The organism is Pseudomonas sp. B611, assembly GCF_055407965.1.
Genome location: NZ_JBUZST010000014.1, coordinates 1 through 56447, shown reverse-complemented (window position 1 = coordinate 56447; position 56447 = coordinate 1). Strand labels below are relative to the sequence as shown.

The window sequence follows — 56447 nt, the reverse complement described above, 5'->3', positions numbered from 1 at the left end:
CGTCCAGGCATCGCCGGTGTGACGCAGAGCGTCATAATCTGTGTTCCCACGCAGAGCGTGGGAACAATCAGCCCTGGCATGCCAGGGCTTTTTTTATCCGTTGAGTTTGATCGACGCCAGCACCTGCTTCTGTCCCATGGAGCACGGCACACCTTCCGGCTGCGCCCGCACCGCCTCGATCACGCCCAGCAACTGCGCCTTGCTGTGGGCCAATTGCGCCTGCATCGCTTCGATCTGCCCCACCTTGCGCTCCAGCGCTTCGATCAACTCCTCGCGCTTGTGCTCACCCGGTGCCGGCATCAACGCCTTGAGTTCCTGCAATGTAAAGCCGGCCTGTTGCGCGCTCTGGATCAGTTGCAACGTCTGCAACGCCTCTGCCGAGTAGCGCCGATAGCCATTGGACTGGCGCCCCACCTGGCTGATCAAGCCCTCGGCCTCATAAAACCGGATACGTGACGCTGCCAATCCGCTCTGTTTTGCCAGTTCGCCAATATTCATCGCCATCGCCTGCTTGACATTAAAGTTAACTTTAAGCTTAGCCTGAGGCCTCCCCCGCACAGGAGTCAACCCATGTCACCCTTTGAAGCCTTGCAACTGCCCAATGGCCAAGTCATCTCGAACCGCATCGCCAAGGCCGCGATGGAAGAAAATATGGCCGATGGCAATCAGGCACCGTCCCGCGAGTTGAAGCAGCTCTACAAGGCGTGGGCCGAGGGTAAGCCAGGCTTGCTGATCACCGGCAACGTGATGATCGACCGTCGCGCCATGACCGGCCCCGGCGGTGTCGCGCTGGAGGACGAGCAACAGCTGGACAGTTTTCGCGAATGGGCCGATGTGGCACGGGACAAAGACGTGCACTTCTGGGTGCAACTCAGCCATCCTGGGCGTCAGACCCCGGCCAACCTGCGCCAGCAAGCCGTGGCGCCTTCCGCCGTGGCCCTCGACCTGGGTGGCTTCTCAAAGATGTTCGCCAAGCCCAAGGCCATGACCGAAGACGACATCCAGGAGGTGATCCAGCGCTTCGCCACCAGCGCCCGCCTGGCCGAGAAAGCCGGGTTTACCGGTGTGCAAATCCACGGCGCCCACGGCTACCTGTTGAGCCAGTTCCTCTCGCCGCTGAGCAACCAACGCACCGACCGTTGGGGTGGCCCGCTGGAAAACCGTGCGCGCCTGCTGCTGGAAGTGATCCGCGCCGTACGCGCCAGCGTCAGCCCGTCATTTTGCGTGTCGGTCAAACTCAACTCGGCAGACTTCCAGCGTGGCGGTTTTGCAGAAGCCGATGCCCGCGCCGTGGTCGAGATGCTCAACCCGCTGCCCATCGACTTGCTGGAGTTGTCCGGCGGCAGCTATGAAGCGCCAGCCATGCAGGGCGAAGCACGGGACGGCCGCACCCTGGCCCGCGAAGCGTACTTCCTGGACATGGCCACGGAGCTGGCCAGCATCGCCCAGATGCCAGTGATGGTCACCGGTGGCATCCGCCGCCTGCCGATCGTGCAGCAGGTGCTCGACAGCGGCATCGCCATGGCCGGGATCGCCACCGCGCTGACCCTGGAACCGCAGTTGATCAAGCACTGGCGTGAAGGGCGCGATCCCAACCCGCAGCTCAAGCCGATTGACTGGAAGCGCAAGCCCCTGGCGTCTCTCGCCATTCTCGCGGTGGTGCGCTACCAGATGCATCGCCTCAGCCGCGGGCACCAACCCAAGGCCAACGTTGCGCCGTGCATGGCGCTGGTGCGTGATCAGTGGTTCATCGCACGGCGTACCCGCCAGTACCGCGCCGCCATGACGCAATCTTCACAATAAGGGCGGAGCATTCGCCATGATCGAACTGTCCCCTATTGATCAGCAGTTTTTAACCTCACTGACGATTGGAGTTCTTCATGGCGAAAATCAACCTGGCCCAACAGCTGGCGACCACCCTTGAACAGGCGGGCATCAAGCGCATCTGGGGCCTGACCGGCGACAGCCTCAACGGCCTCACCGACGCCTTGCGCACCATGGACAGCATTGAGTGGATGCACGTGCGCCACGAGGAAGTCGCCGCATTCGCCGCCGGTGCCGAAGCCGCTGCCACCGGTGAATTGACCGTGTGCGCCGGCAGTTGCGGGCCAGGCAACCTGCATTTGATCAACGGCCTGTTCGACTGCCATCGCAACCATGTGCCGGTGTTGGCGATTGCGGCGCAGATTCCATCCACGGAGATCGGCCTCAATTACTTTCAAGAAACCCATCCCCAGGAACTGTTCAAGGAGTGCAGCCACTTCGTCGAACTGGTGAGCAACCCCGAGCAAATGCCCCAGGTGCTGCACCGCGCCATGCGCGCAGCGATCCTCAATCGCGGCGTGGCGGTGGTGGTGATTCCAGGGGATGTGTCGTTGCTGGAGGTGGAGAGCAAACTCAAGCCCTGGCCTGCCCTGCACACCCCGCGCACCTTGCCGGCGGAGCAGGATCTGCAACGCCTCACCGACATCCTTGAACACAGCCAAAAAGTCACCCTGCTCTGCGGCAGCGGTTGCGCCGGTGCCCATGACCAAGTCGTTGCCCTGGCCGATGCCTTGGGCGCGCCCGTGGTGCACGCCTTGCGCGGCAAGGAACACGTGGAATGGGACAACCCGTTCGATGTGGGCATGACCGGCCTGATCGGCTTCAGTTCCGGGTACCACGCCATGCTCGATTGCGACACGTTGATCATGCTCGGCACTGACTTTCCCTACCGCCAGTTCTACCCCACCGACGCACAGATCATCCAGATCGACCGCAACCCGCAAGCATTGGGGCGTCGCGCCACGCTGGACCTGGGTATTTGCGCCGACGTAAGTGAAACCATCGCCGCCCTGCTGCCGCGCCTGACGCGCAAGGCAGATCGCAGCTTTCTTGACACCTCGCTCAAGCATTATGAGAAAGCCCGCCAGGGCTTGGATGACCTTGCGCAGCCCTCAAAGGCCAACCGTCCGATCCACCCGCAGTACGTGGCACGGTTGCTCAGTGAGTTGGCGGACGATGATGCGATCTTCACCGCTGATGTGGGTTCGCCCACCGTATGGGCAGCGCGCTACCTGAAGATGAATGGCAAGCGCCGGCTGATCGGCTCGTTCAACCACGGCTCCATGGCCAACGCCATGCCCCAGGCCATCGGGGCGCAGGCCGCATTTCCCGGGCGGCAGGTGATCTCGATGTCTGGCGACGGTGGCTTTGCCATGCTGATGGGGGATTTCATCTCGTTGGCGCAGTTGAAATTGCCAGTAAAAGTCATCGTCTTCGATAACTCCTCACTGGGGTTCGTGGCCATGGAGATGAAAGCCGCAGGCTACCTGGACGCCGGCACCGAGCTGAAAAACCCGGACTTTGCCGCCATGTCCAACGCCATGGGCATCCTGGGGATTCGCGTGGAGCAGTCCGAAGACCTGGAGCCTGCACTACGCCGTGCCCTGGAACATGATGGGCCGGTGTTGGTGGATGTGGTGACGGCGACTCAGGAATTGGTGATGCCGCCGACGATCAAGCTGGAGCAGGCCAAGGGGTTCAGCCTGTACATGCTCAAGGCGGTGATGAGCGGGCGTGGCGATGAGGTCATTGAGCTGGCACGCACGAACTGGCTTCGCTGATCAAAAAATTTGGGAGGGGGCTCGCCCCCCCCCATGACCGTGAGCCAGTCGATGCATCCGCTGACTGACACACTACGACCCCCTCCCCCCCGGAAAAAATGACTCTAAACCAGTCAAAAAATCGAAAGAACATTTCTTAATGTTTCAATGCCAAGGCTTTTAACAACCAAACCTAAAAACATCAGCCAAAAAAACAATAACTTATCCCCCCACTTAAGACCAATGCGTAGGAAAGAGTAGGAGTATTCCGACCAAGTTCCCCTTGCAAAAATGCAACATAGATATACTTTATAAATCGTGAGGAAGTTAATTAAGACTCCTCAATCATAGATGAGAACAAAAAAATGAAAAATGAAGAAGTCATTGAATATGCATTAGAACCTGACACCACTTTTCCTGCTAGCAATGAAAATGAAGATGTCTCTTTTTTCATCGATGAAGCAGATGACAACTTGATGCTTCAAGCTATTTTTAGCCGCTGTTAACAGTTCGCTAGGGCCATGATAAAAAAGGTCATTCATAAATTCATAAGTTTGGCCTTTTTTAATAGCATCAACAGCGATCCATTACGCAAGGAGTATTACCTTGTCAAAAAAAAATATAACTTTTTTACAGAGTATTGATGCTAGCGATGTAACACTATTCCAAAAAAATTATCTCATGAGTGAGAAGCCAGTAATTCTAAAAGGAATGGGTAAGGATTGGCCTGCAATTAAGCGTTGGTCTGCGGACTTTTTCATCAATACCTATGGTCACGTTAAAGTACCTGTCTGCTATTACAAGACGAAACGGCAGGAACTTTATAAAAACCAGGTTACAATGCTTCTAAGCGAATACATACACACAGCAGAAAGAGATAATACTCTAGAAAATGACGCGGAGTTACCATACCTAGGCGGATGGATCTATCATAAAGAGTTTCCTGAACTGCTAGATGATATAGATATGACACTACCTTGCTTTCCTGATAACTGGCTATACAAACTACCTCCATCGATTTCAATACCACCGACAAATTTACTTATTGGCTATAAGGATGTATCAAGCCCTCTCCATACAGATTCATTTTTCGTTAACTCTGTACTAACAATGATTGTGGGTGAAAAAAAAGCACGCATGGTATCGCCGGCCCATACTCACGCAGTTTTAAATGGCCAAGATTTATTTAATCCTGAAATCGCTAATGGTGTGCTCGAGCAAGGTGCCGATATTTTTGAAGGATCAATATCGGCAGGTGATGCGTTTTATATCCCGCCTGGCTGGTGGCATAACGTAATCAACTGCGGATTCACAATCGCCGTTCAAAACTTACATGTAGACACTTATAGATTTCCACTTTTCGAACAGAAAATGCGTGGATTCGTTCTCCCCCTATTGAGTAAAATCGAAGATTTAGGAAGGGCGGCTAGGGAAGAGTTGTTTAGAGAAAAAATAAAACCACCTCATCCCTTATCACATAAGATTGGGGATTTCATCGAGAATGAAAAGCGATACATTATGTTCCTTGAAAAGGCAGTAAAAAAATCTGAAGACTATCTAAAAAGTTATGATCCACAGAGTGCTAGACGCTAAGAAGCAACATATTCACTAAAACAAAATCAACAAAGCAATACACTGACAATCTTTTACGCTGTATTTTTCGGCAACCATCAAATAAATTAATACCTAATAGCCCCACCCATATAAATACAAAAATTAAATATTCCAAACAAACTAATAATGAGGAACACAAGGAGGGTGTGTGACGGATCAAAACAAGTCAATTATAATTGCTGTAGACGCACCTCCTGGATTATTAAAGTCCCCACGTAACTATGGCGCCCTACAACTAGCCAGTTTGGGAGCACTTCCGCCACGAGCGCCATTATCTGCACCACTTCCAAACGTGAGCATAGAAGGCGGCTGCAATATAAGCATTAGAAATGAGGGACATACATACATTCTTTCCCCCAAAAACAACAATGCCTACAAATCGTACAAAACATCAGGAACAGATTATTTGAACGGCCTAAATTATTTGGCTAGTCATGATGTCATTGTCCGTAATCTAATCATGAATAAAGCAACGTTAGGATTAACACAAGATGGCAGTGCCATTATCAGCTTTAAGGAAAAAACCCCAGCCTTCGAAGGGCTACTATCATCCCCCGCATGGATACCGTTTCGTACTGATAAATGGCCAGGGGCGCGACAAGTATGTGAAATCGCCCCTAATCGGTGGGAAGCATTTTGCCCCCGTAACAGTATCCCTTCTATTCTTATAGAGGTCATACGTAATCCTGAAGAGAACATCACTCTTTACGAAAAAGGGATTATTAATCAAACTGCAGACACTGCCACACCATTTAACGCAACTTCACAAATAAATGGACAGCGCATCCTTAAAAAAACACCTCTTAGAGCTATTCTCGTCTTTTCGGGCGAACTTGCTGGAGACGACAAAAAATTACTTCGTAAAGAAATTAAAAATATTTAAACACACACAAACTGTGGAGAACACGTAGGTTGGGCAAGAGCACCTACACTATTCGATGATCCAGCACCACTAAGAAGCTTAACAACTTTAGACTGGTCGCATACGACATCGAAAACTGGTCACATTCTAGCATTTTCCGATTATTACCCTAATGCTACTGTCGCTTGGTCTATTGCAACGACTCTTCATCAAAACGGTATACCTTGCACTCCAATTTCTGATAGCTATTCAGACCCTAAAGTTAAAGCGGCTATGCGACTAATGATAGTTTGCGGACCAACCGATGATGCCTGGGGTAGATATGCATCATTAACACTATGCCCAGCTTGGCGAAGCCACTCAAAAGCTCTTACATTATATATTAACATATTGAAATCAACTATATTTAGCCATGTGCAAAGTCAATTGCTTGATCAGTTACTAGATGAAATATGTCCGAGCGTGATAATTGGTTCCATTCCAAGTATTTGTTTGAGCAATGTTGATTTTAAAACCCTGCACACCAATTATAGCTAATAAACAATGCGAGTCACCCATGAACATGATACGTACAAAAGTAGAGCTACATATCCCGCCGCTAAATAGCGGCGGCAAAATTTGCCAAGATATAATTAAAACATTTGGTCTATCTGAAGAAGGGTGGATAGAGTCGCTATCAAATCTAGACATCCCTGCAAACGGAATCATTTTAATAACAGGAGCAAGTGGCGTAGGCAAAAGCTTACTACTGAATGATATTTCTCGGCATTTTTCAACTATAAGAAAAATACCCAACCAAATTGAAGAAAGGAAATCTATCGCAGAGATAATGTCTTGTGAAGATGCAGGTGAAGTCATCCGTTATCTTTCGAAATTTGGATTGGGGGAACCACGCGTCCTAATTGGTCCGTTTTCTCACCTGTCCGATGGACAAAAAGAACGCTTCCTTATTGCGCTAGCTTTACTCCAAGGCGCAGGGCCACTTATCCTCGACGAATTCACCACGCGATTGGACAGGCGTACAGCTGAAATTATCGCCATGAATTTAGGAAAAATCCTCCGCTCCAACAAACAAAATGCCTTCATTGCAAGTTGCCACGATGACATTGTCGATTTTTTAAAACCGGATATTCATATTAGACTTTGCTCAAATGGAAAGCACATTATCTCTGACAAAAAAAAATACAACACGAGCATTTTAGACAGCCTAGAAATAGTAATTAAAAAAGGCACTGTAGCCGATTATAAAAAACTCTCCCGTTATCATTATGAAAATGACAACCCTAATGACATTTCCATGCTAGAGCCTCTAGTTGATCACGTTGTCACCGCTTACTCAAAGGGGGAGTTAGTAGGTGTTAATTTGTGCATTCGCCCATGGCCAAAAGCCTTTGAAATATTCCCAGAGTTCTGGGAAGTCAATAAGTGTGTATTGCAATCATTTCGAGTCATTGTACACCCACAATATCGTGGTATTGGACTTACTAAAGCACTAGACATCATCCCCAACCCTAATACAAAAACACTACTATCATGGTCTGCATTTTCCTCGTACTACTCCTTTCCTATTCTTGCAAACTATCAACGATTAAACAGCCCATTTGAAATGATGAGCCCCGCTGAGACCTTGCTCCAAGCATTTGTTGAGCCGCGACAAAAAAACAAAGCAAAATCACTTCACCTCCTTATTGAGTGCGATGAACTCTGGCAGGAACTCACAAATGAAGAAAAAACAGTGTTAAAACTGCTAATTGTAGATGCCGCAAGTGAGAAAAGCTTGCGCCTAATTCTATTTCAAAGAAACGTATCTGGCTTAGACACGACTGTTAGCTCTATGAACTTTATTAAATCTGTCTTTAAAAAACTTTACTCAAAATCGAGCGATGAAATTTTACCAATGCTTTTGGCCGAAACAGTTTACAGACCGATGGCCATGTTTGTGAAAAGCATAGGCAAAACAAATACAACGGAGGATCCCCCCTTTGCATAAAAGACATAACCAGTGGGTATTACGTGGAGATGTTGTTGTTCTCCGCGAAGATGATCAATTCAAATTAATCACGGAGGATGGTATAAAAAGCATAAAGTCTCATAGCTCACACATTATAAAATTACTTTATTTACTTAGCACAACAGGCGTAGTGATAGAGATTGAAAATGAGCCAGAAGGCAGCTTTCTTCGACAACTTAAGGATACTAATCTTATTCATATTGCGCCCCCTTATGAGATGACACCGCTACAAACTATGCAATGGTCGTGGAATGAAGCAGTTTCACCAAACCAAGAAGTGAGTAAACAGCTAAAAAACTCATCGATAGTAATTGTTGGGTGCGGTGGCACAGGATCTTTAGTTGCACAAAGCCTTGCAGGTTCGGGTGTTGGTTCTTTTATATTGATCGATTTCGACAAAGTCAGCATGAGCAATCTTAATCGTCAATTTGTTTTTAACGCACAGGACATTGGCCAATACAAGGCAGACATACTTGCTCAGCGTTTATTAAAAAATCAAAACGCAGTCGAAGCCAAACCCATTGTATCTGAAATAACATCTAGCAGACAGCTGGCAAAGTTAGCCAAGGGAACAGATCTTATTATCTGCTGTGCTGATGAACCCAAAGGAGCAATTCAGTATTACGTAGCTAACGCCGCACTAAGCACAGGCGCATCAGCACTATTTGGCTCCGTGGGTATTAATAACGGTTCACTTGGGCCACTTCTAAAAGATAGGTCTTCATTCCAGGCCTATCTACGCTGGATTAGAGAGGTACGTAAAGTCTGTGAAAAAATAATCATTCCTGCACGTTTTCCGTCCAACGGAATAACAAATTCAATCATTGCTAACCTCATAGCTTGGGAGGCCTTTCAATATTTAGCTGGTATCGGACCTTCAAAAATAGATACATGCACATTTAACCTGAATTTCAAATCTTTTAAATTAACAAAAAACCAGGTATTCAAATAAACATGGGCATACTTAAGTTTTTCAAAAGCAGAAACGATAACTTATATTACTATTTGTCTATATTTATGAATCTGGATGTACAGAGAAGTTTGTTTGTGCTTTACCTGCTGCAACTTGGTATCACACAAGGGGAAATAGGCATTCTTCAATCTTTTTTATTCTTCTCCTCTGTTGCATTAGAAATTCCATCTGGCTTAATCGCCGATCGATACGGTCGTAAATTTTCTCTAATAATCGGTTTTTTAGGATTATTTATAAGCGGTCTTGGCTTTTTGCTATTTTCATCTTTTATTCCCTTTGCAATCATATTTTGCCTGTTCGGTGCTAGTATTGCTATGAGTTCCGGCTCAGACAGGGCATTATTATATGATAATTTATTAGCCGAGCATCGATCTGAAGAATACCCTGTAATACTATCACGCGCCCGAGCTATTGGTGCGGTGTCACTAGGTTTGTCTATGCTGCTTGGCGGTATATTACAGAACACGTTATCTTGGAATAGCGTTTATATTTTTTTTGCAATATCTAAGCTTGTTGGAGCTATAGTTGCGGTACTCACCCCTGAAATCAAACTCCCACCTACGTCAGTAAAAACCAGCAAAGCAATTGAATTGAGCAACGAAAGAACGGAGAAAACCCTTACATTATTTGTGAGTTTCTTCAGATCAAAAAAGGGCGCTTTTCTTATACCTTTATTTATTGGGTATGCTTTATTTGAGCTTTCAACGATTCCTTTGTTCATCTATGGTCAACCATTTTTTTCCATGCAGGGTATAGAGGTACCCATAATTGCCGCTATCTATGCTGCCGTCGAAGCTATATCAGCAGCAATGTTCATTTTCGCTGGCTTCATTTGCTCCAGGTTTTCCCTTGGCTTAATTGCCTTCACTACTACCAGCATTGTTACCTTCCTCCTCTTCATTTTATCATTGGGTGTTGGATCAACACTCTCAATTGCAATTTTCCTGATAATTATGTCACTGCCTTCAATATATGAAACCTCTTACGAAACATATATCCATGAAAATATCGAGTCACGCATCCGAGCATCCTGCCTCTCTGCTGCAAACCTAGTCAACTCAATTATTATTGGCTTCTCTTACATTATTTTCGGCAAATTATTAGACATATATGGCTTTTCGCTGACATTAATTATAGTCGCAGCATCTTGCTTTATTGGCTTGTTTGGCGTGGGCACAACACTGCTATTAGGCAGACAACAAAAGTTAACAAGCAAGAAGCTTGAATCGACTCGTGTTTTTTAGAAACCCTTCAGGATTACTTCGCGCACTGACCCATGATGGGCCGGTGTTGGTGGATGTGGTGACGGCGACTCAGGAATTGGTGATGCCGCCGAGCATCAAGCTGGAGCAGGCCAAGGGTTTCAGCCTGTATATGCTCAAGGCGGTGATGAGCGGGCGTGGCGATGAGGTCATTGAGCTGGCACGCACGAACTGGCTTCGCTAGGCCCAATAAGTGAGGAGGCTTGGATGCCAAGCCTGCCACATATCCAAATGTGGGAGCGGGCTTGCCCGCGATGGCGGACTGTCAGTCAAAGATGTATTCACTGATGTACCGCATTCGCGGGCAAGCCCGCTCCCACATTTTTTGAGCTCATTACCAAGTCAGGCTTTCTGTTTTTCTACCCACGCGCCATAGGCATCGATAAACGCCTGCAAGAACGGCCGCGTCTTTTCCGACAACTTGCCAGCCTCATCAAACAGGCTGCCCGCACCGCCCAGGTAGGCTTCCGGCTGCTGCATGCACGGCACATCAAGGAACACCAGGGATTGGCGCAGATGATGGTTGGCGCCAAAACCACCGATGGCGCCCGGTGACACGCTGATGATCGCTCCCGGCTTGCCGCTCCAGGCACTTTTGCCATAGGGGCGCGATCCCACATCAATCGCATTCTTCAGCGGTGCCGGCACGGAGCGGTTGTATTCCGGGGTCACGAACAACACCGCGTCGGATGAACTCACCTGTTGACGGAAACTACTGTAGGCTGCCGGCGGTGTCGCGCCGTCAATGTCTTCGTTGTAGAGCGGCAAATCGCCAATTTCGACAATGTTCAACTTGAGGTTGGCCGGGGCCAGTGCGGCCAAGGCCAGGGCGACCTTGCGGTTGATCGACTCTTTTCTCAAGCTGCCAACCAGGACGGCAATCGTGTAGACCTTGCTCATGGGGGTTTTCCCGACGTCTGACTAAAGGAGCCTGTAGTTATAGAGTCTTCGCGGCACGTTCACCAGAAGGTTTTGAGAATCCCCCCAAGTGCTTTGCCTTGTAGGAATATTCTAAAAACCACAGTGAATAGTATTTTTTTCACGTAGGTAAACTACACCGCTCCATGACGGTCTACAGAACCGCAAATCGAGTGATTATCTCCAGAGGTTCTAAACAGATGGCAGCAGTACTAGTCGGACAGTTTCATGCCAGAGACGCAGAGGGACGTGTGTATTCGGTGCATGAGTTCCAGGAATCCAACCCGGCGCAAGGCGATGTGACTGGCTCGGCGCCTACCACCACCTACAAGCTGGCCATTGGCGACCGTGTAGAAAAGCTGGAAGGCGATGAATTCAAATTGATTCAGTCGGGCATCATCATTGTGCGCGAATCGGAAACGACCCTCGCGTCATAAGACCGCGCCCTGTCTACCCGCTCAGTCCTGGCCATGCATGGCGTTGACTGGGCCGGGGTGATCACGGGCGGCGGATCTGCGTGACCTCTATCCCCTGCTCACCCTCGACTTCCTTCAGCGCAACCAACACCTTCCCCCGCTCGCCCTCTACGGCATACAACGAACGCTTGTAGCCCGCTGCGTTACTGCTGGGGTGCGCGACCACCTGCCTGACCAGCGCAATCTCCAGCACAGCGCCCACCTGCTCGGTCACCTGCTCCTGCGAGCGGACAAACGCTTCAAGTGCCAGATTGTCCGGCGTGGTGTCGTCATGAAGGTCGAAGAGATAAGCAGCCACGCACCCCACGGTCACCAGGACCAGGAGTTGCTTGGCCGTTACCCCGAAGAATATCGAGGGTAGAGGCATATGGGACCAGACCTGTTTTTGTTGTAAGTGCCGGTAGCCGGCTTTGGTCGTTGTGGATCAGCGCAGCCATTCTATTGAATCCCCGGCGCGCTGCACATAGACTCCGCCGATGCGTTTACGTCATATCGAAGTGATTCAGGCCATCTTGCAGACCGGACACCTCGGCACGGCCGCCGAATGGTTGCAACTCCCCGTGGGCGATGTGGATGCCGCGCTCAAGGACGCCGAGCAGCAACTGGGCTTCATGCTGTTCGCCAGCGTGCGCGGGCGCCTGCAGGCCACGCGGGAAACCCTGGAGCTGCAAGCCACCATCGCCCATGTGTACGAAGCACTGGAGCCGGTACAACGCCTGGCCAGCCGCTTGAAACACCATCACGCCCCGCCCCTGCGCGCCTTGTGCACCCCGCCGCTGGCCAATCAACTGCTGCCACAAAGCATTGCAGTGCTGCGCCGACGCTTCCAGGACACACCCTGCAACCTGTCCAGCCAGCCGACCCGCGAGATCGTCAGGAGCCTGCTGTTGCATGAGGCCGAGGTCGGCCTGAGCCTGCATGACCCGGAGCACCCACAAATCCACAGTACCGTGCTGGCCCAGGGCAAACTGCAATTGCTCGCGCCCCACGGCTGGCTCAAGCCCAAGCAGAAGTACATTGCGCTGGCCGACCTGGCCGGGCAGTCGATGATCGGCCTGGAGGGCCAAGACCCGCTGAGCCGCCTGCTGGACGCCAAGCTGCAAGCCTTGCGCCCGCTACCGGTGATACAGACCCGCGTGCAGACCTACCAAATGATGCGCAGCATGGTGGAAGCCGGCGAAGGCCTGGCGATTGTCGATCCGTTCACGGCCTTTGGCGCACGGGACGCCGGGCTGGATGCGTGCCCGCTGTCTCCGCCGATCATGGTCAACCTGTATGCGCTTACCCTCAAGGACGCCGCGGCTACCCCAGCACTGAATGCCTTGCTGGAGGTTGTCACGCAGAAGGCGCAGGATCTGTTGGCGGGTTAAGGCTTGGCGACTTCGCTCTTGAACAGCCGATACCAGAAGATCGCCACCTCACGGGTCTGCGGATCGATGCCGCGATAGCGCAGGTGGTCGATGCCACCCATCACGTAGCCGCAACGCTCGTACAGGCGGCAGGCGCCGAGGTTGTTGTTCTGGGTTTCGAGCATCATGCCCGGCAGGTTTTTCTTGCGACTCCAGAATTGCGCCACATCCAACAGCGCCTTCGCCACCCCATGACGCCGTGCGGGCAACGCCACCGCCAGCTCATCGACATGGGCAAAACCATTCCAGTTGGTGCTGATCACGATGTGGCCCACCGCTTGATCGTCGAGGTAGGCCATGAAGATCGCACTGTCGGGCGCATCACGGAAACTGGCGAACTCTTCCGGGTCGATGCCATAACACTTGCGGTACGGCAGGATGCGCTCCACCGCCCATTGATCGACCCGCACGTCCATCTCCGGTACGCCATAGGCGCTGACCTCAAAACTGAAGTCATTACCCCACACGTAGGCATCGAAGCCCTCGTCGGCGACTCGCACACTGAGCCCTGGATACTTCGGGTTCATTACAGCTTGCATAAACATCCTTAACCCTTGATGCAATCGACGGTGTAACAACGACCACTGCCGTCGTCTTCGTGTTGCAACCCGTGAACATCCGCGACAAAACCGGGGAAACTGCTATCGAACGTCCGGGCAAACGCCAGGTAGTCGATGATCGAGCGCGTCGACTCGGTAAAGCGCTCCCCTGGCATGATCAGCGGAATGCCCGGCGGGTAAGGCACCAGCATTACCGCTGCGATGCGTCCTGGCAAGGCATCAATGGAAACCGCCTCCACTTCGCCCCTCACCAATTGGTCGTAGGCGTCCGCCGGTTTCATCGCGATGTCCGGCAACACGGTGTACATGCGCTTGAGGTGTTTGGCGGTGGCGTTGCTGCGATAGCAGCTGTGCAATTGGTTGCACAGGTCGCGCAACCCCAGGCCCTGATAGCGCACGGCACCTTGGGCGTAGACAGATGGCAAGCAACTGGCGAGGCTCACATTGGCGTCGTAGCTGCGTTTGAATTCCAGCAGCTCGGTGAGCAAGGTACTCCATTTGCCTTTGGTGATGCCCATGGAAAACAGCACAAGGAAGGAATACAACCCGGTCTTCTCCACCACCAGCCCGCGCTCCCAAAGGAACTTGCTGACCACCGCAGCCGGAATCCCACAATCGCTAAGCGCTCCGCCAGCATTCAGGCCGGGCATCACCAGCGTGACCTTGATTGGGTCGAGCAGGACATAATCCTCGGCAACGTCACCAAAGCCGTGCCAATCATCCTCGGGGTGCAACAACCAGTCCGTCGTCGCTACGCGGTCGATACCCGCGACGGAGGGCGGCTGCCAGATGGAGAACCACCAGTCTTCGGCAGCGATGTGCTGGCGCAGATTAGCCAGGGCACGGCGGAAACTCAGGGCCTCGTCGAACATCTCCTGCAACAGCGAGCGCCCGGCCGGGCCTTCCATCATGGCCGAGGCCACGTCGAGCGAGGCGATGATGCTGTACTGCGGCGAGGTGGAGATATGCATCATGAACGCTTCGTTGAAACGGTCGCGGTCCAGTTGGCGCGCGCCACCGTCCTGCACGTGAATCATCGACGCTTGGCTGAAAGCCGCGAGCAGCTTGTGCGTGGAGTGCGTGGTGAACACCAGCGGACTGTCCGGCGTGCGCGAGGTGCCCATGCCGTAGCGCCCGGCGAAGAACTCGTGAAACGCCGCGTAGGCGTACCAGGCTTCATCAAAGTGCAGCACCTCGACACTGTTGCCCAATTGCTGCTTGATCAGTTCGGCGTTGTAGCACAGCCCGTCATAGGTGGAATTGGTCACCACCGCCAACTTCACCTTCGGCGGCCGGCCACGGGTCAGCGGGCTGGCGTCGATCTTGGCGCGGATCGACTCGGGACTGAATTCGCCCAGGGGAATCGGGCCGATGATCCCCAGCTCGTTGCGTTCCGGGCACAGGTACAGCGGGATCGCGCCGGTCATGATGATCGAATGCAGCACCGACTTGTGGCAATTGCGGTCCACCAGCACCAGGTCGTCGCGACCGACCATGGAGTGCCAGACAATCTTGTTCGCGGTGGACGTGCCATTGATCACGAAGAACGTGTGGTCGGCGCCGAAGTTGCGTGCGGCGCGGGCTTCCGCTTCGGCCAGCGGGCCGGTGTGATCCAGCAACGAGCCCAACTCCGGCACGGACACCGACAAGTCCGAACGCAGCGTGTTTTCCCCGAAGAACTGATGAAACGCCTGCCCCACCGGGCTTTTACGATAGGCCACGCCACCGCCATGGCCGGGGGTGTGCCAGGAATAGTTGGAGTCGGCGGTGTGTTGCACCAGCGCCTTGAAGAATGGCGGCAGCAGGCCATCTAGGTACGTGCGGGCGGCGCGGGCCACTTGTCGGGCGAGAAACGGTACGGTGTCTTCGAACAGATAGAGAATGCCGCGCAGCTGGTTGAGTTCGCTCATGGCATCGGCTGGCGCGTTTTCCAGGGTAACTTGCTCGCCCAGGGCGAAAATCGGCAGGTTGGGCGCCCGCAGCCGTGCGAGGCGGATCAGCTCGACCATGTTTTGCAGCAGGTGGGTATTCTCACCGGCGCCTTCGGCGGCGATCAGCATGCACGCCAGGCCATGATGGGTGGACGCCACCAGCCGACCTTCGGCGTAGTCCACTGCGGAAAAGATACTGAAGCCTTCTTGTTCCAACTCTCGGGCGATGCCGCGAACCCGGTCACCGGCGACGGTGTCGGCCTTGATGTCTCGATGCACGATAAGCACTGGGAACTTCAGGTCTTTGTACATGAGTGCTGGGAGTCCTGAGGGCTATGCACTCAAGGGTAGAAGCTGGGAGCGGATGTAGCGAATGAAGATTTAGAAGCCACTGCCGATCAAATGTGGGAGCGGGCTTGTGTGGGAGCGGGCTTGCCTGCGATGCAGACACCTCGGTGTGTCAGTCACACCTTGGTGATGCTATCGCAGGCAAGCCAGCTCCCACATTGGGATGGCGTTCAGCCTGGGGTCACTGCTCGGTCAGCTGGGTCCACAACGCCGGCGCACCCGCCGACTTGGCAATCGCTTCCAACCGCTGCGCATGCTCGAGCAAATCCTGCTCGCTGGCACGGATGATGGTGATGGGTTTGCGATCCGCCGACAGGCGACGGATTTCCGAAGGGCGGTTGCCCGAGCCTTCCGCCGAGCCACTGCCGTCCGAGGCGTTACCGGCCAGGGACAGGCTGGTCTGCCCACCGGTCATGGTCAGGTAGACGTCGGCAAGAATCTCGGAGTCGAGCAAGGCGCCGTGGAGTTCACGGCCGGAGTTGTCGACGCCATAACGTTTGCACAACGCATCGAGGCTGTTGCGCTGACCCGGGTGCCGCTCACGGGCCATCATCAAGGTATCGAGGATCGAGCAGTGCTTGGAAATGTCCGCGCGATCTGTCGCCCCCATCAGGGCAAACTCATTATTGATGAAGCCGACGTCGAACGCCGCGTTATGGATGATCAGCTGGGCGCCGTTGATGAATTCGAAAAACTCATCGGCCACTTCAGCAAAGCGCGGCTTGCCCTTGAGGAACTCGTCGGTGATGCCGTGGACGCCAATCGCGCCTTCGTCACTGTCGCGATCAGGTTGCAGGTAGACGTGGAAGTGACGACCGGTGAGGCGCCGCCCCATCAGTTCGACACAGCCGATTTCAATGATCCGGTGGCCATCGGTCACCGGCATGCCGGTGGTTTCGGTATCGAGTACAACGGATCGGATGGCCATCAGGGTTCAGCTCTCAACGGGTGGTGTATTTCAAAGGTCGAGATTTTAGCACGTCATGCCCCAAGCAGCCCAAGGCTGGCCCAAGGCCTTGACGTTTGGACAGTTTCTTACACTCTTTCGCAAAGCCGCCGCAGTTTGCCCAGGGCCCCCTTGTTAGCCTGCACGCCCCAGCCAACCACGGATTGCCTACCCCCATGAACCTTTCAAAAGCCCTGTGCGCCCTGCTGCTGATGGGCAGCGCCTGCACGGCGCACGCCACCAGTTTCGTCATGACCACCGACTTTATGGTCAGCCTCTCCATGAGCGCCACCAAGGGCACCAGCTCTTCATTCAAGGATGACAAGATTGTGCAGGCGGCCAGGGATGACGCCGAAGCCTTCGTCGCCAGCGACGGCGAGATCCGTGGTGTGCGCCTGGAGTCGGCGCTGGTGCATGTGCGAGAACGCCTGCCCGGGCAAACCTATAGCGATATGCAACTGGCCCAGGCCATCGCTGCGCTGTAGGCGTCAGCTCTGCTTGTAACCGCGCACTTCGTCCACACCCCGGTTGGCCAACTGGTCGGCGCGTTCGTTGCCAGGATGGCCGATATGGCCGCGCACCCATTTCCAAGTGATGTCATGGCGATTGCACTGCTCGTCGAGCAGTTGCCACAGGTCGGCATTTTTGACCGGTTCCTTGGCGGCAGTCTTCCAGCCACGCTTCTTCCAGTTGACCATCCACTCGTTGATGCCCTTCATCACATACTGCGAGTCGGTCACCAGCAGCACATTGCAGCGGCGCTTGAGTTCTTCCAGGCCGCGAATGGCGCCCATCAGCTCCATGCGGTTGTTGGTGGTGTTGGCTTCGCCGCCCCACAGTTCCTTCTCCACGCCCTTGCACACCAGCAACGCGCCCCAGCCGCCAGGGCCCGGGTTGCCTTTGCAGGCGCCATCGGTGAAGAGTTCTACGGTATCGGTCATCGGTTACTCGGTTCGAAATCAAAAAGAAGTTTTACGGTTCGCTTTGCTTGCGGTTGACCTTGGCCATCGGCATCGGCACGAGCTTGCCCATGGGTTCACGCCGTAGCTGGCGCACGGGCCGCAGGCCCACCACGATCTTGCGTGCCACCAATAAATAGAAGCCGCCACCCGACAGTTGCCAGGCGCCAGCGCGGCGCTCCCAGCCGGCCAGCCGGGCTTGCCACTTGGTCGAGGCAAGCGGCGGACGATAGCACCCGAAGCGGCGTTTCTCCAGCGCGAAGCCCAGCAGGTTCAGCCAGTCCCCCACCCGTGACGGCGAGATACAGCGCGCCTGGCGCAGGCCATCGTGGGCGAACACATGGCGCAGGCCCCAACTGCTCCAGGGGTTGATGCCGACAATCAGCAAATGGCCACCCGGGCGCACGCTGCTCGCCGCTTCACGCAGCAGGCCGTGGGGCGACAGGCAGAAATCCAGGCCATGCTGCAACACCACCACATCGGCGGCGTGCTCGCTCAGCGGCCACGCCTGCTCCTCACAGACAATCTCCACCCCCGGCAGCGGTGCGCCGAGGCGCACATTGCGTTGCACCTGCGGTGCGGACGGCGGGGTCTGGGCCGAGGGGCCGTAATGCACGAGGTAGCCACCAAAGAACCGGCCCAACTCGTCTTCGAGCATGCGCCGCTCTTCATCCAGCAAAAATTGCCCGATCGGCCCCGACAGCCATTCGCGGGCGGCGCTGATCAGGGCCAGCCACTCAGGATCGGCCTGGGCGAACGCTTTATCAGTCATTGCATTCTCCAACTCGCCTAGACGTTCTAAGATGCACCAATGTGTTCAGCTTGGCGAATCGAAGAATGATACAGATCAGTGCCCTGCCCGCCTTCACCGATAACTACATCTGGTTGTTACAAGACCCCAAGACCCAGCGCTGCGCCGTGGTCGACCCCGGCGATGCCGCGCCCGTACTGGCCTGGCTCGAACAGAACCCTGGCTGGGCCCTCAGCGACATCCTGATCACCCACCATCACCATGATCATGTCGGCGGTGTCGAGCAACTGAAAAGTGTTACAGGCGCCAAGGTCTACGGCCCGGCGCACGAAAAAATCCCCGCGAGGGACGTCGCCCTCGACGACAACGACCGCATCAGCGTACTGGGCTGGGACTTCGATGTTTATAGCGTGCCCGGCCACACCCTTGGCCATATCGCCTTCTACCACCAGGGCGTGCTGTTCTGTGGCGACACCCTGTTCGCCGCCGGCTGCGGGCGCCTGTTCGAAGGGACACCGGAGCAGATGCACGCGTCCCTTGAGCATCTGGCGTCCCTGCCTGCCGACACCTTGGTGTATTGCACCCACGAATACACACAAAGCAACCTCAAGTTTGCCCAGGCGGTGGAACCGCACAATGCCGACATCGCCGAACGGGTGGAAAACGTCCGCCAGCTAAGGGCTCGCGGCGAGATGACGTTGCCGTCCAACCTGGCCCTGGAGAAGCGTACCAACCCCTTCCTGCGCACCGCTGAAACATCCGTTAAACAAAAAGCGGACGAACGGAATGGTCGCGACAACCGCCCGGGGGCCGAGGTATTTGCTAGCTTGAGGGCATGGAAAGATAAGTTCTAAGGCAACGCAATCTGATACGTAATTTCTGAATGGTTGACCGGAACCAAAGCGCTTTCTAGAATCGCCCGACATTTTTGCCCGGAACTTACTTCCAGCCAATGTCGTCATCTATTCGTAAATCCATCTCTTCAGACGCATTGACCCGCCTGGCTCAAGCCGTGGCGGTGGCTGTGTCCGCGACTCTGGCGGGCTGCCAATCGACAAATTACGCTGCACAATCCACCGTGCAACCCAAACCGAATCTTGCTGCCAAGATCAAGCAAAAACCCGTTATCTGGCTCTCAGAGAAGCCTGCCCCGGAAGTGCCCCAGGATGTCTGGGAACGCATGCGCCGGGGCTTTCAATTGCAGGACGGCGTCGGCGTCAACCCGCGCATCGAGCAACAGCGCCTGTGGTTCGCCAGCAACCCGTCCTTCCTGGAAAACGCTGGCGAACGCGGCAGCCTCTACATTCATTACATCGTCGAACGCCTTGAAGAACGCAACATGCCCCTGGAGCTGGCGCTGCTGCCAGTGATCGAAAGTGCCTACAACCCAATGGCCTATTCGCGCAGCGATGCAGTCGGCTTGTGGCAATTCATCCCCTCCACCGGGCGCTACTTCAACCTGCGCCAGACCCGTGCCTACGACGGCCGTCGCGACATCACCGCCTCCACCACCGCCGCCCTGGACTATCTGACCCGTCTGCACGATATGTTCAACGGCGACTGGCTGCTGGCCCTCGCCGCCTATAACGCTGGCGAAGGCACGGTGAGCCGGGCCATCGAGCGCAACGAAAAGCTCGGCCTGCCCACCGATTACTGGAACCTGCCACTGCCCCAGGAAACCAAGGACTACGTGCCCAAGTTCCTGGCGCTGTCCCAGGTGGTGCTGGCGCCCGAAGCCTACGGCGTGAACCTGAACCCGATTGCCAACCAGCCGTACTTCGAAGTGGTTGAAGTCAAGCAGAGCATGGACCTGTCGCGGGTTGCCGCGCTGGCCGAGATCGACGAAGACGAACTGTTCCAGCTCAACCCGGCCCTGAAGCAACGCACCACCCTGGACGGCCCCCAGCATCTGCTGGTGCCAACCTCCAAGGCGCAACTACTGACCAGCACCCTTTCGACGATGAAGCCGGAAGAATTGCTGAGCATGCGCCCGAAAAAGCCGGTGTTCGACGAAGTTGAAACCAAGGCCGTTGCCGGGCGCACCCGCAGCTACAAGGTGCGCAGTGGCGACAACCTCACGTTGATCGCCAAGGCCAACAAGGTCGATGTGCACGACCTGCAACGCTGGAACAAGCTCAATGGCCAGCAACTCAAGGTCGGCCAGACCCTGGTGATGCAGGACAAGCGCAAGCTGGTGGCCAAGGCCGGCAGCAAGAAACCCGTGCAATACAAGGTGCAGAAAGGCGACTCGCTGTATATCGTCGCCAAGCGTTTCAACGTCGAGATGCAACATCTCAAGCGCTGGAACCCACGCACCGGCCAGGCGTTGAAGCCCGGGCAGATGCTGGTGGTTTCCGGGCCGCGCTGATAACTCAGCGTCCGGGGCAAGGCTTGCCTGTGGCGAGGGAGCTTGCTCCCGCTGGAGTGCGAAGCGCTCCCAAGATTTTGGGGCCGCTACGCAGCCCAGCGGGAGCAAGCTCCCTCGCCACAACAAACCCGCTCCCACATTGGTTTATCGCCATTTTCAAGATGCTTTTTCCAACCGGAACAAGCTGTTACTGTACCGATCATAAAGCCCAAGCCGCCTGGATCGGATCTCTGACTTGAAGCGTCCCCTCCTTCTACTAATAAGTCTGGCCTTGAGCTTTACCGCGAACGCGACCATTACCGAGAGCCACGGTTATACGCAGTTCGGCGTGCTCAAGTACCCGGCCAAATTCACCCACTTCGATTGGGTAAACCCTGCAGCGCCGAAAGGCGGGACCTTGCGGGTCATGGCATTTGGCACCTTCGACACGCTCAACCCTTACACCTTCAAGGGCTCCAGCCCGGTTTCCACCCCCAATTTCCTGCAATACGGCGTCAATGAGCTGAACGAGCCGTTGATGGTCGGTACTGGCCAGTACGCGCCATCCGGTGATGAACCCACCTCCAGCTATGGCCTGATCGCGCAGTCGGTGGAGTACAGCGAGGACCGTAGCTGGGTGGTGTTCAACCTGCGCCCGGAAGCACGCTTCCATGATGGCAAGCCGATCACTGCCAATGACGTGGCATTCTCCTATCGCACCCTGCTGACCGAAGGCCACCCGCAATACCGCACCAACCTGCAAGAGGTGGCGCGGGTCGATGTGCTCAACCGTCACCGCATCCGCTTTGTCTTCAAGCGTGCCGGCAACCCGTTGCTGATCCTGCGCCTGGGCGAGTTGCCGGTGCTGCCCCAGCACTACTGGAAAGACCGCGACTTCAAGGCCACCACCTTCGAACCGCCACTGGGCAGTGGGCCGTACCGTGTGACCAAGGTTACCCCTGGCCGGCAATTGGTGTTCGAACGGGTCAAGGATTACTGGGGCAAGGACCTGCCGGTCAACCAGGGCTTCTATAACTACGACAAGGTCGAAGTGGAGTTCTACCGCGACAGCGACGTGGCCTTCGAAGCCTTCAAGGCCGGTGAATTCGACATCTATATCGAACACCAGGCGAAGAACTGGGCGACCGGCTACAACTTCCCGGCGGTCAACCGTGGCGATGTGATCAAGGCGCAAATCGCCCACCAGATCCCCACCCAGAGCCAAGGCCTGTTCATGAACACGCGCCGGCCCACGTTCAGCCAGACCAAGGTGCGCGAAGCCCTGGGGCTGATGTTCGATTTTGAATGGACCAACCGCACCCTGTTCAGCAGCGCCTATAAACGCACCCTGAGCTATTACCCCAACAGCGAATTCTCGGCGACCGGCGTGCCGCTGGGCCATGAATGGCTGCTGCTCTCGCCGTACCGCGACCAGTTGCCGGTGAACCTGTTCACCCAACCCTTCAGCCTGCCGCAGACCGACGGTCGTGGCATCCCGCGTGACACCATGCGCCGCGCCCTGGCCCTGCTCGGCGAGGCCGGCTGGAAGCTGTCCGGCCAGCGCCTGCTTAACAGCGATGGGCAACCGCTGCGCTTCGAAATCCTGCTGGTCAACCCGAACCTGGAGCGCATCCTGCAGCCCTATGTCGAAAACCTGATCAGTATCGGCATCGACGCACGCCTGCGCACGGTTGACCGCGCCCAGTACAAGCAGCGCCTGGATCAATTCGACTACGACATGATCCTGATCACCCTCAACCAGACCCTGAGCCCCGGCCTTGAGCAGTGGCAGTACTTCCACTCCAGCCAGGCCGCGATCAAGGGCAGCAAGAACTACGCAGGCATCAATAACCCGATTGTCGATCACCTGCTGGAACAACTGCTCGCAGCGCAAACCCGCGACGCACAACTGGCCGCCGGCCGCGCCCTTGACCGGGTGCTGCTGTGGCAGCACTACAGCATTCCCAACTGGTATCTCAACTATCATCGCGTGGCGTACCGCAACCGGTTCGCCTTTGTCACCACGCCGCCCTACAGCCTGGGCCTGAGCGCATGGTGGCTGAAAGCTTCGGAGAAAGCCCAATGACGTATTTGCGCAACGCATTGATCGCCAGCCTGTTGCTGTGCAACCTGGCCCACGCCGCCCCGCAACATGCGCTGACGCTGTACAACGAACCGCCCAAATACCCCGCCAACTTCAAGCACACCGACTACGTCAACCCCGACGCGCCCAAGGGCGGCACCTTCCGCGAATCCAGCCTGACCGGCTTTGACAGCTTCAACCCGTTTATCAGCAAGGGCGTGCCCGCCGACAATATCGGCCTGATCTACGACACCCTCGCCACCCAAAGCCTCGACGAACCCTTCACCGAATACGGCCTGGTGGCCGGCAAGATCGAAAAGGCCCCGGACAACAGCTGGGTACGCTTCTACCTGCGCCCCGAAGCGCGCTTCCACGACGGCCACCCGATGCGTGCCGACGACGTGGTGTTCAGCTTCGAAACCCTGATCAAGGACGGCACCCCGCTCTATCGCACCTACTACGCCGATGTGGACGAAGTCATCGCCGAAGACCCGTTGCGCGTGCTGTTCAAGTTCAAGCGCACCAACAACCGCGAATTGCCGCTGATCCTCGGCCAATTGCCGGTATTGCCGAAACACTGGTGGGCCACCCGCGACTTCAACAAAGGCAACCTGGAATTCCCGCTGGGCAGCGGTCCTTACCAGGTGGCCGAGGTCAAGGCCGGGCGTTCGGTGCGTTACGAGCGGGTCAAGGACTACTGGGGCAAGGACCTGCCGATCAACAAGGGCCTCTATAACTTCGACCAGCGCATCACCGACTACTACCGCGACGCCACCGTGGCGCTGGAGGCGCTCAAGGCCGGGCAGTTCGACTACTGGGCCGAGTTCAGCGCGAAGAATTGGGCCAACGCCTACAACGTGCCGGCGGTGGCCGAAGGCCGTTTGGTCAAGGAAGAGATCCCGAACGGCAATCCCACGGGGATGCAGGGCTTTGTGTTCAATGTGCGCAAACCGATGTTCGAAGACGTGCGCGTGCGCAAGGCCATCAGCCTGTTGCTGGATTTCGAATGGAGTAACAAGCAGCTGTTCAACGGCGCCTACACCCGCACCCGCAGCTACTTCGAAAACTCCGACATGGCCGCCACCGGCCTGCCCGGCCCGGACGAGTTGGCAATCCTTGAACCGCTGCGCGACAAGATCCCGCCGCAAGTCTTCACGCAAGCCTTCGCACCGGCCAAGACCGACGGCAGCGGCATGATCCGCGCCCAGCAGCGCGAGGCCTACCAGTTGTTGCAGGAAGCCGGCTGGAAGATCGTCGACGACAAGATGGTCGATACCACCGGCAAACCGGTGACCATCGAGTTCCTGCTGGCCCAGACCGAGTTCGAACGCATCCTGCTGCCGTTCAAGCGCAACCTCGCCGACTTGGGGATCGACCTGGTGATTCGCCGGGTCGATGTGTCCCAGTTCATCAACCGCCTGCGCTCGCGAGACTTCGACATGGTGGTGGGCAGCTTCCCGCAATCGTCGTCACCGGGTAACGAACAGCGCGAGTTCTGGAAGTCCACCAGTGCCGACAAGCCCGGCAGCCGCAACTACATGGGCCTCAAAGACCCGGCTGTCGATCAACTGGTGGAGCAACTGATCGATTCCGACACCCGCGTCAGCCTGATCGCCCACGCCAAGGCCCTGGACCGCGTGCTGCAGTTTGGCTACTACGTGATCCCCAACTGGCACATCAAGACCTTCCGCGTGGCCTATTGGAACAACCTCGGCCATCCAAAGGTTTCGCCGCTGTACGACGTCGGCATATCCACCTGGTGGAGCAAGCCGAATGTGCAGCCGCCCGTTAACCCCCAAACGAGCGCCGACCCGGCGAGCGGAGGCGATTAAATGCTGGCCTATATTTTTCGCCGCCTATTGCTGATCATCCCCACGCTGTTCGGGATCTTGCTGATCAACTTCATCATCATCCAGGCCGCGCCAGGCGGCCCGGTGGAGCAGATGATCGCCAAGCTCGAAGGCTTTGACGGCGCCACCAGCCGCATCGCCGGCGGCGGTGCCGAAGTCGCGGTGGCCGGTTCCAGCTACCGCGGCGCCCAGGGCCTGGACCCTGCGCTGATCAAGGAAATCGAGAAGATGTACGGCTTCGACAAGTCGGCGCCGGAACGGTTGTGGATCATGGTCAAGAACTACGCCCGCCTGGATTTTGGCGACAGCTTCTTCCGTGACGCCAAGGTCATCGACCTGATCAAGGAAAAGATGCCGGTGTCCATCTCCCTCGGGTTATGGAGCACGCTGATCATGTACCTGGTGTCGATTCCCCTGGGGATCGCCAAGGCCACGCGCCATGGCAGCCACTTCGACGTGTGGACCAGCTCGGCAATCATCGTCGGTTACGCGATCCCGGCGTTCCTGTTCGCCATCCTGTTGATCGTGGTGTTTGCCGGCGGCAGTTACTTCGACTGGTTCCCGTTGCGCGGGCTCACCTCCAACAACTTCGACGAGCTGAGCTGGGTTGGCAAGATCCTCGATTACTTCTGGCACCTGGCGCTGCCCATCACCGCGTTGGTGATCGGCAACTTCGCCACCATGACCCTGCTGACCAAGAACAGCTTTCTCGACGAGATCAACAAGCAATACGTGGTCACCGCCAAGGCCAAGGGCCTGACCAACCACCGCGTGCTCTACGGCCATGTGTTTCGCAATGCGATGCTGCTGGTGATCGCCGGGTTCCCGTCGGCCTTTATCGGCATCTTCTTCACCGGCTCGCTGCTGGTGGAAGTGATCTTCTCCCTCGACGGCCTTGGCCTGATGAGCTTTGAAGCGGCGATCAACCGTGACTACCCGGTGGTGTTCGGCACGCTGTTTATCTTCACCCTGCTGGGGCTGATCGTGAAACTGATCGGCGACCTCACCTATACCCTGGTCGATCCACGCATCGACTTCGCCAGCCGGGAGCATTGAGATGAATCTATCCCCCCTCAATCGCCGCCGGTTCGAGCGGTTCAAGGCGAACAAGCGTGGCTGGTGGTCGCTGTGGCTGTTCCTGATCCTGTTCGTGCTCAGCCTGGGCGCGGAGTTGATCGCCAACGACAAGCCACTGGCGGTGCACTTCGACGGCGACTGGTACTTCCCGGCGCTCAAGCGCTACCCGGAGACCACCTTCGGCGGCGAGTTCCCCCTGGAAGCCAACTACAAGAGCCCGTACATCCAGGAGCTGCTCAAGGCCAAGGACGCCTGGACCTTGTGGGCGCCCATCCCGTTCAGCTACCAGAGCATCAACTACGACCTGAAAGTGCCGGCCCCCGCGCCGCCGTCCAGCGTCAACCTGCTGGGTACCGATGACCAGGGCCGCGACGTGCTCGCGCGGGTGATCTACGGCTTTCGCGTGTCGGTGCTGTTTGCCCTGACGCTCACCGTGCTCAGCTCGATCATCGGCGTGATCGCCGGCGCCTTGCAGGGCTTTTACGGCGGCTGGGTGGACCTGGCCGGGCAGCGCTTCCTGGAAATCTGGTCCGGCTTGCCGGTGCTGTACCTGTTGATCATCCTCGCCAGCTTCGTGCAGCCCAACTTCTGGTGGCTGCTGGGGATCATGCTGCTGTTCTCCTGGATGAGCCTGGTAGACGTGGTGCGCGCCGAGTTCCTGCGCGGGCGCAACCTCGAATACGTGCGTGCGGCGCGGGCGCTGGGCATGCAGAACGGCGCGATCATGTTCCGCCATATCCTGCCCAACGCGATGGTCTCGACCATGACCTTCATGCCCTTCATCCTCACCGGCGCCATCGGTACCCTCACCGCCCTGGACTTCCTCGGCTTTGGCTTGCCGGCCGGTTCGCCGTCGTTGGGCGAGCTGGTGGCCCAGGGCAAATCCAACCTGCAAGCGCCGTGGCTGGGCATGAGTGCGTTTGCCGTGCTGGCGATCATGTTGAGTTTGCTGGTGTTTATCGGCGAGTCCGCTCGCGATGCCTTCGACCCGAGGAAATGAGATGAATCAGGACAATCTGATCGAAATCCGCGACCTCAGCGTCGAGTTCGTCACGGGCGAGCACTCCCACCGCGTGGTGAACAACGTCAGTTTCGACATCAAGCGCGGCGAAACCATCGCGCTGGTGGGCGAAAGCGGCTCGGGCAAGTCGGTGACCGCGCACTCGATCCTGCGCTTGCTGCCCTACCCGTTGGCACGCCACCCTTCCGGCACCATCGAGTACGCCGGGCAAGACCTGCTGACCCTGAAAGAAAAGTCCCTGCGCCATATTCGCGGCAACCGCATTGCGATGATCTTCCAGGAGCCGATGACCTCGTTGAACCCGCTGCACTCCATCGAGAAGCAGATCAACGAGGTGCTCGGCCTGCACAAGGGTTTGCAAGGCAAGGTCGCCACCCAGCGCACCCTGGAACTGCTCGACCTGGTGGGCATCCCCGAACCGCACAAGCGCCTCAAGGCGCTGCCCCACGAATTGTCCGGCGGTCAGCGCCAGCGGGTGATGATTGCCATGGCCTTGGCCAATGAGCCGGAATTGTTGATTGCGGATGAGCCGACCACCGCCCTCGACGTCACCGTGCAGTTGAAGATCCTCGAGCTGCTCAAGGAATTGCAGGCGCGCCTGGGCATGGCCTTGCTGCTGATCAGCCACGATCTGAACCTGGTGCGGCGCATTGCCCATCGCGTGTGCGTGATGCAGAAAGGCTGCATCGTTGAACAGGCCGAGTGCGAAACGCTGTTCCAGTCGCCCCAGCACCCCTACACCCAGGAGCTGCTGGCGGCCGAGCCCAGCGGTGGCCCGGCCACCAATGTGGTGGGCCCGCCGTTGCTGGAAGTCGATGACTTGAAGGTCTGGTTCCCGATCAAGAAAGGCTTCTTGCGCAGTACCGTGGACTACGTCAAGGCCGTGGACGGCATCAACTTCAGCCTGCCCCAGGGGCAAACCCTGGGGATTGTCGGCGAGAGCGGCTCGGGCAAATCCACCCTGGGCCTGGCGATCCTGCGGCTGATCGGCAGCAAGGGCGGTATTCGCTTTGAAGGCCAGCAACTGGACCAACTCACCCAGCAACAGGTGCGCCCGCTGCGCCGGGAAATGCAGGTGGTGTTCCAGGACCCGTTTGGCAGCCTGAGCCCGCGCATGTGCGTCAGCGAGATCGTCGGCGAGGGCCTGCGCATTCACAAGATGGGCACGCCGGTGGAACAGGAAGCGGCGATTATCGCGGCGCTCAAGGAAGTCGGCCTGGACCCGGAATCCCGCCATCGCTACCCCCACGAGTTCTCCGGCGGCCAGCGCCAACGCATCGCCATCGCCCGCGCCCTGGTGCTCAAGCCACGCCTGATCTTGCTGGATGAACCTACCTCGGCGCTGGACCGCACAGTGCAGCGCCAGGTGGTGGAATTGCTGCGCAGCTTGCAGGCCAAGTACAACCTGACCTACCTGTTTATCAGCCATGATCTGGCGGTGGTAAAGGCGCTGAGTCATCAGCTGATGGTGGTGAAACAGGGCCAGGTGGTGGAGCAAGGCGAGGCGAAGGCGATTTTCGCCGACCCGCAGCACCCCTATACCCGGCAGCTGTTAGAAGCAGCCTTCCTCGTACCGGCCTGACACAACACAGTTCAACATGTGGGAGCGGGCTTGTGTGGGAGCGGGCTTGCTCGCGAAAGCGGTGGATCAGTCACTGGATGAGTTGACTGACCCACCGCATTCGCGAGCAAGCCCGCTCCCACATTTGACTGCGGGCGCCTCAACATACCAATAGCATCCAATATCATTTGCGCACACCCCGTCCCTTTGCTTTAATCGCGACCAATTCTTATTTACGCCAATCCTTTTGCGCTGGATGGATATTGTGTCGACCTCTTTCACCTACCTCTACGGCACCCACCACAGCTGGCTGCTCGGCCTGTTGCGCCGGCGCCTGAATGACCGCTGGGATGCCGCCGACCTGGCCCACGACACCTTCATCCGCATCCTCAACCGCCCGCTCGTCGAGAGCGATCACCTGCGCCAGCGCTCCTACCTGGCTACTATCGCCCGGGGTTTGTGCATCGATCACTGGCGCCGCCGCCAACTGGAAAAAGCCTGGCTCGACAGCCTGGCCTTGCGCCCGCAAGACACACAGCCGTCGCCGGAACAGCGCGCAATCATCGTCGAGACGCTCTACGAAGTAGACGCCATGCTCGCGCGCCTGCCGCGAAAGGTCAGCGAAGCCTTCCTGCTCGCCCAACTCCATGGCCTGCCCTACCAGCAGATCGCCGGGCAGTTGGGCGTGGGCGAGCGCATGGTCAAGAAATACATGGCTCAGGCCCTGTTGCACTGCGCGATCCTCGAAGCCGAACTGGACGGGATGCTGGTGCAATGAACAGCCCCGGCACGCTCAGCCATGCCAGCCTGGAACAGGCGGCGCAATGGTATGTGCGCTTGCAGGCCCCAGGCAGCGCCCAGGAGCAACAGCGCTGGCAGGCCTGGGTCGCGCAGAACCCCGAGCATCTGGCGGCCTGGCAGTATGTCGAGCGTGTCAGCCAACGCTTTGCGCCGCTGCTGGAGCAGCCGCAAAGCGCCGGCCGGGCCTTGCGCAGTTCCCGTCGGCAAACCCTCAAGACTTTGCTGGTGCTGTGCGGCGGTTCGACACTGGCCTGGGGCGCCTGGCGCAACACCGCCCTGCCCCGACTGGTGGGCGGTTGGAGCGCGGATTACGCCACCACCCGTGGCGAAACCCGCGATGCATTGCTGGCCGACGGCAGCCATGTGTGGCTCAACGCGTTGACAGCCCTGGATGTGCGCTTCGATAGCACGCAACGCCTGTTGCAGCTGCGCTTTGGCGAGGTGCTGATCGACACCGCCAAGGACGCCCACCGGCCGTTTCTGGTGGACACCGAACACGGCCGCCTGCAAGCGCTGGGCACGCGCTTCAGCGTGCTGCATGACGAACATCGCACCCACCTGAACGTCTTCGACGGCCGCGTGCAAGTCAGCACGCTCAGCGGGCAAGTGCGCATTATCGAAGCCGGCCAGCAAGTCTGGTTTACCCGCGAACACTTCGACACAACTACCGCCGCGTCCCCTGCACGTGAAGCCTGGAGCCACGGCGTACTGCTGGCCGACAACCTGCCGCTGGGCCAACTGATCGCCGAACTCAACCGCTACAGCCCCGGCCACCTCGGCTGCGATCCGGCGGTAGCGCAGTTGCCGGTGATGGGTTCATTCCCGCTCAAGGACAGCGACCACGCCTTGCACCTGCTGCAAGCCGCATTGCCGATTCGCCTTGAGAGCCCGCTCCCTTGGTGGGTCACCGTCGTCCCCAAATAAAAATCTGCCTGCGCCAGTTCCCCTTTTGAACACTCGTCCGGTTAACCCTGCAGACGCTTTCAATTCGCCGTTCGATCTGATTCAAAGGGAACTCTTCATGTCGCAACCTGCTCGTTTCGCGCTGCGCCCACTGGCGCTGGCCACCTCACTGTTTTGCCTCGGCCTACCGACGGCGTACGCCGCCGGGCCGGACGCCACCCAGCAAGCCACGCGCAACTACAGCATCGCGGGCGGCTCCCTGGTCAGTGTGTTGAACAGCTTCGCCGCGCAATCGGGCATTTTTATCGCCGGCCATAACAGCCTTGCCGCCGGCAAGAGCAGCCCCGGGCTCAATGGCAGCTACACCCCGGCCAGCGGCTTGCAGCGCCTGTTGCAAGGCAGCGGCTTGCAGGCACAGCCCCAAGGCAATAACGGTTACGTGCTCGAACTGATCCCGGCCAACACTGGCGCCCTGGAGCTGGGCGCCACGACGATTTCCGGCGAGCAACTGAGCGCCATCACCGAAGACAGCCATTCCTACACCACCGGGTCCATGGCCTCGGCTACCGGCCTGCCGCTGTCGATGCGCGAAACCCCGCAATCGGTCACCGTGATCACCCGCCAGCAGATGGATGACCAAGGCTCCAACAGCATCGCCGACACCCTGCGCCGCGCCCCCGGCATCAGCGTGCAGAACTACGACAGCGAGCGCTGGGAGTTTTCCGGGCGGGGCCTGCCGATCACCAATTTCCAGTACGACGGCGTCAACTCGACCTACGACGGTGTGTACGACTACGGCACCACCAGCACCGACATGGCGGTGTACGACCACCTGGAAATCATCAAGGGTTCCGCCGGTTTGCTCAGCGGCTCCGGCGACCCGTCGGCGACGGTCAACCTGATCCGCAAAAAACCCACTGCCGCCTTCAAGGCTTCGGTGACGCAGACCTTTGGTTCGTGGGACAACTACCGCACCGAAGGCGATATCTCCGGGCCGCTGACCGAGTCCGGCAATGTGCGTGGGCGTTTTGTCGGCGTGTATCAGGATCGCCAGTCCTACCTGGACCACTACCAGAACACCAAGGACATCGCCTACGGCATCCTGGAAGCGGACCTCACGCCCGATACCCTGCTGACCTTCGGCATCGACCAACAAAACACCCGCTCCCGTGGCGCCAGCTGGACCGGCTTCCCGATGTTTTTTAGCGACGGCTCGCGCACGAATTTCTCGCGCTCGTTCAACCCGGCCGCCGACTGGAGCCGCCGCGACTTCACCAACCAGACAATCTTCGCCTCCGTGCAACAGAAACTGGCCAACGACTGGTCGCTCAAAGTCAGCCTCGACCGCAAGCGCAGTCAGCACGACACCCTGCTCGCCTCGGCCAGCGGCGGTAACCCGGACCCGGTGACGGGCGATGGTATGTACATGTTCATGGGCAAATACAAAGGCGACCAGGTGCAAAACACCCTGGACATCAACGTCAGCGGCCCCTTCAGCCTGCTGGGTCGCGAGCACGAGTTGATCATGGGTTTCATGGCCACCCGCTCGAAACAGGATGTGCCGGTGTACGGCTCGATCTACCCAGGCGTGGGCGGCAGCATCTTCGACTGGCACGGCGAGTACGCCAAACCGGACATCCCCCGCAGCGGCCAGAACGACATCGTGCAACGCCAGACCGGCGCCTACCTGGCCACCCGCCTGAAACCCACCGACGACCTGTCGGTGATCCTCGGCGCACGGGTCAACAACTTCAGCGGCACCGACACCACCGACTTCTACGACCCGACCCAGGCCGACAACCGCACCACCTATCACCAGAGCGGCGTGGTCACGCCATACGCCGGGCTGGTCTACGACCTCAACGACACCTGGTCGGCCTACACCAGCTACACCCAGATCTACCGCCCGCAAACCAGCAAGGACGCCGACCGCAAACTGCTCGACCCGGTGGAAGGCAACACCTACGAGGCGGGCCTCAAGGCCGCGTTCTACGACGGTCGCCTGAACGCCAGCTTTGCGGTGTTCCGCATCGAGCAGGACAACGTTGCCCAGTACGTTTCCGGCTTTGATACCGACTCGGTGTACCGCGCAATTGCCGGCGCCACCACCAAGGGCTTTGAAGCTGAATTGTCCGGTGAGGTGCTGGACGGCTGGAACATCTCGGCCGGCTACACCTACCAGCACACTCGCGATGCGGATGACGGCTACGTGTACAGCTCGGTGCTGCAAACCACCACGCCGCAGCAGGTGGTGCGTCTGTTCAGTTCCTATCGCCTGCCCGGCGCACTGGACAACGTCACCGTGGGCGGCGGCGTGAACTGGCAGAGCGAGTTCTTTGGCAACGTGTTCCAGCCCAACCCGAATGACAGCGTCAACGGCGGCGACTACGCGCGCATCACCCAGGACAGCTACTACCTGGTGGACCTGATGGCACGCTACCGCTTCAACGAACACCTGAGCACCACGCTCAATGTGAAGAACCTGTTCGATAAAAAGTACTACACGGGCCTTGGCAACTTCGGCACCGGGTTCTACGGTGAACCGCGCAGCCTGCAATTGGCCACGCGCTGGGATTTCTGACGTCTGACGGCGGTCGTAGCGGCAAACCACGCCAGTTTGCGAACGGCCTGCTGTCCAGACCCGTCCAGACAACCAATCATGGGGGTTTAGCCATTACCCAGGCCCCCCCATGGAAGGTTCACTGACACTCGCTTTATCTCCCGAAGACTATTCACCTGAAAACCTGGCGTTCGCCGACATCAGCTATACAGCCGCCGAGCTCAGTGAGCGCGACGATCGGCGCCGCCTGGGTGACCGTGAACTGATCGCACAATTGCTGCCTATCCTGGAGGCGCCTGTCGTCCCGGCGGCGAACAGTTCGGTCAGCGTTTCCCACCTCTCCCTGTTAGGTCAATGGGGCGATATGCTCACTAAAGCGTTCAACAGCGCACCCTTCCTCGAATGGGCCGACAAGCGCCGATTGGACTTCTCCACATTGCGGGTACGTAGCGGTGCACTCGAAGGCCAGGCGTACCTCCAACCCAACGTGCAGCGCTTTACCCTGGCCGACAACTCGGGCTGGTGGACAGTGGCCAATCCAATCATCTTCATCGCCCAACTGATGGACCCGGCGGACCTGGGCATGCCCTACCTCGGTGATCGCATTCCCCACACCGAGCGCCGATTGGGCCTGGATCGGGTACTGGCGTTCTACGGCTACCCGATGCCCACCAATCGCCCCCAAGCCTTGGTGATCAGCGAGGAGTTGCGGGCCGCCGATGCGTTTCCGTCCATTGATAGCGTTGGCCAAAACCGCTCGTTATTGCATGGGGAACGTCTCAATCAACAGCGTGACTTCCAACTACTGGCCACTACCCTGGAAAGCTTGGTTGACTTCAGCGGCCTGGAGCTGTTCAGGTCCCGCGTGCACCTGACGTCGGGATCATTGCTGGCGCGCACCGTGAAAGAAGCGGCGCAGTACCTGAAGGTGATCATTGAAGAAAGTGGCGACGGCGAATCAGCGCGATTGGCCGGGTATTTTTTTGATCGCGCAAGGCACGTGGTGAGCGTATTGCCCAATCGGCTCAAGGGCGAATTCCAGATGCGCGACTTGCTTCCCAAGACGCTGGGGCTGCACTGGCATACCTTGTGCCGCCTGGCAGACAGGCTCGATATCGATATTTACCCTGACCATAGCCTGAGCCTCGCCGCGTGCATGCAGGTCTATGGAATCGAGCGCATTACCAGCCAAGCCGCACTGACGCCTCTGGTCACACACCTCAGGCAGTGGCAGATAGCGCCAGCACCCACCCTGCACGTGGCCGCACGCAGCCTGGATGAACACTCTATCTACCACCGTTTCATTGGCGTGCTCAATGACCGTCACACCCTGCGCAACGCCCTCAACAGAATCGCCGACAGCGGCATCCTCCACGGGCCACAAGGACTGAATGCGATCATCACGATCGACACCGAAACCTTGCATGCCACACTGTTGCCCGGTCGCCAGGCATTGCAGGCGTTGGTGAATCAACCGCAGTTCGCGGTAATCCTGAAAGAACACCGCATCGATCCCGGCAGCCACGTTCTACTCAGCACCGACACTGGGATCGGCGCTCTGGACACAGAGGGCGTGTGGAAATCGCTGACTCGGGCGGTGTTGGCCGACTCGCGACTAGCGACCATGGCAAACCGGCTGAGGACCCTCGCCGGCGAATTGGGCGGCGAACTGCGCACCAACGATGCAATCAGCCTGCGCCAGGCCCTGCAACTCTATCGTATCCCGCTGCCCGGCACGCCGGAAGGCGCGCGCCTGCTAGCGCGTCGCTGGACGATTACCGTGCCCCACCCCATGTACGATAGTCATTACTGGCGCGCACTGACCCCAGCCCAAACCTCACAGCAGGCCGCTTTGACCTTGTCGACTCGGGACCGCCAGCAAGTGCTTGCAACCAGTATCCGGTTTCTCGTGGGCACCGAGCTGAGCCTGTTCGAGTACCTCAGCCAACCTGTGCTGCAAGGCAAGTCGCCGGCAGATGTCCGCGCCGAAGCCGACGTGCTGCTGATTCGCCTGATCGCCTCGCCACGCGCTCAGGAACTGGCGGGGCAATTGGCCCTGGCCGTGCACTGGCAAGGCAGGGAGACCAGCGTAAGCGATGGGCACACCAACCGCAGCGCCCTGCTATGGGCGGCGTTGATCCTGAGCCTGTCCCCCACTCCCGACACCCATAAGGGCCGGATAAACGGCCTCGACCTGACTGCCCCCTACTTCTGGGGCGAGTCCTGCACCTTTGTCCGCTCATACGTGGAGTCCAGCTTCCGGGGGTTTGAGCCCGGTACCGCGGCGCTGGCTGCACATTTGATGCTCTGCGGCCTGGCACCGCAGTTGCTGGTACGCGACATCCCCGACTCGCTGCCGTACATGGCCACCCAGACCTGGGTGTTGTTCCAGCAATACGCAACTTATCTGGAGCAACGTGCCCCAGGCGCCGCACGCCAGATGAGCCATGACGAAATCCTCTACCTGGCCTACCTGCCGCCGCGTGGCAGCTGGAAGCTGTTTCTGGACACCCCGCAGGCCACTCCGCCCATTCTCGCCTGGGCAGCGACTAACGCGGTGTTGCCGCGCAAGAAACACTACACCGGGACACAGACCAACAGCGCAATCACGGAACTCAATGCTTTGCGCACGCGGTTGCATGAAGCCCAGGCGAGCTTTTCCGTGAAAATTCCGAGTCAACGGGTCATCGCCCTGGAAACGCTGAAAAAGGTCTACCCACAGGCAACGTCACTGGACGACCTTACGTGGTCAAGAGCTACCCAGGACACCGTGACGTCCAGCAGTGAGCTGACGCATACGCCTTTGTCAGAAAGTAAGTATTCATTCGTCGACCTCTACATCGCCAACGAACTGGACGCTACATCAAGTCGCTGGGTGTGCTCGGACACGCGCATGAACTACCCGGACATGGCCCGCCGCTTTGTTCAGTTGGCGCCGTTCAACCAAGTGTTCGCCAACGCTTTCGACGCCCACGTCGCACGGCTACAGGCGGCCTATAGGGAATACCTGCAAAATGTCTTTTCGGGGTTGTCGCTGCCACGGCGCGAAGCCCTGGAGTACGGCAAGGTCGAGTTGTTTGCCTTACGCAGCGGCCCGGGCCTGGTCGGGGTGTTCGGCGTGATTGTCTGCGCCAGTTTCTACGGGAACCGGCATGTCTATGAATGCTTCCCCAAATATCTGCTGTTCAGGGCCCGCCGCGACCTGGACTACGCTACGCTGGTGGCCGCCGCTGCCTCGCCGGACCAGGCAGTACCAAACCTCGCCGTCGACTGGCCGGCCTACGCCCGAGGTACCGAACCCTCAAGGCAAACGCCAGCGCCAACCGGGCCCGGGCTATACATCGGCCAACTCGACAGGCATTTAGACGAAGTCGAAGACCTGCCGCAGACCGATGCCGAGGGCTACCGCATACCCCGCAGTTTTGACTCGCCGCGCTCCCAGGCACTGGCGTCGCTTATCATCGAGCACCATTACTTGCAGGGCCGTGCGCCACTACACTCGCTGGCAACCGTCGTCCCCACCCTGGAAACCATCAGCAGCGCCCCAGACCCGTGGAACGAGTACTTGCTCAACATGGCCCTGGCCACCAAATGAAGCCTTGAACCGTCTCCCGTTATGCAGGAGTCTAGTGCCAAGCACTCTTCGGAACCTTGCGCCATGTCCTCGCCAACCAGCCCCACGGCCCCCAGTTTCTGGCGTGACGCCGCCTTGCCGTTTGTCGAGGCGCGGACCATCGCTGACGGGCGCAAGGTCACCTACACGCGGCACGCCCATGAGCACTTTTCCATCGGTGCAGTCACCACAGGACGCAGCTATTACCACTACGGCGCCGATACGTTTGAGATCAGCGCGGGTACCGTCGTGCTGATGAACCCCGGCGACGTGCATGCATGCAATCCGATCCATGACGAGCCTTGGTCCTACCAGATGTTGTACATCGACACCCCCTGGCTGACCGACTTGCAATACCAGTTGGGGTTCAGTACCGACCTGGGCTTTCGCCAGTTCACCACGCCATACACCCGCGACAAGCTGCTGTATCGCGGCCTGTTGGAGCTGCACGGGATTTTGGTGAATGAGAAGGCAGAACACCTGCAAAAGCAAAGCGCGCTAGTGAGCTACTTCAGCGACGTGCAGCAACGCCTGAACCCTGCGCAGGCGCCCTTGCGCGAGGTCAACCACAAGCTGGAGCGGGCCGCCGAGTACATCCGTGAACACTGCACCCAGGCGTTGAAACTCGAAGACATCTGCCAGGCCGCCGAGCTGTCGCCGTCTTACCTGATCCGTGCGTTCAAGCAATATTGCGGGTTCACGCCCCACGCGTTCCTGGTCAACCAGCGTATCCAGTTTGCCCGCACACAACTGCGCCAGGGCGAACTGATCGCCGACGTGGCCCTGGCCGCCGGCTTTGCCGACCAGGCGCACTTCCAACGCACCTTCAAACAGCATTTCGCGGCCACGCCAGGGCAATACCGCGAGGTCCTCAAGCCATCAGCAGATAACCCACACTGGCCACCAGCAACGCGGCCATCGAGCGGTTGAACACGCGCATGCCCTGCGGGTTGCTCAGGTAACGCCGCAAAAACGTACCGGCATAGGCCCAACACGCCACCGACAGGTAGCAGATCACCAGATACAAGCCGGCAAACAGCCAAACCTGCTGCGCGTCGCCATCAGCGACAAACAGGCCCATCCCTGCCACGCACGCAAGCCAGGCCTTCGGGTTAAGCCATTGCATGATTGCGCCGTACAGCATGGATGGCGCGGCGGCGGCATTGTCGGCTTGCAAGCGGCCATCGTCGGCGGCCAATTTCCAGGCCATCCACAACAAAAATACCACCCCGCCCCACTGGATCAACTGCGTCAGCAACGGCCAGCGCACCAACACTTCGTGCAAGCCCAGACCGATCAACACCAGCAGCAGGGTAAAACCGGCTGCGGCGCCGAACACATGTTTCTGGCTGGCGGCAAAGCCAAAGCGAGCGCCGGAGCTGAGGGCGACCACGTTGACGGGGCCAGGCGTGATAGAGGTGGCCAGGGCGAAGGCGGCCATGGAGATGATCAAGCTCATTGCGATTCCCTTATTGTCGTGACGCTGAAGATGGCATCACGGTAAAGGGCAAATCCCACGCGGTATTGAACAAAATCACCCTCTGGGCGTTCACTGCGCCGACGTGGGGGCCTGGGTCACGATATCGCCCTGGCCCAACACTCGGCCGTCTTCGGAGACGATCTCGACCTTGCGCAACGGCTTGAGTGCGCGGGCATCCAGCAAGCGGGTGCCAAGCTGCTCCGGTTCGGTGTGCGCTTCACCCCACTGCGCCAGCGTCACCAGCACCGGCATTAGCGCGCGGCCCTTGTCGGTCAGTTGATATTCACTGCGCGCGCCCACTTCGCTGAGCTGCAACAGGCCTTGCTCGACCATCTCCTTGAGGCGCGCGGCGAGGATATTCTTGGCCACGCCCAGATGCTTCTGGAAGTCGCTGAAACGCGTCACGCCGGCAAAGGCATCGCGAATGATCAGCAGCGTCCACCAGTCACCCACCACATCCAGGGCGCGTGCGACCGGGCAACAGTCGCCTTCCAGGCATTTGCGTTTCATTGTCGGGCCTCCAGCCAGTTGAAAAAATACGGTTGCATTATAGGACCGATACGCTCAGGATAAAAACAGTTTCATCATTAAACCAAATTCACAGCCTGGAGCTCAGCATGGACATTCGTGGAAAAGTGGTACTGGTCACCGGCGCCAATCGTGGCCTGGGCAAAGCATTCGTCACCGCGCTGCTTGAAGCCGGCGCAACCAAGGTCTACGCCGGCGCGCGCAACCCTGCCAGCGTGGACATTCCAGGCAGCACGCCGATCGCCCTGGACATCACCGACGCCGCCAGCGTGCAACACGCCGCCGAGCAATGCAGCGACGTCAGCGTGGTGATCAACAACGCGGGCTTTCTCCAGTACGGCTCGCTGCTGGCCGAAGACAGTGTCGAGAACCTGCAGCAACACTTTGATGTGAACACTTTCGGCACCTTGCGTGTAAGCCGCGCGTTCGCACCGATCCTCGCCCGCCAGGGCGGCGGCGCGCTGATCAATGTGCTCTCGGTACTGAGTTGGCTGAGCCCACCGGGCGCCGGTGGCTACAGCACGTCCAAGTCCGCCCAATGGGGCTTGACCAACGGCCTGCGCGGCGAGTTGCGCGCACAAGGCACCCTGGTCATCGGCGTACACCCCGCCTACATCGACACCGACATGATCGCCGATGTGCAAGCGCCGAAAAGCACGCCCCAGGAAGTGGTCGCACTCACCCTGCAAGCCCTGGCCGAGGACCGCGAAGAAGTGCTGGTCAGCGACACCAGCCATGGGGTGAAGGCGTCGCTGTCCACGGATAGCCCGGTGTACCTCAACCATTGATCAAGGACACGTGCGTGCCCACCCCGGCACGCACGCCTTCGGCCACTGCCAACGCCACCGAACCGGCGGCGAGGGACGCATCGCCACAGGCAAACACGCCGGGGACGGAGGTCTGGCGGGTTTCGTTGGTGCTGACATAAGGACCCGTGGGGCCATCGAGCCTTGTGCACCCCAACTGTTCGGCCAGCGCGCTGATTCGCGTGCGCGTCAGGGTGAACAGGCCATCCAGGCTGAAAACCCGGCCGTCTTCCAGCTCCACATCCGCACGCTCACCGCTGATGCGACGCACGGCGCCACTTTCCCAGTTGACGCCACGCCGCTCCAACTGCGCCCGTTGCTCTGCATCCGGGGTGAATACGCCGTTGGTGAACAACGTGGTCGGCCCCCAGTCCGGCAGCATCAGCGCGTGATGCATCGCCAGCGCGGAGCTGGCCAATACGCCGATGCGCCCTTGTTCCAGCTCATAACCATGACAGTAAGGGCAATGGAACACCCGCGAGCCCCAGCGTTCCTGCAGGCCCTCGACAGCGGGCAACTCGTCCACCACACCGGTCGCGAGGATCAGGCGGCGGGCGTCAAATTCGCCGTTGCATTGGGTGCTGACGCGAAACCCGTCCGCTTGGCCATGGGCCTGGAACACGCTGTCCTGCACCCAGCTCACCGTCGGGTACTCCATCAGTTGGCTGCGCCCTTCTGCGGCGATCAGGTCGGGCGCCTGGCCGTCTTGGCCGAGAAAGCCATGGGAGGTCGCGGCAAACCGGTTGCGCCGCTGCCCCGCATCGATCACCAGCACCTTGCGCCGCGCCCTTGCCAGTTGCAGGCCCGCAGACAGGCCGGCATAACTGCCGCCCACGATAATGACGTCATACAGCATGATGGGAGACTCCGTGCTTTCTGCGCCAGGGGGTCCTTGCGCTATCACGGCACACCATAAGTTACATGAAAATACAGCGTCAAGAGTCTCGCAACTTTTTAGGTTACGAACGATACTTTGCGGCGAATCGATCCTGAGGTTTTTTGATGAGAAACGACACCCGGCTTTCGCGCATGCTGCACGTGCTGATCCATATGGGCCGCCATGAAGAACGCGCGACCTCGGAGACCATCGCACAGATGCTCGGCACCAACCCGGTGGTCGTGCGGCGCACGCTTGGGTTGCTCAAGGAAAAAGGCTACGTACGCTCGGAAAAGGGCCACCAGGGCGGCTGGACGCTGGGCAAACCCTTGAGTGAAATCACCTTGCTGGATATTCACCGGGCCTTGGGCACACCGTCGATATTTGCCATCGGCCTGTCCACCGATCACCCGGAATGCCTGGTGGAGCAAGCGGTAAACGCCGCCCTGACAGACGCATTCGAACAGGCCCAGGCCCTGCTATTGAAGCGCCTGGGCGATGTCAGCCTGGCGCAGTTGGCCGAGGACTTCGATGAGCGCTATCGCTTGGCAACGCTGCCTTAGCGCTGGGCCGGAATGCGGATATCGCCAGCGCGGCAGGTGGTTTTCACGCTGCGCGGGCAGCCGGCGAACGCCAGGTCCTTGGTCAGGCACACGCGCACTTCCGACAACACCTTGCCCTTGCAGATCACCGCCAGCCCATGGTTGCCCAGGCGCGGGTTGCTCTCGCGAAACAGCGCCTCGATCTCACGGGCCGGCAACGCCGGTGGGGTATTGAACGGCTGCAGTTGCGTCGGGATAACCACCACGCCTAGCGCCGCATCGGTCTTCTCCAGATAGTCCAGGGGCTCAAGCCCGGAACAGGTGCCATGTTTGGCCCATTCATGCTTGAGCAGCGCACGCGTGGGGAACAGCGCCGCGCCCTTGTCCATTTCTTCGCGGCTCAACCGCGACTGCGGCGCACACGACGCCGGCCACCCGCCCCGCGCGTACTGCGGCCACAAACCGTGCAACACAAAACCATAGCCTTTGCCCGAACACTGCTCGTTATTCGGGTGCGTCAGGCAAAACGTCGGTGACCACGACAACGACAACACATAAAAATCAAACTCCCCCGGCGTCCCTTGGCTACGCGGGGCCGCGCTTGAACTTGCGGCAATGAACAGCAACACCACCATCCAATATTTCATTCGTCTATATCCTTGAAAACCAAAATCTACCGTGCCTACCCAGGGTGATGGGGGTTACGTTGTAGCACCTTGTCCAGGATGCGATCTGTCTTCAGGGCCTCGATCGCCAGTGATGGATGCTCGGCGTCGCCCCGGATATGTGCGTTCATGCCCGCCACGTGATGCCACTGGATATGCGCGTGACAAGGCACCTCAAGCACCACCTGGGTGTCACCCTCAAGGCGCAACGGTTGATCGTCGAACACTGAAAATTCGATGCGGCCTCGACTGCCGATCAACTCGACGCGATCCTCGCGACGGTCCGCAACAAAATTCCAGCAACCCATGCCCAGTGCGCCCGAGGCGAAACGCCAACTGGCGGTCACTGCATCCTCGGCGGCATAACGACCCTCCTGGCGCGAGGTAAAACCGGCCACTTCGACAATATCCCCGGCCAGATACTGAAACAGGTCGAAGCCATGGCTGGCCAGGTCGGCGAAATAGCCGCCACCGGCAATCGCCGGGTCAGTGCGCCAGTTGGCAGCGCTGGCATCTTCGGCGGCAGGCGGTTTGCACAGGGTCCAGGTGAGGTGGCGCAACTCGCCGATGCGCCCTTCCCGCAGCCAATCACGCACTTGCTGGAAGCGCGGCAGCGAGCGCCGGTAATAGGAGACGAACAGATGCAACCCGGCGCGCTCAAAGGTGCGTTGCATCAACGCGCTTTGCTCGGCATTCATCGACATGGGTTTCTCGACACAGCAATGCTTGCCGGCTGCAGCCACCATCAGGCTGTATTCAAGGTGACTGGCGGGTGGCGTGGCGATGTACACCGCATCCACTTCAGGGTCGTTGATCAGCGCTTGGGCGTCGGTATAGAAGCGGGCAATCCCATGGCGTGCCGCATAATCGCGCACCGTTGCTTCACGGCGCCCCATCACGGCCACCAGCGCCGAACCTGGCACTTTGTAGAAAGCGGGTCCACTCTTTAACTCAGTGACACTGCCACAACCGATCATCCCCCAACGTACGGTGTTCATCTGTTTTCCTCGGCCGTTCAAATCAAGCGCGCAGTATCCACCTACCTCGAGGCCCCCGCTACAAGCACTTAGCATGACAATTGCATTACACTTTTATGACACTCATCCACCTGCGGGGGCACAGACGATGAAAATTCGTGCAACGGTCATTTGTGAACACGAGGGGCAAATCCTCTTCGTGCGCAAGGCCAGGTCAAAATGGGCATTGCCAGGCGGCAAGGTCGAGCGCGGCGAGCGCCCTGTGGGCGCGGCCGAACGCGAGTTGGAGGAAGAAACCGGGCTGACCGTGGACGGGTTGCTGTATTTGCAGGAACTGAAGGCGCGCGACACGCTGCATCATGTGTTCGAGGCGTCGGTGGTGAACATCGCCGACGCAAAGCCTTGTAACGAAATAGTCGATTGCCAGTGGCATGCCTATGGCGCGATGGACCAACTGGACACCACCGACGCCACCCGGCATATCGTCAAATCCTTCCTGCGTCGCCTGTAACCTTCATTTCTGTCTGGTTTTGGCCTGCCCCCGCAAATACAACGCCTCTACCAGGCTCTGTCGCTCATCCTGGGGAAGCGTGCTGGCGAATTGTGCCAGCGTCGTGTCCACCAACGCGCGCAAGGCCATATCCGCTTCGCGGGCCTTGGCCAACTCAGCCACCAGTACGTCACGGTCCAGCGTCGGCGCTTGTAGTTGCTGGATCACCCCAAGCCGGGCTTCGCGCCCAGCCATGATCAACGGCTGGCTGTCGGCACGGTTATGTCGCAACAGTTGGCGCAGTTCCCTGCGGCGCTCCGGTGGCAACTTGAACATCGCCTGGCGCAGCCCATGTCTGTTGACCACGGCTTCGACGGGTTTAGCCGTCGCCATCCAATGGTAGAGGCCGCCGCCCACGCCACCGAGCAAAAACACGTTGAGCAACACCGATACCATCAACCACGGTTTAAGGGACTTGGGCGTCATTGTTCGGTTTCCTCGGCGTTAACGCTAAACACGACTTCCGCATCGCCCTGATCGAACACGCTGGGCAGCACCTCGGCGGACAGCATCGGCAGCGGCACGCTCATCGAAGCCACCAACACCCCGGCGGCGATGCCGGCAATACCCACGCCCACCAGGCCGGCGGGTGACAGCCAGTGGGTATACCGCGACCAAAATGACGCCCGTCGCGGTGCGGATTGGCGAATCTGCCTGGCCAACGCCAGATCGGTCTGTAGCACCGCGTGAGCATCCAGTTGCGTATCCAGCCAAGCGGCCTCGTGCAAGGCCTGGCGGGCGCTGGGATCGCCGCTGTCGAGCAGGGCCTGGGCGGGCGCCTGTTCAGCAAACGGCCAGCGATGCAAGCTGGCCCCGTAGGCATCAGCCAAGTGAGCGAATCGTTCGGGCGTCATGGTTTTTCCCTTCCTGGGCGGGCAAGCCCTGGTGTATCGGCAAGTTGATTGCGCAACTGGCGGCGAGCCCGTGACAGCAGGCTCTCCAGTGCCTCGACGCTGATTTCCATCAGGGCCGCGGCGTCGATGTTCGACAGCTCCTGGTAATACTGCAGCACGATGGCTTCGCGCTGGCGCTCGGGCAATGCGGCCAACGCAGCGGCCATCCGCGCGCTGCGGTCAGCCGCTTCCAGGTGCTCGTCCGGCGACGGCGCGGTGTCGGCCAGTTGCAGCGCCTCATCTTCGTTCAGCGGGCGCTCCTTGCGCCGACGCAGGCGATCCCGGCACAGGTTCAGTGCTACCCGGTGCAACCAGGTATCAAATCGCGCCTCCCCGGCGCGCCAGTTGGCCGCCTGGCGCCAGATCCGCAGGAAGCTCTCCTGGGCCACGTCCCTGGCCTCATCGGCATCCCCCAGGATCCGACTGGCGAGCGCCAGCAGACGCGGGAGTTTGCGCGTGACCATTTCGTTGACGGCCGCAGGTTCGTTATTGCCTATACGCGCCAGCAGCTCAACGTCCGGATCAGTGTCTTTCAATCGGCTAATTCTCGGTCCGCAGGCTAAGTATCAGGTTTCAGCGCAGCCAACGGCCTTCACGCCAGTACCAGTTCGGGCCACGGGATTCCCAGTGGCCGGGCTGCCAGCGCGCATTGCGCATCACCGGCTGCCAGTGCCCCGGCACCCAGGCGTAGGCGCCGCGCTGCCAGCCCCAGTGGCCACGGTCCCAGGCGTAACCCGGGCGCCCGGCGGGGATCACCTCGACCCGCTCCACCGGCGGTGCCTGGCGAATGATGACTTCGGTCTGGGCAAACGTCGGGGTGCTGACAAACGCCGCAAAAACCAGCGGGACCAGCAAGGCATAGCGCAATTGGGCCAGTGTGCTCATGGCAACTCCTTCAGGCGGCGAACGAAAATGTCCGCTGCTGATGGGTTGAACGGCGGGTGCCGGAAAATCCGTCGCAGGGCACGCAGGTTTTTTCCGGGAGTGTATGAAGGGCAGTATTGCCCAGGGGATAACAGCGCTTGATGAAATGTTTGAAAGCTACGCGACGGATTTATGCGGGCACCGGCGTTAAAGGGATAACGCCGCACACACCAAGAGGAAATACCATGTCCCGTCGCCTATCCCTGCTGGTTGCCGCCCTGCTGATCGCCAGCCTCAGCGGCTGCGTGATCCTGCCCGAACACCGCCATTGCTGCTGGCGCTACTACGGTGCGGTCTCAACCACCACAGACACCGTCAACAGCTAACCAACCGCCGCAAACCCCCGGCGCCCGGCCTTGAGCTCAGTGCGCAGCTCACCAATAAGGTTTGAGATGGAACGGATGCTGTCCAGACCTTCGGGCGACACGCGGGTCAGCAACAGATCGACGCGCCCGGAGACCGGCTCAAACACGCTGATGCGCAGCGAACCGTCGCCATTGAGGGTGCAGTCACACGACAGCGGCAGAAAGCCCACGGCCATGATGCGATTGAATTCGGTGATTGGGATCATGATAAGCCCCCGTCCCTGGGTTCTACCCTGCTGGTTGGATTCGACCAGATTAGTTGAGGTTTGGCCGCATCTGGAGAATTAATGCAAAAGTGTTAGCCAAGCCTCATTTTGCCCGCAAAACGCTGGCCCGCTGGCGCCAGAAACCCAGCACACGACCTCTCGTCTGCTGCCACGGCGAAGGCTTGACTCCCACCCGCGATCACCAGACGCTCTTGGCTTTTCGCCACTACCCGAGCCGCCGCCCATGAGCATCGATCCCCCGAGCCAGCCCGACAGCGATGTGTACAAGACCCTGCTGGAATCGACCAAGGCCATCCCCTGGCGCATCGACTGGCAGACCATGACCTTCAGCTACATCGGCCCGCAGATTGAAACGCTGCTGGGTTGGACCCCGCAAAGCTGGGTCAGCGTGGATGACTGGGTCGAGCGCATGCACCCGGATGATCGCGAATACGTGGTGAATTTCTGCGTGTCGCAATCCCGCGCGGGCGTGGACCACGAGGCCGACTACCGCGCGCTGACGGTGAACGGCGACTACGTGTGGATCCGCGATGTGGTGCATGTGGTGCGCAAGGACGGCGAAGTCGAAGCGCTGATTGGCTTTATGTTCGATATCAGTGAACGCAAGAAGACCGAAGAACACCTGATCCGCCTGCAGAAACAACTGGAGGAATATTCCTTCCAGGACGGCCTCACCGGCATCGCCAACCGGCGCATGTTCGACACCGTGCTGGAGCGCGAATGGACCAGCGCCCAACGCAGCCAGTTGCCGCTGTCGCTGATCATCCTCGATATCGACTTTTTCAAGCAGTACAACGACCACTACGGCCATATCAAGGGCGACGAATGCCTGCGCCAGGTCGCGCATACACTGTCACAGGCCGCAAACCGCCCTCGGGACTTCATCGCGCGCATTGGCGGTGAAGAGTTTGTGTGGCTGCTGCCGGAAACGGACGCCGACTCGGCGAAGTTGGTGGCGCAACGCTGCCTGCACCTGGTGCGCCAAAGGCAGATCGAGCATGGGTTTTCCCCGGTATCCAAATGGCTGAGCGTCAGCCTTGGCGTTGGCACCCACACGGTGACGCCAGACAGCCCAATGCTGGGGTTTGTCGAACAGGTCGATAAGTTGCTGTACCAGGCCAAACGCAATGGACGGATGCGCGCAGAGTTTGCCGCTATTGAAGTTTGACGCCGAGGTCAAATCGCGGGCAAAAAAAATCCCAAGTAGCTGATGGAAACTTGGGATTTAAAAATGCATAAACCGTGGGAGGTGAACGCGTGGCTATAGTAGCGATTGTAAAAAGCTGTAACAAGTCCAAATCAATCCTTTCGTCGGATTAAAACAGCCGTAAGTCATTCAATAACCACATGTTTTTTAAGGTGGCCGGGTATATGAGTGCCACTTTTTGGTGCAAGTAAGGGCGATACTTGTGACGTATATTCCCCTTTATTAAAGAGGGTTATTGATTACTGCGACCTGACACTTCGCCACCGTTGTTCGCGCAACTGTCGCCCAGTTTCAAGCCCCCGGACGCGGCAGCACCGGCCAAACGTTCCACCTGCTGACACAGCACCAAACGCTCAGCCGCCTCGGCCCGCTGGCGATCCGCGCTGGCGTTGATATGCATGAAGTAAGCGCCCAGCAGCACCGCGACACACAGCACGCCGACCGCGAAGTGGCGCAGGCTATTAGAGGGCGACGTCTCTGGGGCAGCCATGGCGTTAGCTAGCCCTGCTCTTCTCATAACGCACGTCGTCGCCCTCAACTGCGCCGACCACCGTCCAGCCCAGCCGTTGATAGAAACCGTTGGCGCGGATTTCGCCACGCCCATCCGTTATCAGGAACAGGGTTTCATGGTGTTCAAACAACGCCGCCTCGGCGACTGCCATCAGTTGGCGCCCCAAGCCAAGGTTCTCGTAGGCCGGCGACACAAACATCGCAAACACCTCGCCTGCGGCCAGGTCAATCATCGAGAAAGCCGCAGGCTGGCCGTCGACTTCAGCAATCCAGACACAAGGGGCTTGGCGGATGCTGTCGGCCAGCACTTGCGGCGTAATGCCCAGATCCGCCATCTGCTCGACACTCAAATGGTTTTGCACAACCGAGGTACGCAGGGTGAAGAGAATCTCGACGTCATCCTGCGTCGCTGCCCGAATAAGGGTTTGCATAGTTGCCTCCTTTTGAAGGGCGCAATTGTATGCAAATACAAACACAGCAATTGTCGTGGTTTTGTAAACCGTCTCGCTAGCGGGTCACAGGTTTGGCAACAGTCCCTGCTTGCCCTATCCAAGCATAGGTATCGACACAACGACCGGACCTGACAAAACCCGAAGCTCTGGCTCCGGCTCTGGCTTTTCAGCTTTTGATCTTGATCTTGGGCGCCCCGTTAACCACGCTGGCCGAACGCAGGCTTGAATCCGTGGGTAACCCGGCAGGACGCCGGGTTAGCCGCCCCGCGCCATGGATGGCCCATGACGGCGGCCCACGGATTCAAGCCGGAGAGAGGGCACACCGAGCCTAGGCGAGGTGCCGAGTGGTGGGGCAAGAGCGTTTTGCTTACTTTTGCGCTCTTCAAAAGTGAGCCGCCGTAAGGGCGGAACCAATATCAGCCGTTACCGAAATAACGGATATGTACTCCGACCAAAAAGCCTCAGCGCCCAACACATAGCTATCGCAGGCAAGCCAGCTCCCACATTAGGCCGGCGTACACCCGATAAGACTTGGTCGCATGATAGGTCGCCTTCGCGAGCAAGCCCGCTCCCACAGTTGAACCGGTTTACACCCGGTAAGACTCGGCCGCAGGACTGTCCGTCTCGGGAGCAAGCTCCCTCGCCACAGGTCCAGCAGCAATGCTCACCACGCCTATCCAAGAGCAGCTCAGCAGCCGATACAACGGCAAGCACGCCGCCTGGATCAGCAGCATGCGCATCACCTGCATCGCCGTCACCAACGTCACGGCCAACCCCAAGGCCTCGGCGGTCAGGCTCATCTCTGGCGCGCTGCCGGGCATCATGCCCAGGGCCAGCGACAGCCACGGCATACCCAGCCACGTCCCCAGCGCCCAGGCCGCCAGCGCCGTGGCGATCACCGAGCCGCTCAGCAGCACCAGCACCTTGGCGAGAAAACCCGGGGCGCGCCGGAAAAAACTGCGCTCAAAGGCCGCGCCCAATGCACAGCCGATCAGCAACTGGCCGGCGCCACTCAGCCAGCCGGGCATGCTCATCGACAAGTTGTTGCAGGCGACGCCCACCGCACAAATCAGGAACGGGCCGAAGGTCCAGGGATTGGGCAGGTTGCAGCGTTTGAACCCCATCGCCGCCAGCAGGCTGATGCCCAGGATAAAGATCAGCCAGGGCCAGATCACCGGTAATGGCGCGGGGGCAGCGGTATGCGCCAAGCCAAAGGTCGCGACCGCTGGTACTGCCAGCAGGATCAACAACAACCGCAGGCTGTGGGCGGCAGCGATCAAACCGGGGTCGGCTTGGCGCTGGCGGCCCAAGTGGACCATCTCCGTGGAGTTGGCCGGCATCAACGCGAAAAACGCCGTGCCAAAGGCCACGCCCCAGCGGTGCAGCAACCACACCGAGCCTAATGCCAACACCAGCGTCAACAGCACCGCCGTGACGATCAGCCCGAGGTGCGCGACCACTTGTTGCATCACCGGCAAGGTGAAATGGCAACCAACCGCCACGGCGACAATCAACTGCCCGGCTTCGCGCCCATGGGGAATTTGCGGAACCCTCGCCCCGCTACACCGGCTGATCAATACCGCCAGCAACGAACCGATGACCCAGGGCAACGGCCAGCCGGCCCACTGCGCAAGGCTGCCGCCCAAGGCGCCGACAATCAGGGTTACAAGCCAATACTGGCGAAGGTTGAGGGTCATGATGAAGTCCGGCATGGAGAAGAGTGCCGACAGGTTATAGACTGGCTGGCATCACAAAAAATATCCATTTGTGAAACAACCCATCACTCTTTGTTATGTGAGCCCTCGTGAACCTCAAAGCCCTGGAGTACTGCGTCGAAATCGCCCGCCAAGGCAGCTTTACCAAGGCCGCGCAGGCCCTGCATGTGGCGCAGCCGGCGCTGAGCATGGCGGTCAGCCGCCTGGAAGATGAGCTGGGCGTGGCACTCTTCAACCGTGCCACGCGGCAGATCAGCGTAACGGCCGAAGGCCAGCTGTTCCTCGCCCGCGCGGAAGCCTGCCTGCAAGGGTTGGCGGGTGCCCGTCGTGAGTTGCAGGACCTGACGCACTTGCACAGCGGCGAAATCCGCGTCGGCATCCCGCCGATGTACGGCATCCGGCATATTCCCGAGTTGCTGATGCAGTTCCGCGCGCACTACCCCGGCATTGCCATGCACGTGGTGGAAGGCAGTGCCGATGACATCAGCGCGCGCCTGGCAACACGGGATATTGATGTGGCCCTGCTTGAGTCGCGGCGCGTCGATCCCGACTGGCAGTCGGTGTTGCTCGGCAGTGATGAGATGGTGTTGTGCATGCATGAGCACCACCCGTTGGCGAGCGCCAACTCGGTCGCGGCAGAGCGCTTGCGGGGCGAACCGATGCTGGTGTTCGACAACACCTTCCTGCAACGCCACCTGTTGGATGCGTTTTGCAGCAACGCCCGGGTGCGCTTCAACATCGCCCTGGAAAGCAACTTCGTGCCGCTGGTGATTGCCGCCACGCGCAGTGGCATGGGGCTTTCCACCCTGCTGCGTTCAGTGCAGGAACAGGAGCCCGGATTGGCCGGAGTGTCGTTCGAACCTGCGCAGTTCATGCACTTCAACCTGTGCTGGCGGGGCAGCGAATACCTGTCCCAGGCCAATCGACGGTTTATTGAAACGGCGAAGGTGTATTTCCAGGAAGACGCCAGCTCACCGCTGTCGCACTGAACCGGCTATTTGCGCGCCACTTTGTAGCGCACGCAATCCTGGTAAAAACTCTGGCGGATCGCTTCGGGCTTGAGCCGGGAGCGACTGTCATAGGTCTGTTCGGTGATGCCCATGGCCATCATGCGCATCCACGACTTGTTGAACTTGATGGTCTGGATCTTCTGCCGAGCGGCATACAACGACACCCCCGACAGCTTCAATTCCTGGGCCCTGGCGGCCGTGCCCGCGCCCCAACTGCACATGTACTTGTCACCCTCGCGCAGCTCCCGTGCCTGCACGGCAGCCGCGCCGCCTGCCAGTGAGCAGGCGATCAGCATGATTCCAACAGTGCGCATTAACATCCCCGACTAACCGACTGAAAATAAAAGCGATTCTGCCGAGGATTTTGTTACAAAGGGGCCATTAAAGTGCCTTATCACCACTGATAGGTGGCACTCGCTTGTACCGTGCGCTGTGAGCCATACCAGCACCACGAGTAGGAATAGCACGATGCGACGTACTCTTTATTCGCCAGGTTGGTGGCGTTGAGGGCCAGGCGCAGGTTGTCCTTGAGGCTGGTGATGTTCGGGATGTCGTAGTGCACCGCCGCGTCGAACAAGGTGTAGCCCGGCACTTTCAGGGTGTTGGCCGTGTCGCCCCAGGACGAGCCGACATAACGCGCACCGGCGCCGGCACCGAAGCCCTTGAGGTGGCCATCATGGAAGGTGTAGTCCGCCCAGGCCGATGCCGTGTGGCGAGGCACCGCGTAGGTGGTGGTGCCTTCGGCGGCGATGGCCGGGCCTACGCCGATGTCGCTGATGGGCGCATAACGCACGGTGCTGTTGGACTTGCTGATGCGGTTATCCAGGTAAGCGTAAGCCGCGGTGATATCCAGGTTATCGTTGAGGCTGGCCTTGCCTTCCAGTTCAAAGCCACGGGACTGCACTTCGCCATCCTGGCTCTGGCAGCGACCGGTGCCGCACAGGTGGGTGGGGTCTGGATCGGTGGTCAGTACATTGCTCTGGCGTAGATCGAAAATCGCCGCGGTGATAAAGCTGTTGCTGCCCGGCGGCTGGTACTTGATGCCGATTTCATACTGCTTGCCTTCGGTCGGCTTGAACACCGAGCCACCGTAGCCGGTACCCGACTGCGGGTTGAACGACTCCGAGTAACTGGCATACGGCGCCAGGCCATTATCCAACAGATAGACCAGGCCGATTCGGCCGGTGAAGGCCTTGCTGTCCAGGGAGGACTTGCTCTTGGCGCCGGTGCTGAGGGTCTGGGTGCTGTTATCGGTGCTGGCCCAGTCATAGCGACCGCCCAGCAGCAGCACCCACTTGTCCCACTTCATCTGTTCTTGCAGGTACACGCCGGTCTGTTCGCTGCGCGACGTGCCGTCGGTGGTGTATGCCGGCACCGGCACAGCCGCGCCGTACACCGGGTTGAAAATATCCAGGGTCGGCCCGGCGGTGTAGACGCCGGATCCGGACTTGGTGTCGGTGCTGGTGTTCTGGTAGTCGAGGCCCATCAACAAGGTGTGCTGCAACGGGCCGGTATCAAACTTGGCCTGCACCTGGTTGTCGAGGGTATAGGCGTCCATGTTCACATCGCTGGCGATGGTCGAACGGCGGATGGTGCGGTAGTCCGTCATCAGGTAGTTGCTGTAGAGGCTGCGGTACTGGCCTTCGCTGCGCAGGTAACGGGCATTCTGGCGCACGGTCCACACGTCGTTGAAGCGGTGTTCGAAGGCGTAACCGATGGAGTAGTACTCGCGGTCGCTCTTCTCGAAGTTCTTCTCGCCATCATAGAACCCCACATCGATATCGTGCCCGGTCGGGCTGTGCAGCACCGAGCCCCACGCCGGCACCGAGCCGTAGGAGGCGCCCTTGGGGTCCTTCTGGAAGTGCCCGAGCAGGGTCAGCGACGTATCGTCATCCGGGCGCCAGGTGAAAGCGCTGGACAGGGCCTGGCGGCGGGTTTCGGTGTGATCCACCTGCCCATCGGCATCGTCAAAAAGCCCGGCCACGCGATAGGAATACACGCCCTGGTCATCAATCGGGCCACTCAGGTCAAAGGTCGTACGCTTCTTGTCGAAGGTGCCGTACTCCACGCCCACCTCATGAAACGGCGTGTCCAGCGGGCGCTTGCTGACCATGTTGATCACGCCGCTGGGCGTGCCCTGCCCGTACAGCACCGAGGCCGGGCCACGCAGGACTTCGACACGCTCCAGGTCAAAGGCATCTTTTTGCGGCAACGCGTCGCGGCTCGATGGCATACGCAGGCCATCGAGGTAAGTGGCGGGCGAAAAACCGCGGATGGTCAACTGGTCGAGACGCGAAGCGGTGGCGCCACGGGTTTCCGGGACCACGGCCGCGCTGTAGCGCAGGATCTGGTTGAGGCTCTCGGCGTTCTGCGCGCGCATCTGGTCTTTGGTGACGATGGAGATCGACTGCGGGGTCTCGATGATCGGCGTGTCGGTCTTGGTGCCCGACAGGCTGCGGGTGGCCACGTAACCGGCCACGGGTCCGGTGGGGCTTTCGCTGTGGTAGGCGCCGCTGATGGTGGTGGCCTGCAACTCCATGGCCGCGCCGTTATCCGGGATGGCTTCGAGGCGATAGCGGTCGGCGGAGATCTTCAACGCTTGCAGGCCGCTGCCGGCGAGCAATTGGCTCAGCGCCACATCGGTGGCGTACTGCCCGCTCAAGCCGTTGCTGTGTTTGCCGCGAGTGAGGCCGGCATCGAATGCCAGCACCAGGCCAGCCTGCTCGGCGAGGCTATTGAGGGCCTGGCTCAAATCGCCAGCGGGAATCGAGAAACCGCGCACGGTGCTGGAGGTCTCGGCGGCGCAAACGGACGGAGTATTCAGCAACGGCACAGCAGCAAAAGCCATCGCCACTGACAGGGCCAGTGGGTGCAAGGGACGGGCAAGCGACATGGGAAGTCCTGGGTAATAGAGGTTCTATTAACCATGACGGGCAGCTCGGAAGATCGGGCAAGGATGAGAGCGATTTTTATTTGCGCCGGTGTGTTTTCAGCCCCACGCTACTACCAACAACCCCACCCCCAACACCAGGCACAACGGCGAATAGAAATACGTATCCAGCCGGGCAAACCGCGACCCACCGACCTTCTTGAAAAAGCCCACCAGCTCCGAATCGCCAATCGCCCGGGCAAACATGACCAGGGCTATCGCGCTGATGCCCCACTGCAACGCGCCATGGGAAACCGCCGAAAAGTACAAGCCGGCGCGCAGGCACACGAGCAACGCAATCGCTACCAAGCCCATCGCCACCAGCAGCGTCCCCAGTGCCGAAGGCTTGAACGCCGGCCTGGGCCCGCGGGCAAATTCGCCGGGCAATTGGGGGATGGCGGCGAGGCTGCCGAGCTTGCCACCGGCAGCCCAGTAAAGGTGGACCATGCTGATGCAGGTAAACACCCCGACGATCCATCGCGCAATGACAAAGCTCATGGCTGGCTCTCCCTGGAAAAGTCCGGAAGAGGATAGTCGCCCTGAGTATTTTTGCAGGCATTTCGTCGGCGGCTGGTGGTAAAGTGCCGCCCCATGAAATTCGCCCGCGCCGACCGCTCACTCATTGCCTGGATGCTCTACTGCTGCGTCCTGTTCAATGTGTTCGCCTGCAGCATCGGTCACGGGCAGATGGTCGGGATGCAGCTCAACGGCATCGGCGGCCAGTTCTGTACGGTGGACCCGCGCACCCAGGCGCCCGCCCCTGCCAACTCCACCGACGAGAGCCTGCCGACCCTGGCCAAGGCGTTCGGTTGCCCGCTGTGTTCCAGCGGCGGTATGGGCCCGGCCCTCAGTTCCAGCCTGAATGTGGCGGTATTGCCCCAACCCCATGCGCCACCACCCGCCGTGGTGCTGGCCGCTGACATCCCTGCCCGTTTTACCTGGCCCGCGGCTCACCCGCGCGCGCCACCTGCTGTCGCCTGATCCCTTCGCTGTCTGATCTGCACTGAGCACCGCATCCCCAAGGGCGTGCGCGCGGCTGTGCGTTGTTTTCAAGCCAAGTTTTTCAGGATTCAACCATGAAACATTTACCCCTGTTGGCCGGCCTGTTCGGCTGCCTGCCTGTCTGCGCCTGGGCCTTAGAGCTGGCGCCCACCACCATCGATGGCGAGCAAAGCGCCGAACCCGGCCTGACGCTGGATCAATCCAGCGGCATGGCCTCACGGCTGGGGCTGAGCGTGCGGGAAACCCCGGCATCGGTGGCCATCGCCACCCGTAACGATATCGAACGCCACGGCGTCAAGACCTTCCGCGATGCGGCCAACACCCTGCCCGGCGTCAATGCCAGCGCGCCGCCTGGGTTTGGCGGGTTCGTGTCTTATCGTGGCTTTACCAGCAGCCAGATCACCCAGATGTTCAACGGCATCAACGTCGCGACCGGCCTGGCCCGCCCGGTGGACGCCTGGATCTACGACCGCGTGGAATTGGTGGGCGGCCCCTCCTCCCTGATCAACGGTGCCGGCTCCGTGGGCGGTTCGCTCAACTACGTGACCAAGCTCGCCGGCCGCGAAGAACAAGCTGCGCAAGGTCAGCTCAGCTATGGCAGCTACGACACCACCGGCATCGCCTTCGGCCTCAACCACGCCCTCACCGAGCCGGGCGCCGAGGTGCAGCACTACGCGCGCCTGGATGTGAGCCGCAACACCAACCACAGCTATATCGAGCGCGATCAACGCGAGGCCTGGAGCCTGGCGTTTTCCCTGCTCAGCGACCTCACGCCAAACCTGTCCCACACCCTGGCCCTGGAATACCAGGATGAACATGAGGACAGCCCTTACTGGGGCACCCCGGTGCTCAATCCCAAGGCCGGCGAGCTGAAGATCGACCGGCACAACCGCTTCAACAACTACAACGTTGCCGATGGCCGTTATGAGCAGCGCACCCTGTGGGCGCGGTCGATCATCGACTACCGGATCAACGACAGCACCACGTTGAAAAACACCCTCTATCACCTCGACAGCCAGCGCGACTACCGCAACCTGGAGACCTACCAGTACAACGCCGACAACAGCGCGGTGAACCGCTCGACCGCGTATCAGGTGCGCCATCAGGGCGAGCAGAATGGCAACCAGTTCGAGCTGCGCCACGACGCCAGCGTCTTCGGCCTGGCGACCACCTGGTCTGGCGGCTTCGAATACAAAATCAACAGCACCACCAGTAGCCCACTGCGCGCGGCGGGAAACAGTGCAGTTGATCCAAACCACTTCGACCCGGGGCATTTCTATGCGATCCCGGGCACCCGACCTGGTTTTATCAAGGACAAGACCAACGAGGTCACCACCCGGGCCCTGTTCGTGGAAAACCGCCTGGGCCTCACCGACAAACTGTCGCTGTTGACCGGTCTGCGTTATGACGCTATCGACCTGGATGTCACCAATCACGGCACCGTGACCGCCACCAACCCGCGACACTTCAAACGTAGTTGGGAGCCGTTGACCGGACGCGTTGGCCTGACCTACCAGTTCATCCCCTCAGCGAATGTCTACGTGCAATACAGCACCGCCGCCGAGCAGCCGACAACCACGACCCAGGTGTTCGACGTGTCTACCGGCAAGCAGTGGGAAGTGGGCAGCAAATTCGATTACCTGGACGGCCGTGGCTCGGCCACCGTTGCCGCCTACCGGATCGAGCGCAAGGACTTTGCCGTCACCGACCCACTGGACCCGACCAGCAGCATTCCCGTCGGCGCACAGACATCCCGCGGCATCGAGTTGGCCAGCTCATTGCGCATCACCCCACGGTTGCTGGCCGAAGGCAACTTCGCCTGGGTGGACGCCGAATACGACGAGTCCAACGAGAAGATCGCCAGCGGCGCCGTGGTCTCGCGCAAGGGCAACACCCCGACCAACGTGCCCAAGCGCGTGGGCAACCTGTGGCTGACGTATGACTTCACCGAAGACTGGCAAGGCGGTGTGGATGCGCGGTATGTGGCGCAGGTGTATGCGGATAACGCCAACACCCTGACCGTGCCGACGTACACGTTGTTCGGCACGTTCCTGCGCTACAAGGTGGATCAACACACCTCGGTGACGGGTCGAGTGCGCAACCTGACGAATGAGGTGTATGCCGAGTTTGCGCATGTGTCGCCGGCGTATTACCTGGGGTCGCCAAGGACTTTCGAGTTGGCGGTACAAACCAGGTTCTAACCTGAAATGGGATCAAATGTGGGAGCGGGCTTGCTCGCGAATGCTGAGTGTCAGTCAACCTATTCGGCGACTGATACACCGCATTCGCGAGCAAGCTGAACTGGCCTAATGATTTTGGACACTTCAATCGGGCGCTATGATAGCGCCCAAATCTGAGGTGTTTGGAT

56 protein-coding genes are annotated in these 56447 nt (G+C 58.9%); 32 read left to right on the top strand and 24 right to left on the bottom strand.

What is annotated here, in order from left to right; translation table 11 throughout:
- Positions 1 to 93: 93 nt before the first annotated feature.
- A complete protein-coding gene (locus tag ACZRMO_RS23345) occupies positions 94 to 498 on the bottom strand; it encodes a MerR family transcriptional regulator (RefSeq protein ID WP_463974331.1) in 405 nt (134 codons plus the stop codon).
- Between the two features lie 72 nt (positions 499 to 570).
- Here ACZRMO_RS23345 and ACZRMO_RS23340 point away from each other — a divergent pair, with 72 nt between their 5' ends.
- From ACZRMO_RS23340 to ACZRMO_RS23300, 9 genes are all read left to right on the top strand, one after another.
- Positions 571 to 1803, top strand: coding sequence for an NADH:flavin oxidoreductase/NADH oxidase family protein (locus tag ACZRMO_RS23340; RefSeq protein WP_463974330.1), 1233 nt, complete (start codon positions 571 to 573; stop codon positions 1801 to 1803).
- Between the two features lie 77 nt (positions 1804 to 1880).
- Entirely contained in the window at positions 1881 to 3605 is a 1725-nt protein-coding gene (gene poxB, locus ACZRMO_RS23335) for a ubiquinone-dependent pyruvate dehydrogenase (RefSeq protein WP_463974329.1), read from the top strand.
- Between the two features lie 344 nt (positions 3606 to 3949).
- Positions 3950 to 4090, top strand: coding sequence for a hypothetical protein (locus ACZRMO_RS23330; RefSeq protein WP_463974328.1), 141 nt, complete (start codon positions 3950 to 3952; stop codon positions 4088 to 4090).
- A gap of 100 nt (positions 4091 to 4190) precedes the next feature.
- The gene (locus tag ACZRMO_RS23325; RefSeq protein WP_463974327.1) at positions 4191 to 5177 is read left to right on the top strand and encodes a cupin-like domain-containing protein; all 987 of its coding nucleotides are present in this window, start codon (positions 4191 to 4193) and stop codon (positions 5175 to 5177) included.
- A gap of 169 nt (positions 5178 to 5346) precedes the next feature.
- A complete protein-coding gene (locus ACZRMO_RS23320) occupies positions 5347 to 6081 on the top strand; it encodes a hypothetical protein (protein WP_463974326.1) in 735 nt (244 codons plus the stop codon).
- Positions 6082 to 6616: 535 nt separating this feature from the next.
- Positions 6617 to 8050 carry a hypothetical protein gene (locus tag ACZRMO_RS23315; RefSeq protein ID WP_463974325.1) on the top strand — a complete coding sequence of 478 codons (1434 nt, stop codon included), beginning with the start codon at positions 6617 to 6619 and terminating at the stop codon, positions 8048 to 8050.
- Positions 8043 to 9023: a HesA/MoeB/ThiF family protein gene (locus tag ACZRMO_RS23310; protein WP_463974324.1), complete on the top strand. Its 981-nt coding sequence runs from the start codon at positions 8043 to 8045 to the stop codon at positions 9021 to 9023. The genes ACZRMO_RS23315 and ACZRMO_RS23310 overlap by 8 nt, the downstream gene beginning before the upstream one ends.
- 2 nt (positions 9024 to 9025) lie before the next feature.
- A complete protein-coding gene (locus ACZRMO_RS23305) occupies positions 9026 to 10288 on the top strand; it encodes an MFS transporter (RefSeq protein WP_463974323.1) in 1263 nt (420 codons plus the stop codon).
- Complete coding sequence (locus ACZRMO_RS23300) at positions 10278 to 10490, top strand: hypothetical protein (protein WP_463974376.1); 213 nt, start codon at positions 10278 to 10280, stop codon at positions 10488 to 10490. The genes ACZRMO_RS23305 and ACZRMO_RS23300 overlap by 11 nt, the downstream gene beginning before the upstream one ends.
- Before the next feature lie 158 nt (positions 10491 to 10648).
- Here the strand turns inward: ACZRMO_RS23300 and ACZRMO_RS23295 are convergent, their stop codons facing one another.
- Positions 10649 to 11206 carry an NADPH-dependent FMN reductase gene (locus ACZRMO_RS23295; RefSeq protein ID WP_463974322.1) on the bottom strand — a complete coding sequence of 186 codons (558 nt, stop codon included), beginning with the start codon at positions 11204 to 11206 and terminating at the stop codon, positions 10649 to 10651.
- Between the two features lie 218 nt (positions 11207 to 11424).
- Here ACZRMO_RS23295 and ACZRMO_RS23290 point away from each other — a divergent pair, with 218 nt between their 5' ends.
- The gene (locus ACZRMO_RS23290; RefSeq protein WP_124528781.1) at positions 11425 to 11661 is read left to right on the top strand and encodes a hypothetical protein; all 237 of its coding nucleotides are present in this window, start codon (positions 11425 to 11427) and stop codon (positions 11659 to 11661) included.
- 61 nt (positions 11662 to 11722) lie between these two features.
- Here the strand turns inward: ACZRMO_RS23290 and ACZRMO_RS23285 are convergent, their stop codons facing one another.
- Positions 11723 to 12067 carry a hypothetical protein gene (locus ACZRMO_RS23285; RefSeq protein WP_124528783.1) on the bottom strand — a complete coding sequence of 115 codons (345 nt, stop codon included), beginning with the start codon at positions 12065 to 12067 and terminating at the stop codon, positions 11723 to 11725.
- A 109-nt stretch (positions 12068 to 12176) separates the two neighbouring features.
- On the opposite strand from ACZRMO_RS23285, the gene ACZRMO_RS23280 reads away from it, so the two are divergent.
- Positions 12177 to 13070 carry a LysR substrate-binding domain-containing protein gene (locus ACZRMO_RS23280; protein WP_463974321.1) on the top strand — a complete coding sequence of 298 codons (894 nt, stop codon included), beginning with the start codon at positions 12177 to 12179 and terminating at the stop codon, positions 13068 to 13070.
- Here the strand turns inward: ACZRMO_RS23280 and ACZRMO_RS23275 are convergent.
- From ACZRMO_RS23275 to dnaQ, 3 genes are all read right to left on the bottom strand, one after another.
- Positions 13067 to 13648, bottom strand: coding sequence for a GNAT family N-acetyltransferase (locus ACZRMO_RS23275; protein WP_463974320.1), 582 nt, complete (start codon positions 13646 to 13648; stop codon positions 13067 to 13069). The two genes, ACZRMO_RS23280 and ACZRMO_RS23275, sit on opposite strands and share 4 nt — an antisense overlap.
- Positions 13649 to 13656: 8 nt before the next feature.
- Complete coding sequence (locus ACZRMO_RS23270; protein WP_463974319.1) at positions 13657 to 15912, bottom strand: Orn/Lys/Arg family decarboxylase; 2256 nt, start codon at positions 15910 to 15912, stop codon at positions 13657 to 13659.
- Between the two features lie 217 nt (positions 15913 to 16129).
- A complete protein-coding gene (dnaQ, locus tag ACZRMO_RS23265) occupies positions 16130 to 16870 on the bottom strand; it encodes a DNA polymerase III subunit epsilon (protein WP_370695320.1) in 741 nt (246 codons plus the stop codon).
- Between the two features lie 200 nt (positions 16871 to 17070).
- Between dnaQ and ACZRMO_RS23260 the strand changes: the two genes are divergently transcribed.
- Entirely contained in the window at positions 17071 to 17379 is a 309-nt protein-coding gene (locus ACZRMO_RS23260) for a DUF2388 domain-containing protein (RefSeq protein ID WP_463974318.1), read from the top strand.
- 3 nt (positions 17380 to 17382) lie between these two features.
- On the opposite strand, the gene rnhA is transcribed toward ACZRMO_RS23260, so the two are convergent.
- Positions 17383 to 17835, bottom strand: a complete 453-nt coding sequence (gene rnhA / locus ACZRMO_RS23255; protein ID WP_017738572.1) for a ribonuclease HI — start codon at positions 17833 to 17835, stop codon at positions 17383 to 17385.
- A 31-nt stretch (positions 17836 to 17866) separates the two neighbouring features.
- Positions 17867 to 18625 (bottom strand): class I SAM-dependent methyltransferase, encoded by a 759-nt coding sequence (locus ACZRMO_RS23250; RefSeq protein ID WP_017738571.1) that lies wholly within the window; start codon positions 18623 to 18625, stop codon positions 17867 to 17869.
- A gap of 65 nt (positions 18626 to 18690) precedes the next feature.
- Between ACZRMO_RS23250 and gloB the strand changes: the two genes are divergently transcribed.
- The 12 genes from gloB (at position 18691) to ACZRMO_RS23190 (ending at position 37350) form a co-directional block, all read left to right on the top strand.
- Positions 18691 to 19458, top strand: coding sequence for a hydroxyacylglutathione hydrolase (gene gloB, locus ACZRMO_RS23245; RefSeq protein ID WP_463974317.1), 768 nt, complete (start codon positions 18691 to 18693; stop codon positions 19456 to 19458).
- A gap of 98 nt (positions 19459 to 19556) precedes the next feature.
- A complete protein-coding gene (locus ACZRMO_RS23240) occupies positions 19557 to 20972 on the top strand; it encodes a transglycosylase SLT domain-containing protein (protein ID WP_463974316.1) in 1416 nt (471 codons plus the stop codon).
- A gap of 235 nt (positions 20973 to 21207) precedes the next feature.
- Entirely contained in the window at positions 21208 to 23037 is a 1830-nt protein-coding gene (locus ACZRMO_RS23235; RefSeq protein ID WP_463974315.1) for an extracellular solute-binding protein, read from the top strand.
- Complete coding sequence (locus tag ACZRMO_RS23230) at positions 23034 to 24866, top strand: extracellular solute-binding protein (RefSeq protein ID WP_463974314.1); 1833 nt, start codon at positions 23034 to 23036, stop codon at positions 24864 to 24866. Before ACZRMO_RS23235 ends, ACZRMO_RS23230 begins: the two co-directional genes overlap by 4 nt.
- Positions 24867 to 25940 carry a microcin C ABC transporter permease YejB gene (locus ACZRMO_RS23225; RefSeq protein ID WP_463974313.1) on the top strand — a complete coding sequence of 358 codons (1074 nt, stop codon included), beginning with the start codon at positions 24867 to 24869 and terminating at the stop codon, positions 25938 to 25940. It abuts the gene before it with no gap.
- Position 25941: 1 nt separating this feature from the next.
- Positions 25942 to 26961: an ABC transporter permease gene (locus ACZRMO_RS23220; RefSeq protein WP_017738565.1), complete on the top strand. Its 1020-nt coding sequence runs from the start codon at positions 25942 to 25944 to the stop codon at positions 26959 to 26961.
- Position 26962: 1 nt separating this feature from the next.
- Positions 26963 to 28564 (top strand): ABC transporter ATP-binding protein, encoded by a 1602-nt coding sequence (locus ACZRMO_RS23215; RefSeq protein WP_463974312.1) that lies wholly within the window; start codon positions 26963 to 26965, stop codon positions 28562 to 28564.
- Positions 28565 to 28799: 235 nt separating this feature from the next.
- The gene (locus tag ACZRMO_RS23210) at positions 28800 to 29321 is read left to right on the top strand and encodes a sigma-70 family RNA polymerase sigma factor (RefSeq protein ID WP_463974311.1); all 522 of its coding nucleotides are present in this window, start codon (positions 28800 to 28802) and stop codon (positions 29319 to 29321) included.
- On the top strand, positions 29318 to 30268 hold the full coding sequence (locus ACZRMO_RS23205) for a FecR domain-containing protein (RefSeq protein WP_463974310.1): 951 nt from the start codon (positions 29318 to 29320) through the stop codon (positions 30266 to 30268). Before ACZRMO_RS23210 ends, ACZRMO_RS23205 begins: the two co-directional genes overlap by 4 nt.
- 97 nt (positions 30269 to 30365) lie before the next feature.
- Positions 30366 to 32828 (top strand): TonB-dependent siderophore receptor, encoded by a 2463-nt coding sequence (locus ACZRMO_RS23200; RefSeq protein ID WP_463974309.1) that lies wholly within the window; start codon positions 30366 to 30368, stop codon positions 32826 to 32828.
- A 109-nt stretch (positions 32829 to 32937) separates the two neighbouring features.
- Entirely contained in the window at positions 32938 to 36402 is a 3465-nt protein-coding gene (locus tag ACZRMO_RS23195) for a hypothetical protein (RefSeq protein ID WP_463974308.1), read from the top strand.
- A 63-nt stretch (positions 36403 to 36465) separates the two neighbouring features.
- Positions 36466 to 37350, top strand: coding sequence for a helix-turn-helix domain-containing protein (locus ACZRMO_RS23190; RefSeq protein ID WP_463974307.1), 885 nt, complete (start codon positions 36466 to 36468; stop codon positions 37348 to 37350).
- On the opposite strand, the gene ACZRMO_RS23185 is transcribed toward ACZRMO_RS23190, so the two are convergent.
- Positions 37292 to 37879, bottom strand: a complete 588-nt coding sequence (locus ACZRMO_RS23185) for a LysE family translocator (RefSeq protein ID WP_463974306.1) — start codon at positions 37877 to 37879, stop codon at positions 37292 to 37294. The genes ACZRMO_RS23190 and ACZRMO_RS23185 overlap by 59 nt on opposite strands.
- 90 nt (positions 37880 to 37969) lie before the next feature.
- Positions 37970 to 38410 (bottom strand): winged helix-turn-helix transcriptional regulator, encoded by a 441-nt coding sequence (locus ACZRMO_RS23180; protein ID WP_463974305.1) that lies wholly within the window; start codon positions 38408 to 38410, stop codon positions 37970 to 37972.
- A 107-nt stretch (positions 38411 to 38517) separates the two neighbouring features.
- Here ACZRMO_RS23180 and ACZRMO_RS23175 point away from each other — a divergent pair, with 107 nt between their 5' ends.
- The gene (locus ACZRMO_RS23175; RefSeq protein ID WP_463974304.1) at positions 38518 to 39216 is read left to right on the top strand and encodes an SDR family oxidoreductase; all 699 of its coding nucleotides are present in this window, start codon (positions 38518 to 38520) and stop codon (positions 39214 to 39216) included.
- Here the strand turns inward: ACZRMO_RS23175 and ACZRMO_RS23170 are convergent.
- The gene (locus ACZRMO_RS23170) at positions 39206 to 40090 is read right to left on the bottom strand and encodes an NAD(P)/FAD-dependent oxidoreductase (RefSeq protein WP_463974303.1); all 885 of its coding nucleotides are present in this window, start codon (positions 40088 to 40090) and stop codon (positions 39206 to 39208) included. The genes ACZRMO_RS23175 and ACZRMO_RS23170 overlap by 11 nt on opposite strands.
- A gap of 146 nt (positions 40091 to 40236) precedes the next feature.
- Here ACZRMO_RS23170 and ACZRMO_RS23165 point away from each other — a divergent pair, with 146 nt between their 5' ends.
- Complete coding sequence (locus tag ACZRMO_RS23165) at positions 40237 to 40674, top strand: Rrf2 family transcriptional regulator (RefSeq protein ID WP_124529170.1); 438 nt, start codon at positions 40237 to 40239, stop codon at positions 40672 to 40674.
- Here the strand turns inward: ACZRMO_RS23165 and ACZRMO_RS23160 are convergent.
- Positions 40671 to 41300, bottom strand: a complete 630-nt coding sequence (locus tag ACZRMO_RS23160) for a ribonuclease T2 family protein (RefSeq protein WP_463974302.1) — start codon at positions 41298 to 41300, stop codon at positions 40671 to 40673. The genes ACZRMO_RS23165 and ACZRMO_RS23160 overlap by 4 nt on opposite strands.
- Before the next feature lie 35 nt (positions 41301 to 41335).
- Complete coding sequence (locus tag ACZRMO_RS23155) at positions 41336 to 42316, bottom strand: Gfo/Idh/MocA family protein (RefSeq protein ID WP_463974301.1); 981 nt, start codon at positions 42314 to 42316, stop codon at positions 41336 to 41338.
- A gap of 127 nt (positions 42317 to 42443) precedes the next feature.
- On the opposite strand from ACZRMO_RS23155, the gene ACZRMO_RS23150 reads away from it, so the two are divergent.
- Complete coding sequence (locus ACZRMO_RS23150) at positions 42444 to 42806, top strand: NUDIX hydrolase (RefSeq protein WP_463974300.1); 363 nt, start codon at positions 42444 to 42446, stop codon at positions 42804 to 42806.
- 3 nt (positions 42807 to 42809) lie between these two features.
- Here the strand turns inward: ACZRMO_RS23150 and ACZRMO_RS23145 are convergent, their stop codons facing one another.
- From ACZRMO_RS23145 to ACZRMO_RS23130, 4 genes are read right to left on the bottom strand one after another with little or no spacing between them, the layout of a single operon-like run.
- Positions 42810 to 43271 carry a periplasmic heavy metal sensor gene (locus ACZRMO_RS23145; RefSeq protein ID WP_463974299.1) on the bottom strand — a complete coding sequence of 154 codons (462 nt, stop codon included), beginning with the start codon at positions 43269 to 43271 and terminating at the stop codon, positions 42810 to 42812.
- Entirely contained in the window at positions 43268 to 43699 is a 432-nt protein-coding gene (locus ACZRMO_RS23140; protein ID WP_463974298.1) for a hypothetical protein, read from the bottom strand. The genes ACZRMO_RS23145 and ACZRMO_RS23140 overlap by 4 nt, the downstream gene beginning before the upstream one ends.
- A complete protein-coding gene (locus ACZRMO_RS23135; protein WP_463974297.1) occupies positions 43696 to 44274 on the bottom strand; it encodes an RNA polymerase sigma factor in 579 nt (192 codons plus the stop codon). The genes ACZRMO_RS23140 and ACZRMO_RS23135 overlap by 4 nt, the downstream gene beginning before the upstream one ends.
- A 37-nt stretch (positions 44275 to 44311) precedes the next feature.
- Positions 44312 to 44623 (bottom strand): YXWGXW repeat-containing protein, encoded by a 312-nt coding sequence (locus ACZRMO_RS23130; protein WP_463974296.1) that lies wholly within the window; start codon positions 44621 to 44623, stop codon positions 44312 to 44314.
- Positions 44624 to 44847: 224 nt separating this feature from the next.
- Between ACZRMO_RS23130 and ACZRMO_RS23125 the strand changes: the two genes are divergently transcribed.
- Positions 44848 to 44988: a hypothetical protein gene (locus ACZRMO_RS23125; protein ID WP_463974295.1), complete on the top strand. Its 141-nt coding sequence runs from the start codon at positions 44848 to 44850 to the stop codon at positions 44986 to 44988.
- Here the strand turns inward: ACZRMO_RS23125 and ACZRMO_RS23120 are convergent.
- Positions 44985 to 45233, bottom strand: a complete 249-nt coding sequence (locus tag ACZRMO_RS23120; RefSeq protein WP_124529186.1) for a DUF1652 domain-containing protein — start codon at positions 45231 to 45233, stop codon at positions 44985 to 44987. The genes ACZRMO_RS23125 and ACZRMO_RS23120 overlap by 4 nt on opposite strands.
- A 244-nt stretch (positions 45234 to 45477) precedes the next feature.
- On the opposite strand from ACZRMO_RS23120, the gene ACZRMO_RS23115 reads away from it, so the two are divergent.
- Positions 45478 to 46422, top strand: coding sequence for a GGDEF domain-containing protein (locus ACZRMO_RS23115; RefSeq protein WP_463974294.1), 945 nt, complete (start codon positions 45478 to 45480; stop codon positions 46420 to 46422).
- Positions 46423 to 46693: 271 nt separating this feature from the next.
- On the opposite strand, the gene ACZRMO_RS23110 is transcribed toward ACZRMO_RS23115, so the two are convergent.
- The 3 genes from ACZRMO_RS23110 to ACZRMO_RS23100 form a co-directional block, all read right to left on the bottom strand.
- Positions 46694 to 46951: a hypothetical protein gene (locus tag ACZRMO_RS23110; RefSeq protein WP_463974293.1), complete on the bottom strand. Its 258-nt coding sequence runs from the start codon at positions 46949 to 46951 to the stop codon at positions 46694 to 46696.
- A gap of 4 nt (positions 46952 to 46955) precedes the next feature.
- A complete protein-coding gene (locus ACZRMO_RS23105; protein WP_124529192.1) occupies positions 46956 to 47402 on the bottom strand; it encodes a GNAT family N-acetyltransferase in 447 nt (148 codons plus the stop codon).
- Between the two features lie 608 nt (positions 47403 to 48010).
- On the bottom strand, positions 48011 to 49120 hold the full coding sequence (locus ACZRMO_RS23100) for an AbrB family transcriptional regulator (RefSeq protein ID WP_463974292.1): 1110 nt from the start codon (positions 49118 to 49120) through the stop codon (positions 48011 to 48013).
- 107 nt (positions 49121 to 49227) lie between these two features.
- Here ACZRMO_RS23100 and ACZRMO_RS23095 point away from each other — a divergent pair, with 107 nt between their 5' ends.
- Positions 49228 to 50127, top strand: a complete 900-nt coding sequence (locus tag ACZRMO_RS23095) for a LysR family transcriptional regulator (RefSeq protein WP_463974291.1) — start codon at positions 49228 to 49230, stop codon at positions 50125 to 50127.
- 5 nt (positions 50128 to 50132) lie between these two features.
- Here ACZRMO_RS23095 and ACZRMO_RS23090 read toward each other — a convergent pair whose 3' ends face one another.
- From ACZRMO_RS23090 to ACZRMO_RS23080, 3 genes are all read right to left on the bottom strand, one after another.
- Entirely contained in the window at positions 50133 to 50462 is a 330-nt protein-coding gene (locus ACZRMO_RS23090; RefSeq protein WP_026136677.1) for a hypothetical protein, read from the bottom strand.
- A gap of 80 nt (positions 50463 to 50542) precedes the next feature.
- Positions 50543 to 53041 carry a TonB-dependent siderophore receptor gene (locus ACZRMO_RS23085; RefSeq protein ID WP_463974290.1) on the bottom strand — a complete coding sequence of 833 codons (2499 nt, stop codon included), beginning with the start codon at positions 53039 to 53041 and terminating at the stop codon, positions 50543 to 50545.
- A gap of 96 nt (positions 53042 to 53137) precedes the next feature.
- The gene (locus ACZRMO_RS23080; protein ID WP_124530054.1) at positions 53138 to 53575 is read right to left on the bottom strand and encodes a DUF3995 domain-containing protein; all 438 of its coding nucleotides are present in this window, start codon (positions 53573 to 53575) and stop codon (positions 53138 to 53140) included.
- Between the two features lie 93 nt (positions 53576 to 53668).
- Here ACZRMO_RS23080 and ACZRMO_RS23075 point away from each other — a divergent pair, with 93 nt between their 5' ends.
- Positions 53669 to 54058, top strand: a complete 390-nt coding sequence (locus ACZRMO_RS23075; RefSeq protein ID WP_463974289.1) for a DUF2946 domain-containing protein — start codon at positions 53669 to 53671, stop codon at positions 54056 to 54058.
- Positions 54059 to 54153: 95 nt separating this feature from the next.
- The gene (locus ACZRMO_RS23070; RefSeq protein ID WP_463974288.1) at positions 54154 to 56280 is read left to right on the top strand and encodes a TonB-dependent receptor; all 2127 of its coding nucleotides are present in this window, start codon (positions 54154 to 54156) and stop codon (positions 56278 to 56280) included.
- The last annotated feature ends 167 nt before the right edge of the window (positions 56281 to 56447 follow it).

Coding starts and splice junctions, on each gene's coding strand:
- ACZRMO_RS23115 (WP_463974294.1), top strand. CDS start 45,478: ATGAGCATCGATCCCCCGAGCCAGCCCGACAGCGATGTGTACAAGACC.
- ACZRMO_RS23180 (WP_463974305.1), bottom strand. CDS start 38,410: ATGAAACGCAAATGCCTGGAAGGCGACTGTTGCCCGGTCGCACGCGCC.
- ACZRMO_RS23200 (WP_463974309.1), top strand. CDS start 30,366: ATGTCGCAACCTGCTCGTTTCGCGCTGCGCCCACTGGCGCTGGCCACC.
- poxB (WP_463974329.1), top strand. CDS start 1,881: ATGGCGAAAATCAACCTGGCCCAACAGCTGGCGACCACCCTTGAACAG.
- ACZRMO_RS23230 (WP_463974314.1), top strand. CDS start 23,034: ATGACGTATTTGCGCAACGCATTGATCGCCAGCCTGTTGCTGTGCAAC.
- ACZRMO_RS23305 (WP_463974323.1), top strand. CDS start 9,026: ATGGGCATACTTAAGTTTTTCAAAAGCAGAAACGATAACTTATATTAC.
- ACZRMO_RS23240 (WP_463974316.1), top strand. CDS start 19,557: ATGTCGTCATCTATTCGTAAATCCATCTCTTCAGACGCATTGACCCGC.
- ACZRMO_RS23100 (WP_463974292.1), bottom strand. CDS start 49,120: ATGACCCTCAACCTTCGCCAGTATTGGCTTGTAACCCTGATTGTCGGC.
- ACZRMO_RS23215 (WP_463974312.1), top strand. CDS start 26,963: ATGAATCAGGACAATCTGATCGAAATCCGCGACCTCAGCGTCGAGTTC.
- ACZRMO_RS23120 (WP_124529186.1), bottom strand. CDS start 45,233: ATGATCCCAATCACCGAATTCAATCGCATCATGGCCGTGGGCTTTCTG.
- ACZRMO_RS23330 (WP_463974328.1), top strand. CDS start 3,950: ATGAAAAATGAAGAAGTCATTGAATATGCATTAGAACCTGACACCACT.
- ACZRMO_RS23270 (WP_463974319.1), bottom strand. CDS start 15,912: ATGTACAAAGACCTGAAGTTCCCAGTGCTTATCGTGCATCGAGACATC.
- ACZRMO_RS23210 (WP_463974311.1), top strand. CDS start 28,800: ATGGATATTGTGTCGACCTCTTTCACCTACCTCTACGGCACCCACCAC.
- ACZRMO_RS23275 (WP_463974320.1), bottom strand. CDS start 13,648: ATGCAAGCTGTAATGAACCCGAAGTATCCAGGGCTCAGTGTGCGAGTC.
- ACZRMO_RS23155 (WP_463974301.1), bottom strand. CDS start 42,316: ATGAACACCGTACGTTGGGGGATGATCGGTTGTGGCAGTGTCACTGAG.
- ACZRMO_RS23160 (WP_463974302.1), bottom strand. CDS start 41,300: ATGAAATATTGGATGGTGGTGTTGCTGTTCATTGCCGCAAGTTCAAGC.
- ACZRMO_RS23260 (WP_463974318.1), top strand. CDS start 17,071: ATGAACCTTTCAAAAGCCCTGTGCGCCCTGCTGCTGATGGGCAGCGCC.
- ACZRMO_RS23345 (WP_463974331.1), bottom strand. CDS start 498: ATGAATATTGGCGAACTGGCAAAACAGAGCGGATTGGCAGCGTCACGT.
- ACZRMO_RS23220 (WP_017738565.1), top strand. CDS start 25,942: ATGAATCTATCCCCCCTCAATCGCCGCCGGTTCGAGCGGTTCAAGGCG.
- ACZRMO_RS23225 (WP_463974313.1), top strand. CDS start 24,867: ATGCTGGCCTATATTTTTCGCCGCCTATTGCTGATCATCCCCACGCTG.
- ACZRMO_RS23140 (WP_463974298.1), bottom strand. CDS start 43,699: ATGACGCCCGAACGATTCGCTCACTTGGCTGATGCCTACGGGGCCAGC.
- ACZRMO_RS23190 (WP_463974307.1), top strand. CDS start 36,466: ATGTCCTCGCCAACCAGCCCCACGGCCCCCAGTTTCTGGCGTGACGCC.
- rnhA (WP_017738572.1), bottom strand. CDS start 17,835: ATGACCGATACCGTAGAACTCTTCACCGATGGCGCCTGCAAAGGCAAC.
- ACZRMO_RS23125 (WP_463974295.1), top strand. CDS start 44,848: ATGTCCCGTCGCCTATCCCTGCTGGTTGCCGCCCTGCTGATCGCCAGC.
- ACZRMO_RS23150 (WP_463974300.1), top strand. CDS start 42,444: ATGAAAATTCGTGCAACGGTCATTTGTGAACACGAGGGGCAAATCCTC.
- ACZRMO_RS23185 (WP_463974306.1), bottom strand. CDS start 37,879: ATGAGCTTGATCATCTCCATGGCCGCCTTCGCCCTGGCCACCTCTATC.
- ACZRMO_RS23315 (WP_463974325.1), top strand. CDS start 6,617: ATGAACATGATACGTACAAAAGTAGAGCTACATATCCCGCCGCTAAAT.
- ACZRMO_RS23170 (WP_463974303.1), bottom strand. CDS start 40,090: ATGCTGTATGACGTCATTATCGTGGGCGGCAGTTATGCCGGCCTGTCT.
- ACZRMO_RS23340 (WP_463974330.1), top strand. CDS start 571: ATGTCACCCTTTGAAGCCTTGCAACTGCCCAATGGCCAAGTCATCTCG.
- ACZRMO_RS23090 (WP_026136677.1), bottom strand. CDS start 50,462: ATGCGCACTGTTGGAATCATGCTGATCGCCTGCTCACTGGCAGGCGGC.
- ACZRMO_RS23295 (WP_463974322.1), bottom strand. CDS start 11,206: ATGAGCAAGGTCTACACGATTGCCGTCCTGGTTGGCAGCTTGAGAAAA.
- ACZRMO_RS23070 (WP_463974288.1), top strand. CDS start 54,154: ATGAAACATTTACCCCTGTTGGCCGGCCTGTTCGGCTGCCTGCCTGTC.
- ACZRMO_RS23110 (WP_463974293.1), bottom strand. CDS start 46,951: ATGGCTGCCCCAGAGACGTCGCCCTCTAATAGCCTGCGCCACTTCGCG.
- ACZRMO_RS23130 (WP_463974296.1), bottom strand. CDS start 44,623: ATGAGCACACTGGCCCAATTGCGCTATGCCTTGCTGGTCCCGCTGGTT.
- ACZRMO_RS23105 (WP_124529192.1), bottom strand. CDS start 47,402: ATGCAAACCCTTATTCGGGCAGCGACGCAGGATGACGTCGAGATTCTC.
- ACZRMO_RS23165 (WP_124529170.1), top strand. CDS start 40,237: ATGAGAAACGACACCCGGCTTTCGCGCATGCTGCACGTGCTGATCCAT.
- ACZRMO_RS23195 (WP_463974308.1), top strand. CDS start 32,938: ATGGAAGGTTCACTGACACTCGCTTTATCTCCCGAAGACTATTCACCT.
- ACZRMO_RS23175 (WP_463974304.1), top strand. CDS start 38,518: ATGGACATTCGTGGAAAAGTGGTACTGGTCACCGGCGCCAATCGTGGC.
- ACZRMO_RS23285 (WP_124528783.1), bottom strand. CDS start 12,067: ATGCCTCTACCCTCGATATTCTTCGGGGTAACGGCCAAGCAACTCCTG.
- ACZRMO_RS23290 (WP_124528781.1), top strand. CDS start 11,425: ATGGCAGCAGTACTAGTCGGACAGTTTCATGCCAGAGACGCAGAGGGA.
- ACZRMO_RS23250 (WP_017738571.1), bottom strand. CDS start 18,625: ATGACTGATAAAGCGTTCGCCCAGGCCGATCCTGAGTGGCTGGCCCTG.
- ACZRMO_RS23280 (WP_463974321.1), top strand. CDS start 12,177: ATGCGTTTACGTCATATCGAAGTGATTCAGGCCATCTTGCAGACCGGA.
- ACZRMO_RS23085 (WP_463974290.1), bottom strand. CDS start 53,041: ATGTCGCTTGCCCGTCCCTTGCACCCACTGGCCCTGTCAGTGGCGATG.
- ACZRMO_RS23145 (WP_463974299.1), bottom strand. CDS start 43,271: ATGACGCCCAAGTCCCTTAAACCGTGGTTGATGGTATCGGTGTTGCTC.
- gloB (WP_463974317.1), top strand. CDS start 18,691: ATGATACAGATCAGTGCCCTGCCCGCCTTCACCGATAACTACATCTGG.
- ACZRMO_RS23075 (WP_463974289.1), top strand. CDS start 53,669: ATGAAATTCGCCCGCGCCGACCGCTCACTCATTGCCTGGATGCTCTAC.
- ACZRMO_RS23205 (WP_463974310.1), top strand. CDS start 29,318: ATGAACAGCCCCGGCACGCTCAGCCATGCCAGCCTGGAACAGGCGGCG.
- ACZRMO_RS23080 (WP_124530054.1), bottom strand. CDS start 53,575: ATGAGCTTTGTCATTGCGCGATGGATCGTCGGGGTGTTTACCTGCATC.